The sequence below is a fragment of the Arthrobacter sp. NPDC080031 genome (assembly GCF_040702485.1).
Classification (GTDB): Bacteria; Actinomycetota; Actinomycetes; order Actinomycetales; family Micrococcaceae; genus Arthrobacter.
This window is the reverse complement of the sequence record NZ_JBFBLA010000007.1, coordinates 57,672-115,342: the sequence shown is the minus strand read 5'-3', so window position 1 is coordinate 115,342 and position 57,671 is coordinate 57,672. Positions and strand designations below refer to the sequence as shown.

At 62.8% G+C, this 57,671-nt stretch carries 52 protein-coding genes, 8 tRNA genes, 2 pseudogenes and 1 riboswitch (1 of these 63 only partly in view); of the genes and pseudogenes, 47 read left to right on the top strand and 15 right to left on the bottom strand.

All coding sequences use genetic code 11. The features are described 5' to 3' along the window. Positions 1-1,010, top strand: partial view of a cell division protein ZapE gene (gene zapE, locus AB0323_RS07925; protein ID WP_366176824.1) — the 3' portion only. The gene continues 28 nt to the left of window position 1, outside the view; only the last 1,010 of its 1,038 coding nucleotides appear in the window; the start codon falls outside the window, past its left edge; its stop codon occupies positions 1,008-1,010. Between the two features lie 175 nt (positions 1,011-1,185). Here the strand turns inward: zapE and AB0323_RS07920 are convergent, their stop codons facing one another. The 9 genes and pseudogenes from AB0323_RS07920 to AB0323_RS07880 all read right to left on the bottom strand — a co-directional run bounded on the left by AB0323_RS07920 (position 1,186) and on the right by AB0323_RS07880 (position 5,278). Next, positions 1,186-2,340: a benzoate/H(+) symporter BenE family transporter gene (locus AB0323_RS07920; protein WP_366176878.1), complete on the bottom strand. Its 1,155-nt coding sequence runs from the start codon at positions 2,338-2,340 to the stop codon at positions 1,186-1,188. A gap of 338 nt (positions 2,341-2,678) precedes the next feature. Further along, positions 2,679-2,807: pseudogene (locus tag AB0323_RS07915) on the bottom strand (antitoxin); the annotation flags it as partial. Between the two features lie 69 nt (positions 2,808-2,876). After that, on the bottom strand, positions 2,877-4,304 hold the full coding sequence (locus AB0323_RS07910) for an amino acid permease (protein ID WP_366176823.1): 1,428 nt from the start codon (positions 4,302-4,304) through the stop codon (positions 2,877-2,879). 275 nt (positions 4,305-4,579) lie between these two features. Beyond that, positions 4,580-4,655: transfer RNA gene (locus AB0323_RS07905), tRNA-Gly, on the bottom strand. 55 nt (positions 4,656-4,710) lie between these two features. Next, positions 4,711-4,785, bottom strand: a tRNA-Val gene (locus AB0323_RS07900). A gap of 48 nt (positions 4,786-4,833) precedes the next feature. Next, positions 4,834-4,906: transfer RNA gene (locus tag AB0323_RS07895), tRNA-Gly, on the bottom strand. 57 nt (positions 4,907-4,963) lie between these two features. Continuing rightward, positions 4,964-5,038 (bottom strand) — tRNA-Val (locus AB0323_RS07890). A gap of 41 nt (positions 5,039-5,079) precedes the next feature. Next, positions 5,080-5,150, bottom strand: a tRNA-Cys gene (locus AB0323_RS07885). A 55-nt stretch (positions 5,151-5,205) separates the two neighbouring features. Beyond that, a tRNA-Gly gene (locus tag AB0323_RS07880) sits at positions 5,206-5,278 on the bottom strand. A gap of 260 nt (positions 5,279-5,538) precedes the next feature. Here AB0323_RS07880 and AB0323_RS07875 point away from each other — a divergent pair. Further along, a tRNA-Val gene (locus AB0323_RS07875) sits at positions 5,539-5,613 on the top strand. A 93-nt stretch (positions 5,614-5,706) separates the two neighbouring features. Here AB0323_RS07875 and AB0323_RS07870 read toward each other — a convergent pair. Both AB0323_RS07870 and AB0323_RS07865 read right to left on the bottom strand, forming a co-directional pair. Continuing rightward, on the bottom strand, positions 5,707-6,855 hold the full coding sequence (locus AB0323_RS07870) for a GGDEF domain-containing protein (RefSeq protein ID WP_366176822.1): 1,149 nt from the start codon (positions 6,853-6,855) through the stop codon (positions 5,707-5,709). Positions 6,856-6,974: 119 nt separating this feature from the next. Beyond that, a complete protein-coding gene (locus tag AB0323_RS07865; RefSeq protein WP_366176821.1) occupies positions 6,975-7,205 on the bottom strand; it encodes a DUF2283 domain-containing protein in 231 nt (76 codons plus the stop codon). 91 nt (positions 7,206-7,296) lie between these two features. Here AB0323_RS07865 and AB0323_RS07860 point away from each other — a divergent pair, with 91 nt between their 5' ends. The 14 genes from AB0323_RS07860 to hisF all read left to right on the top strand — a co-directional run bounded on the left by AB0323_RS07860 (position 7,297) and on the right by hisF (position 18,993). Beyond that, complete coding sequence (locus tag AB0323_RS07860; RefSeq protein ID WP_366176820.1) at positions 7,297-8,178, top strand: cytochrome; 882 nt, start codon at positions 7,297-7,299, stop codon at positions 8,176-8,178. 50 nt (positions 8,179-8,228) lie between these two features. Then, the gene (gene def, locus AB0323_RS07855; protein WP_366176819.1) at positions 8,229-8,795 is read left to right on the top strand and encodes a peptide deformylase; all 567 of its coding nucleotides are present in this window, start codon (positions 8,229-8,231) and stop codon (positions 8,793-8,795) included. Further along, entirely contained in the window at positions 8,792-9,712 is a 921-nt protein-coding gene (gene fmt, locus AB0323_RS07850) for a methionyl-tRNA formyltransferase (RefSeq protein WP_366176818.1), read from the top strand. Before def ends, fmt begins: the two co-directional genes overlap by 4 nt. Beyond that, complete coding sequence (locus AB0323_RS07845) at positions 9,709-11,274, top strand: transcription antitermination factor NusB (protein WP_366176817.1); 1,566 nt, start codon at positions 9,709-9,711, stop codon at positions 11,272-11,274. Before fmt ends, AB0323_RS07845 begins: the two co-directional genes overlap by 4 nt. A 90-nt stretch (positions 11,275-11,364) precedes the next feature. After that, entirely contained in the window at positions 11,365-12,027 is a 663-nt protein-coding gene (rpe, locus tag AB0323_RS07840; RefSeq protein WP_364537441.1) for a ribulose-phosphate 3-epimerase, read from the top strand. Between the two features lie 99 nt (positions 12,028-12,126). Next, a riboswitch (FMN riboswitch) is annotated at positions 12,127-12,281 on the top strand. An 84-nt stretch (positions 12,282-12,365) separates the two neighbouring features. Then, positions 12,366-13,076, top strand: coding sequence for a nicotinamide riboside transporter PnuC (gene pnuC / locus AB0323_RS07835; protein ID WP_366176816.1), 711 nt, complete (start codon positions 12,366-12,368; stop codon positions 13,074-13,076). Further along, complete coding sequence (gene ribD, locus AB0323_RS07830; protein ID WP_366176815.1) at positions 13,073-14,224, top strand: bifunctional diaminohydroxyphosphoribosylaminopyrimidine deaminase/5-amino-6-(5-phosphoribosylamino)uracil reductase RibD; 1,152 nt, start codon at positions 13,073-13,075, stop codon at positions 14,222-14,224. Before pnuC ends, ribD begins: the two co-directional genes overlap by 4 nt. Beyond that, complete coding sequence (locus AB0323_RS07825) at positions 14,224-14,862, top strand: riboflavin synthase (protein WP_366176814.1); 639 nt, start codon at positions 14,224-14,226, stop codon at positions 14,860-14,862. Before ribD ends, AB0323_RS07825 begins: the two co-directional genes overlap by 1 nt. 71 nt (positions 14,863-14,933) lie before the next feature. Then, positions 14,934-15,554, top strand: coding sequence for a 3,4-dihydroxy-2-butanone-4-phosphate synthase (ribB, locus tag AB0323_RS07820; RefSeq protein WP_366176877.1), 621 nt, complete (start codon positions 14,934-14,936; stop codon positions 15,552-15,554). Then, complete coding sequence (gene ribA, locus AB0323_RS07815) at positions 15,551-16,252, top strand: GTP cyclohydrolase II (protein WP_366176813.1); 702 nt, start codon at positions 15,551-15,553, stop codon at positions 16,250-16,252. The genes ribB and ribA overlap by 4 nt, the downstream gene beginning before the upstream one ends. A 37-nt stretch (positions 16,253-16,289) precedes the next feature. Beyond that, entirely contained in the window at positions 16,290-16,775 is a 486-nt protein-coding gene (gene ribH, locus AB0323_RS07810) for a 6,7-dimethyl-8-ribityllumazine synthase (protein WP_366176812.1), read from the top strand. Between the two features lie 116 nt (positions 16,776-16,891). Then, positions 16,892-17,155, top strand: coding sequence for a phosphoribosyl-ATP diphosphatase (locus AB0323_RS07805; protein ID WP_078105460.1), 264 nt, complete (start codon positions 16,892-16,894; stop codon positions 17,153-17,155). Between the two features lie 167 nt (positions 17,156-17,322). Further along, on the top strand, positions 17,323-18,183 hold the full coding sequence (hisG, locus tag AB0323_RS07800; RefSeq protein WP_284981501.1) for an ATP phosphoribosyltransferase: 861 nt from the start codon (positions 17,323-17,325) through the stop codon (positions 18,181-18,183). Positions 18,184-18,216: 33 nt separating this feature from the next. Further along, positions 18,217-18,993: an imidazole glycerol phosphate synthase subunit HisF gene (gene hisF, locus AB0323_RS07795; RefSeq protein ID WP_366176811.1), complete on the top strand. Its 777-nt coding sequence runs from the start codon at positions 18,217-18,219 to the stop codon at positions 18,991-18,993. An 84-nt stretch (positions 18,994-19,077) separates the two neighbouring features. Here the strand turns inward: hisF and AB0323_RS07790 are convergent, their stop codons facing one another. Beyond that, positions 19,078-19,722 carry a TIGR03085 family metal-binding protein gene (locus tag AB0323_RS07790; RefSeq protein WP_364537094.1) on the bottom strand — a complete coding sequence of 215 codons (645 nt, stop codon included), beginning with the start codon at positions 19,720-19,722 and terminating at the stop codon, positions 19,078-19,080. Positions 19,723-19,811: 89 nt separating this feature from the next. On the opposite strand from AB0323_RS07790, the gene hisI reads away from it, so the two are divergent. The 11 genes from hisI (at position 19,812) to pyk (ending at position 35,083) form a co-directional block, all read left to right on the top strand. Continuing rightward, positions 19,812-20,240: a phosphoribosyl-AMP cyclohydrolase gene (hisI, locus tag AB0323_RS07785; RefSeq protein ID WP_366176810.1), complete on the top strand. Its 429-nt coding sequence runs from the start codon at positions 19,812-19,814 to the stop codon at positions 20,238-20,240. A gap of 56 nt (positions 20,241-20,296) precedes the next feature. Next, positions 20,297-21,877 (top strand): anthranilate synthase component I, encoded by a 1,581-nt coding sequence (locus tag AB0323_RS07780; RefSeq protein WP_366176809.1) that lies wholly within the window; start codon positions 20,297-20,299, stop codon positions 21,875-21,877. Then, positions 21,874-22,479: a Trp biosynthesis-associated membrane protein gene (locus AB0323_RS07775; protein WP_364537103.1), complete on the top strand. Its 606-nt coding sequence runs from the start codon at positions 21,874-21,876 to the stop codon at positions 22,477-22,479. Before AB0323_RS07780 ends, AB0323_RS07775 begins: the two co-directional genes overlap by 4 nt. A gap of 89 nt (positions 22,480-22,568) precedes the next feature. Continuing rightward, the gene (locus AB0323_RS07770; protein ID WP_236817197.1) at positions 22,569-22,841 is read left to right on the top strand and encodes an HGxxPAAW family protein; all 273 of its coding nucleotides are present in this window, start codon (positions 22,569-22,571) and stop codon (positions 22,839-22,841) included. 2 nt (positions 22,842-22,843) lie between these two features. Continuing rightward, positions 22,844-23,662, top strand: a complete 819-nt coding sequence (gene trpC / locus AB0323_RS07765) for an indole-3-glycerol phosphate synthase TrpC (protein WP_366176808.1) — start codon at positions 22,844-22,846, stop codon at positions 23,660-23,662. 107 nt (positions 23,663-23,769) lie between these two features. Beyond that, positions 23,770-25,152, top strand: coding sequence for a tryptophan synthase subunit beta (trpB, locus tag AB0323_RS07760; RefSeq protein ID WP_366176807.1), 1,383 nt, complete (start codon positions 23,770-23,772; stop codon positions 25,150-25,152). Beyond that, positions 25,152-25,964, top strand: a complete 813-nt coding sequence (gene trpA, locus AB0323_RS07755) for a tryptophan synthase subunit alpha (protein WP_366176806.1) — start codon at positions 25,152-25,154, stop codon at positions 25,962-25,964. The genes trpB and trpA overlap by 1 nt, the downstream gene beginning before the upstream one ends. 19 nt (positions 25,965-25,983) lie before the next feature. Next, the gene (gene lgt / locus AB0323_RS07750) at positions 25,984-27,201 is read left to right on the top strand and encodes a prolipoprotein diacylglyceryl transferase (RefSeq protein ID WP_366176805.1); all 1,218 of its coding nucleotides are present in this window, start codon (positions 25,984-25,986) and stop codon (positions 27,199-27,201) included. A 261-nt stretch (positions 27,202-27,462) separates the two neighbouring features. Then, complete coding sequence (gene gltB, locus AB0323_RS07745) at positions 27,463-32,076, top strand: glutamate synthase large subunit (protein WP_366176804.1); 4,614 nt, start codon at positions 27,463-27,465, stop codon at positions 32,074-32,076. Further along, on the top strand, positions 32,069-33,526 hold the full coding sequence (locus AB0323_RS07740) for a glutamate synthase subunit beta (RefSeq protein ID WP_366176803.1): 1,458 nt from the start codon (positions 32,069-32,071) through the stop codon (positions 33,524-33,526). The genes gltB and AB0323_RS07740 overlap by 8 nt, the downstream gene beginning before the upstream one ends. 57 nt (positions 33,527-33,583) lie before the next feature. Then, positions 33,584-35,083 (top strand): pyruvate kinase, encoded by a 1,500-nt coding sequence (pyk, locus tag AB0323_RS07735; protein WP_364537125.1) that lies wholly within the window; start codon positions 33,584-33,586, stop codon positions 35,081-35,083. Positions 35,084-35,252: 169 nt separating this feature from the next. On the opposite strand, the gene AB0323_RS07730 is transcribed toward pyk, so the two are convergent. After that, the gene (locus tag AB0323_RS07730) at positions 35,253-35,858 is read right to left on the bottom strand and encodes a response regulator (RefSeq protein WP_028266834.1); all 606 of its coding nucleotides are present in this window, start codon (positions 35,856-35,858) and stop codon (positions 35,253-35,255) included. A 196-nt stretch (positions 35,859-36,054) separates the two neighbouring features. Here AB0323_RS07730 and AB0323_RS07725 point away from each other — a divergent pair. The 18 genes and pseudogenes from AB0323_RS07725 to AB0323_RS07640 all read left to right on the top strand — a co-directional run bounded on the left by AB0323_RS07725 (position 36,055) and on the right by AB0323_RS07640 (position 52,455). Continuing rightward, positions 36,055-36,136: transfer RNA gene (locus AB0323_RS07725), tRNA-Leu, on the top strand. 103 nt (positions 36,137-36,239) lie between these two features. Beyond that, positions 36,240-36,581: pseudogene (locus AB0323_RS07720) on the top strand (serine protease); the annotation flags it as partial. A gap of 41 nt (positions 36,582-36,622) precedes the next feature. Beyond that, positions 36,623-36,799: a hypothetical protein gene (locus AB0323_RS07715; protein WP_366176802.1), complete on the top strand. Its 177-nt coding sequence runs from the start codon at positions 36,623-36,625 to the stop codon at positions 36,797-36,799. A 362-nt stretch (positions 36,800-37,161) separates the two neighbouring features. Beyond that, complete coding sequence (locus AB0323_RS07710; protein WP_366176801.1) at positions 37,162-37,551, top strand: hypothetical protein; 390 nt, start codon at positions 37,162-37,164, stop codon at positions 37,549-37,551. A 428-nt stretch (positions 37,552-37,979) separates the two neighbouring features. Continuing rightward, on the top strand, positions 37,980-38,285 hold the full coding sequence (locus AB0323_RS07705; protein ID WP_366176800.1) for a hypothetical protein: 306 nt from the start codon (positions 37,980-37,982) through the stop codon (positions 38,283-38,285). A 99-nt stretch (positions 38,286-38,384) separates the two neighbouring features. Next, positions 38,385-39,680 (top strand): DUF1524 domain-containing protein, encoded by a 1,296-nt coding sequence (locus tag AB0323_RS07700; RefSeq protein ID WP_366176799.1) that lies wholly within the window; start codon positions 38,385-38,387, stop codon positions 39,678-39,680. A 254-nt stretch (positions 39,681-39,934) separates the two neighbouring features. Beyond that, positions 39,935-41,041, top strand: a complete 1,107-nt coding sequence (locus tag AB0323_RS07695) for a DUF475 domain-containing protein (RefSeq protein WP_366176798.1) — start codon at positions 39,935-39,937, stop codon at positions 41,039-41,041. 55 nt (positions 41,042-41,096) lie between these two features. Continuing rightward, the gene (locus AB0323_RS07690) at positions 41,097-41,687 is read left to right on the top strand and encodes a TerD family protein (RefSeq protein ID WP_366176797.1); all 591 of its coding nucleotides are present in this window, start codon (positions 41,097-41,099) and stop codon (positions 41,685-41,687) included. Positions 41,688-41,724: 37 nt separating this feature from the next. Beyond that, positions 41,725-42,306 (top strand): TerD family protein, encoded by a 582-nt coding sequence (locus AB0323_RS07685; RefSeq protein WP_366176796.1) that lies wholly within the window; start codon positions 41,725-41,727, stop codon positions 42,304-42,306. A gap of 66 nt (positions 42,307-42,372) precedes the next feature. Continuing rightward, the gene (locus AB0323_RS07680) at positions 42,373-42,954 is read left to right on the top strand and encodes a TerD family protein (RefSeq protein ID WP_366176795.1); all 582 of its coding nucleotides are present in this window, start codon (positions 42,373-42,375) and stop codon (positions 42,952-42,954) included. Between the two features lie 32 nt (positions 42,955-42,986). Further along, entirely contained in the window at positions 42,987-44,177 is a 1,191-nt protein-coding gene (locus AB0323_RS07675) for a toxic anion resistance protein (RefSeq protein ID WP_366176794.1), read from the top strand. A 35-nt stretch (positions 44,178-44,212) separates the two neighbouring features. Continuing rightward, the gene (locus tag AB0323_RS07670; protein WP_366176793.1) at positions 44,213-44,722 is read left to right on the top strand and encodes a hypothetical protein; all 510 of its coding nucleotides are present in this window, start codon (positions 44,213-44,215) and stop codon (positions 44,720-44,722) included. Positions 44,723-44,730: 8 nt separating this feature from the next. Then, entirely contained in the window at positions 44,731-45,273 is a 543-nt protein-coding gene (locus tag AB0323_RS07665) for a TerD family protein (RefSeq protein ID WP_366176876.1), read from the top strand. Between the two features lie 100 nt (positions 45,274-45,373). Beyond that, positions 45,374-46,084, top strand: a complete 711-nt coding sequence (locus AB0323_RS07660; RefSeq protein WP_366176792.1) for a hypothetical protein — start codon at positions 45,374-45,376, stop codon at positions 46,082-46,084. Between the two features lie 40 nt (positions 46,085-46,124). Further along, positions 46,125-47,309 carry an HpcH/HpaI aldolase/citrate lyase family protein gene (locus tag AB0323_RS07655; protein WP_366176791.1) on the top strand — a complete coding sequence of 395 codons (1,185 nt, stop codon included), beginning with the start codon at positions 46,125-46,127 and terminating at the stop codon, positions 47,307-47,309. 11 nt (positions 47,310-47,320) lie between these two features. Beyond that, on the top strand, positions 47,321-49,993 hold the full coding sequence (locus AB0323_RS07650) for a phosphoribosyltransferase domain-containing protein (RefSeq protein ID WP_366176790.1): 2,673 nt from the start codon (positions 47,321-47,323) through the stop codon (positions 49,991-49,993). A 110-nt stretch (positions 49,994-50,103) separates the two neighbouring features. Next, positions 50,104-50,859, top strand: coding sequence for an HAD family hydrolase (locus AB0323_RS07645; RefSeq protein WP_366176789.1), 756 nt, complete (start codon positions 50,104-50,106; stop codon positions 50,857-50,859). 1,224 nt (positions 50,860-52,083) lie between these two features. Further along, on the top strand, positions 52,084-52,455 hold the full coding sequence (locus AB0323_RS07640; RefSeq protein ID WP_366176788.1) for a hypothetical protein: 372 nt from the start codon (positions 52,084-52,086) through the stop codon (positions 52,453-52,455). A gap of 425 nt (positions 52,456-52,880) precedes the next feature. Here AB0323_RS07640 and AB0323_RS07635 read toward each other — a convergent pair whose 3' ends face one another. Both AB0323_RS07635 and AB0323_RS07630 read right to left on the bottom strand, forming a co-directional pair. Next, positions 52,881-53,954 carry a DUF2235 domain-containing protein gene (locus tag AB0323_RS07635; RefSeq protein ID WP_366176787.1) on the bottom strand — a complete coding sequence of 358 codons (1,074 nt, stop codon included), beginning with the start codon at positions 53,952-53,954 and terminating at the stop codon, positions 52,881-52,883. 660 nt (positions 53,955-54,614) lie between these two features. Beyond that, complete coding sequence (locus AB0323_RS07630; RefSeq protein ID WP_366176786.1) at positions 54,615-55,043, bottom strand: hypothetical protein; 429 nt, start codon at positions 55,041-55,043, stop codon at positions 54,615-54,617. Positions 55,044-55,879: 836 nt separating this feature from the next. On the opposite strand from AB0323_RS07630, the gene AB0323_RS07625 reads away from it, so the two are divergent. Both AB0323_RS07625 and AB0323_RS07620 read left to right on the top strand, forming a co-directional pair. Beyond that, positions 55,880-56,692: an AAA family ATPase gene (locus tag AB0323_RS07625; protein ID WP_366176875.1), complete on the top strand. Its 813-nt coding sequence runs from the start codon at positions 55,880-55,882 to the stop codon at positions 56,690-56,692. Further along, positions 56,649-57,260: an S-layer homology domain-containing protein gene (locus AB0323_RS07620; protein ID WP_366176785.1), complete on the top strand. Its 612-nt coding sequence runs from the start codon at positions 56,649-56,651 to the stop codon at positions 57,258-57,260. The genes AB0323_RS07625 and AB0323_RS07620 overlap by 44 nt, the downstream gene beginning before the upstream one ends. The last annotated feature ends 411 nt before the right edge of the window (positions 57,261-57,671 follow it).

The window sequence follows — 57,671 nt, the reverse complement described above, 5'->3', positions numbered from 1 at the left end:
GCACGCCGGCGGTTTCAGCGGATGAGATTCTGAAGGGTTTCTACCCTTCGCCACGGTTCGGAGAGGTGTCCTTCAAAAGCTACCGGCCGGATCCGAACCAGCCCAGCCAGGCCGCAGCGGTAAAGGCCCTGGAAGCTTTTGGGGCGACGGTGGGAGCCGGTGACGGAGACGGCCTGTTCAAACGCCTTTTCGGCAAGAAGGTCAACAGCCGGGCGGGCATCTACCTCGACGGCGGATTCGGCGTCGGAAAGACCCACCTGCTGGCTTCCCTGTGGCACTCGGCTCCGGGGCCGAAAGCCTTCGGGACGTTCGTGGAGTACACCAACCTGGTGGGCGCCCTGTCCTTCCGGAAGATTGTGGAGGCTTTGAGCAGCTACAAGCTTGTCTGCATTGACGAATTTGAGCTCGACGACCCGGGGGACACGGTGCTGATGTCCCGCCTCATGCGTGAATTGTCCGACGCCGGTGTGAAGCTCGCTGCCACGTCCAACACCCTGCCTGGTTCACTCGGGGACGGCCGATTTGCCGCCGTCGACTTCCAGCGGGAGATCCAGGTCCTTGCGGACCAGTTCGATGTTGTCAGGATCGACGGGGAAGACTTCAGGCACCGCGGCTTGCCTGCGGCGCCGGCACCGTTGAGGAACGAAGACCTCAAGCGGCAGATGCATGCCGAGTTCGATGGCCAGACTGTGGCCATGGACGAATTCCGCGGCCTGATCGACCACCTTGCCGGTGTGCATCCCAGCCGCTACCGCAAGCTGATCGCAGGAATCGATGCCGTTGTCTGGCGCAACGTCGAAACCATTACGGAGCAGGCCGTCGCCCTTCGCTTCGTGGTGCTGGCCGACCGCCTGTACGACAAGGACGTCCCGATCCTTGCCAGCGGCGTGCCCTTCGACAAGCTCTTCACCGAGGAAATGATGACCGGCGGGTACATGAAGAAATACTTCCGCGCCGTGTCCCGCCTGACCGCCCTGGCGCGTGAAGGCCAAAACCACGAGCCTTCGTAGAGATTGGGGCAGGCCCTTTCGTGTCGACTCCGTCGCCACGAAGGGACCCGACTGCCCCACTCTAGGCAGGCCCTTTCGTGTCGACTCCGTCGCCACGTAGGGACCCGACTGCCCCACTCTAGGCAGGCCCTTTCGTGTCGACTCCGTCGCCACGTAGGGACCCGACTGCCCCACTCTACTTTTGGGGTTCCTGGGACTCGCGCGTCCTAAGGACCCATCGCACCAGGATTCCGGCGGCAAGTGCCCAGAACGCGGCGCCGATCCCAGCGAAGCTGAGGCCCGAGGCTGCGACCAGGAACGTCACGGAGGCGCCGATGCGTTCTTCGGCAATGGCCAGCGCCGAGGCGATCGCGGAGGCCAGGGTGCCCAGCAGCGCCAAGCCCGCGACCGCTTCCAGGAGCCCCGGCGGCGCCGCCGCCACGACGGTCACGAGCGCGGCGGAGAAGGCTGCCAGCACGAGGTAGGCCACGCCCGACGTGAAGGCTGCGATCCAGCGCCGGCCACGGTCCCCGCCTGCTTCTTCCCCTGCCGCCAGAGCGGCGCTCAAAGCAGCCAGGTTGATAGCGTGCCCGCCGAAGGGCGCCCCCAGGGCAGTTCCTGCACCGGTCACCAGCATCGACTGGCGCCACGGGACCGTGTAGCCGAAGGACTTCAGCACTGCCACCCCCGGAATGTTCTGTGAAGCCATGGTGACTATGAACAAAGGCAAGGCGATGCCGGCCACCGTGCTGAGCGTGAAGGCGGGAGTGGTCCAATGCAACTCAGGCAGCAGCCGGTCCGTAGGGACGCTCACGCCGTTGACCACGATGTAGATTCCAATGACTGCGAGAGCCACCAACAGCGCGGCAGGGACCGACCAGCGGGGCGCCAGCTTCATCATGACCAGCCAGCAGAGGATCACGGGGGCCACCAACAAGGGTGCGGTGCCCAAGGCCTTGAACGGGGCAAGGCAAAGCAATAGAAGCACCCCGGCCAGCATCGCCTGGGCGAGGGCCGTCGGAATCTTCGCCATCAGCTTTCCCAGGGCCGGAATGAGCCCCGTCAGGGCGATCAGCACACCAGCGATAAGGAAGGCGCCGACGGCGGCCGGCCACCCGCCGTCGGGCACTCCAGCTCCCGCGAGCAGCGCGGCACCGGGTGTCGACCACGCAAGCGTGACAGGCACTCGCGACCGCCAGGAAAGCCAGAGCACGCCGAGCCCGAAGGTGAGGGTGAGGGCAAGGAGCCCGCTGGCCGCCTGTTCCTGCGTGGCTCCGACCGCCCGGAGGCCTGCGAGCACCACCGCGAAGGAGGAGGTGAAACCGACCAGCGCGGTCACAATTCCAGCCACGAGCGGACGGGAGAGCTGCCGGGAAGCGGAGGCTGGAAGTGGCTGTCCGGTGTGGAGGGATGACGCTGGCACAGTCCATCACGTTACCCGAACCGTGGCGCGTCTGCCGAGGCCGCAACGGTTAAACGCCAAGGGCACCGGCGGCGCCTCGCGGCGGGACCGGTGCCCCGTTGACGTAACTGTATTCGGGAGCTCTGGCCGGATGAACCGGCTACGGAGCCTCATTGGCGGAGGGAGCTGTCCAGGCCGTAGCCCTTACAGCAAACCGTCGAGGTTGCCCACGAACTCGGAAGCGGCTCTCTGAACCGCATCTAGTCGTCGATAAAATCGGCGGCCTATTCGATGCCATCCTTGATGGCTTCTTCCTTGCCACCAACGAGGTCCTGAACTTTGCCCTTCAGATCGTCAAATAATCCCACGGGCACCTCCTTTCCATCCCGGAGCCAGTTCGCTCCTCCGTTTTCGATCCTAACCCGAGACCTAGGAGGTGCCAAGGGAAAATTTGACTGGGAAGTCAAACGGATTCCTCGAACAGGTCACAACTGCTTCTCGGGAGAAAGCTGCTGGTGGCGGGGACTGTCCGGATTCATCAAGGAATGCTTGCGGCCGTAGCCGAAGTAGATGACCAGTCCGATGACAAGCCACACCACAAAACGCAGCCAGGTTTCCCAATGGAGCTGGAGCATGAGGAAGCCGGAGGCAAGCATGCCGAAGGCCGGAACCACAGGCATGAACGGCAGCCTGAAGGTGCGGGGCGCATTGGGCTTCTTGTAGCGGAAGATGATGACCGACAAGCACACCACGACGAACGCGGCGAGGATGCCGATATTGGTGAGGTCGGCGACAGCCTTGATGGGGAACACGCCGGCGAGCAGGGCCGAGGCGACGCCCGCGATCCAGGTGACGCGCTGCGGAGTTCCGTGCTTGTCAGTCCCGGCAAACCAGCCCGGAAGCAAGCCATCGCGGCTCATCGAGAACCAGACGCGGGTGACGCCCAGGAGGAAGGTCAGCATCACGGTCAGGATGGACAGGACCGCGAACACGGAGATGATGGTGGCAATGACGGGCAAGCCAACGCCGGTGAAGGCGGAGGCGAAGCCGGCGGTGGGGTTGATGTCCTTGTAGTTCTGCATACCGGTGAGCACCAGGGTTGCCGCAACGTAGAGGAGCATCGCGATGACAAGCGAGAGAACGATTGCCTTCGGCATGTGCTTCTTGCCATCAGTCGCTTCCTCCGCGGCTGTACTCATGGCGTCATAGCCGAACACTGCGAAGAAGACCGTTGCGGACCCGGCCAGTACCGGACCGAAGCCGCTGGGCATGAACGGGTTGTAGTTGTTGGTGTTGATGTAGAAGATGCCCAGGCCAATGATGAACAGGATGAGCACCACTTTGATGGCCACCGCAACCAGTTCGAAACGGCCGAACGCCTTGGTTCCGCGGCTTAGGATCCAGGTGACCAACAAGCAGACCAGGATGGCCGGAAGGTTGATGACCCCGCCCTTACCTTCGTCCACGGTTGAGGTCATCCAGGCGGGCATGTGGATGCCGATCCCCGACAGGAAGGCATCGAAGTACCCGGAAATGCCGATTGCGACGACGGCGACGATCGCGATGTACTCGAGCAGCAGGTCCCAGCCGATGAACCAGCCGATGACCTCGCCCAGGGCAACGTAGCCATAGGTGTAGGCCGATCCGGCGCGGGGGATCATGCCGGCGAATTCTGCGTAGGAGAGCGCCGCGGCCGCTGATGCAAGGCCCGCGACCAGGAACGAGATCAGCACAGCGGGGCCGACTCCGGGGGTGTCTTTGCTTCCGTGGGCCACGAGGCCGGCCAGGGAGAAGATCCCGACGCCGATGATGCCGCCGACGCCGATGGCGGTCAGCTGCCAGAGGCCCAGGCTTTTGAAGAGCCCGCTGTGCTTGCTTTCCTCCTCGATGTCGTCAATGGGTTTCTTCCTCATGATCGAACGGACGAGTGTTTCTTGATTCACCGTGTTACTCCTGCCTGTAGGCGTGGACGAATTAGGGCTGAAGAAAAGTATGCGACCTGAATCACATTGGATAAAGTGATTTTTGCTGAGTTGTATTGATCAGTCCGGCTGATCTTTCCATGACCATATCCAGGTCGACGGAGTTCGGGGCGGGCATCCCTGGGCACAAAAAAAGCAGCTCCGGCGGAGCTGCTGGGGAAATGACACTGCGTTTGGCCAGTGGCCGTGGCCTGTTTTCGGGGAAATGGAGCGGACGACGAGATTCGAACTCGCGACATCCACCTTGGCAAGGTGGTGCTCTACCAGCTGAGCTACGTCCGCACATGATGGAATCCGGCGGGGCCGGATGTTCATCAACAAGCAAGTTGCCTTGCCTTGGTGGGCGATACTGGGATCGAACCAGTGACCTCTTCCGTGTCAGGGAAGCGCGCTACCGCTGCGCCAATCGCCCGGATCGGCATAAGCCGGCCGGCCCGTTGCCGGGACCTTAAAATACGAGAGCGGACGACGAGATTCGAACTCGCGACATCCACCTTGGCAAGGTGGTGCTCTACCAGCTGAGCTACGTCCGCACATGATGATCGTCAGGCCGGGGCCGGATGTTCATCAACAAGCAAGTTTCCTTGCCTTGGTGGGCGATACTGGGATCGAACCAGTGACCTCTTCCGTGTCAGGGAAGCGCGCTACCGCTGCGCCAATCGCCCAAATGCAATCCGGCCTGGACCGGAAACCAAGGTTTTCACCGAGGTGGGTACGGGATTCGAACCCGTGTATACGGCTTTGCAGGCCGCTGCCTCGCCTCTCGGCCAACCCACCGTGTAAGCACGATTCCTGGGGTTCCAAGAAGTCAATGCCGTGACAGTGTCCTGCGAGCGGACGACGAGATTCGAACTCGCGACATCCACCTTGGCAAGGTGGTGCTCTACCAGCTGAGCTACGTCCGCATTGTCCTCTGCAGCAGCCTGCCCGCAGGGGGCATTCCGTCGCTTTCCGACGAGTAAAAACTCTATAGGAGGTTCGGGGAAACTCCAAATCGATCGGCCGGAATCGTAAGCAATGGGTGCTTGTTCCCTGAATTGGCGCGGATTTTCCGAGTTACACGGGTGTGATTCGTGGGTCTTTTTTCGAGTGTTGCCTGCTAGGCCGGCCCGGCGCTTTCCGGATTTTTGAATTCCGGCCGGGGTCGGCTAGTCTTCTTGTGCACGGGCGATTGGCGCAGTGGTAGCGCGCTTCGTTCACACCGAAGAGGTCACTGGTTCGAACCCAGTATCGCCCACCAAGAAGAGGTCCTGTGCGAAACATTGTTCATGTTTCGCACAGGACCTCTTGTCATTGCCCGCGGGTCGCTGGATCGTCGCCCATCGAGGACCGATCATGTGCGGGGCGCTGCCCTGACCACCCGGTTTCTTCCGAGCGACTTGGCCTCGTAGAGGGCCGCATCGGCGGCCGCAATCATCGCCGTGAGGTCGACTGCGCCGAACTGGGTTGAGGTGACTCCGTAGCTCACCGTAGGAATGTGGACGTCGTCGAGGCTTTTGCTGGCGGCCAAAGAGCGATTGATCTCGGCCGCGATGCTCTCGGCCCGCTCCTGGGCCGCTCCCGGCAAGAGCAAGATGAATTCTTCGCCCCCATACCGTCCGACGAGGTCGGTGGATCGTACGGACTCGGAGCACGCAGCCGCGAATGCTTGTAGGGCGGCGTCACCGGCCGCATGACCGAACTCGTCATTGATCGCTTTGAAGTGGTCCAGGTCGGCCAGGATCAAGGACGCGACAGAGCCTGTGGTGTGCAGGCGCTCAAGTTCCTTGGTGGCCAGATCCATGAAAGTGCCACGATTGAGGAGCCCGGTCAGGTTGTCGCGGGCAGCGCGTTCGCTGAGCCGGTTGATCAGCTGATCGTTGCTGAGGGCGGTCATGCTGAAAGAGACCGCAACAAGGAGTACCAGCGTGACCAGGCTGGCCATTGATGGGCCGAAATACATGCGGAAATTCGGTCCGCTTGGACCGTCTACGAGGTACACGGCCAGGCGGCAGAAATAGTAGGCGGCCAGGAATCCCGCGGCCAAGGCCATCGACTTGTGCACGTGGGAGTAGCTGGAGTCCAACAGCCACAGGTCGCGGGACGCCAACGCGATGCCCAGGGTCATGAATCCCAGATAGACCAGGCCCCCGGACCAGGTGTTGTAACCGGGGTTCTCCAATAGAGAAGAGAGTGCTGTGATTCCACACGCCGTAGCAAACTGCCATTTTGGCGGCGGCAACATCCGGAGAGAGCGGGCTCCGGTCCAGACACTTAGTGCCCCGCCCACCAAAAGGACGTTTCCCGAAGGATTCGCCCAGACTTGGTGCGGTGTCCCGTTGAGAAGGAAGGCCAGGTTTCCAGCAAGGAAGAACAAGAGGGCGATGCACCACCACCCGTTGTAGGAGGACCGCGTGCGCCTGAAGGATGCATAAAAAAGAAGGAGCAGCGTCAGGGCGACCACGCCAAGGGCCACTCGCAGTGTTGTTATATCGAGGACCACTTTTCGCTCCCGTATCCGCGGACGTGACCAATTATGGCACCGGGAGTCAAGGAAACTTGTGCGCCATGCGTGAAGGCCCTGGTTGCGGGGCGGAGCGGCGCTTGCTTTTGTATTTCAGATCACTCACCCGGATTTGATGCTTTGGCGATTACCTCCGGGCTCAGGGCGAGATCGGCATTGAGGATTTCGAAACCAAGGATGTGTCCGTCTTTGTCCAAATCAACCACAATCTGGCCGTCCCCGCCCGGAAGGTCAATGGGGCCAACCTGGCGTACCGATGAGCCATCTTTGATCGCTCCGAGCAATGAAACATAGGCCGCCCGCGCTTCAGGGTCGTAAGAAATCCGCATATTCAAATCATCCCCGTGAACCTGTGTTCCTTCGTCGGCAACCTCCTAGGCTCCGGATCTTCTTGTCAGCGGTGTGTGAAAGAGTTTTCCTATGACAGATCCACTGCTTGCCCACGCCACCGAATACGGCCGGATGTATGCCCGGTCCACGGCCGAGACCTTCTCGGTCCCTTCCATCACCACAGTGATCGGCCAGCAGGCCCACTCCCTGGACGGCTGGTTCGGCTACATGGGTGCCAGCAGCCTGGCGAAGGATCCCGAACTCCCGCAACATCTATCCAGCCCCGCCAAGATGAGGCAGGCCGTCAACAAGGCAGCCAAGGCTGCGGAGGTGTACCGGGACGACGCTGCACGCCGCGGCGACCGCGTGCACAACTACTGCGAGCAAGTGGCCCTGCGCGCCCTCGGACGGGCGCACCGCGTGAAGGAAACGCGCGAAGAGCTCGCTTCACATGGCGAGGAAGCCTTCGCGGCTCGCTTCGATGAATGGTGGGAGCTGTACCGGGTGGAGCCCGTTGCGCCCGAGATCACAGTGTGGAACGCCAGCGTTGGCTATGCCGGAACCCTTGACCTCGTCGCCAAGATCAACGGCAGGATCTGCCTGATCGACTACAAGACCAAAGGCACCACCCGCGATGGAACGGTGAAACCCCTCGACGACAAGGTGGTGATGCAGCTGGTGGCGGGAATGAAGGCCGAGGAAAGCCTGGTGGATCCAGTGGCAGGGGAGTGGGAGCCGTGGAAGTACGGGGAAAACCCTGTCCTGCTTGCGGTGGCTATCGGCGAGACCGAAGTGCGCCCCCAACTGGCCAACCCGGACGTTCTCAAGCACCACTGGTGGAAATTCTGCGCCTTGAAGCGGGTGTGGGAGATGTCCGCGGACGTGGCCGCAGCCGGAACAGCGCTGCTCCCTGTAGCTCCGCCGTCGTACCCTGCCGCAGCGGCGCCCGCAGGCTCAACTAAACTGGCCTAGGCCCCTTTCGCGGGGACCGAAACTTCGCCGATCGTGAGGAAAGACAGCACATGGCCATTTTGAGTATCCGTATCATCGGCGACCCCGTGCTCCGCACGGTTGCTGATCCAGTCACGGAATTCGGGCCTGAGCTCGCCAAACTCGTCGCGGACATGACCGAGACCATGGAAGACGTGGACGGTGCAGGGCTCGCCGCGCCCCAGGTCGGCGTCAGCCAGCGGGTCTTCACCTACCGGATCGGCGGTGTGGAAGGGCACATCATCAACCCCGTGCTGGAAAACAGCGATGACTTCCAGCCTGACGAGGTGGAAGGCTGCCTCTCCATTCCCGGACTCGCGTTCCCGGTGCGCCGCCGCAAGACCACCCGCGCCACCGGCGTGGACCTGAACGGCAACCCCGTGTCCGTTGAAGCGGAAGGCATGCTCGCCCGCTGCTTCCAGCACGAAACTGACCACCTGGACGGGATCCTGTTCACCGACCGCCTGGAGGGTGAGGACCGGAAAACCGCCCTCCGGGCCATCCGCGCGGCGAACTACCACGCCGTGACAGAACGGACCACCGCCAAGCGGGCCAACACTGTCGGCTCCAGCTTCGGCAGCTTCGGGGCTGCCGAATGAGGGTGCTTTTCGCCGGCACCCCGGCTGTAGCCGTCCCTTCCCTGGACGCGCTCATCGAGGCGGGTTTCGAGATCGTGGCGGTGCTGACGAGGCCGGATGCCCCGACCGGCCGCAAACGGATCCTGACGCCCTCGCCCGTGGCAGCACGTGCCGCCGCACTGGGCATCGACATCATCCACGCCTCGAAAGTGGACGCCGGGACCACCGAGCGGATCGCTTCCTATGAGCCGGACGTCGCAGCGATTGTCGCCTACGGCGGCCTCGTCCCCAAAGCCGCACTCGGAATCCCGCGCCACGGCTGGATCAACCTCCACTTCTCCCTCCTTCCGGCCTGGCGCGGCGCCGCACCGGTCCAACGTTCAGTCATCGCCGGCGACGACATCACCGGCGCGGCCACCTTCCTCCTGGAAGAAGGACTCGACACGGGACCGGTCTTCGGGACTTTGACGGAAACGGTACGTCCCGAGGACACGGCCGGCGACTTGCTGGAGCGGCTTTCGCGCAGCGGCGCGATCCTGCTCGCCCAGACACTATCCGCCGTCGAGTCCGGCAAGGCGGCCCCCTTGCCCCAGCAAGGCGATGTCACGCTCGCGCCCAAACTGACCCTCGACGATGGCCGGCTCGACTGGACGCAACCGGCCCTCGCCATCAACCGCAGGTCCCGCGGCGTCACGCCCGAACCGGGAGCATGGACCATGCTCGACGGGCAGCGCGTCAAGCTGGAACCCGTCCGTCTGCGCCCGGACATCCGGGACCTCGCACCCGGCCAGGTCCGGGTTGACGGCAAGAACGTCCTGGTCGGGACCGGATCCCATGCAGTGCAGCTCGGGCGGATCCAGCCTGCGGGCAGGAAGATGATGCCGTCGGCCGATTGGGCCCGTGGTTTGGCAACACCAGAAAGCGTGGAATTCGAATGAATGAGTCCGGCCGGCGCGGCCCCGACAACAGTGGCCCCAACAACGGTGGGAAAAGAGACGGCGGGGGCCACGGCAACCGCGGTCCCCGCGGCGAAAGCAACCGCAACGCCCAAGGCCGCGAACGCAACAGGGGCCCGCAACGCGGTTTCTCCGCCAACGCACCGTCCCAGCGGACCCGGCGCGCGGATCCGGCCCGATTGGTGGCGTTCGAAGTCCTGCGCGCAGTCGCATCGGAAGACGCGTACGCAAACCTGGTGCTGCCCTCACGGATCCGCCACCACCACCTCGACAAGCGCGACGCCGGATTCGCCACCGAGCTAAGCTACGGGGCCCTGCGCGGCCAGGGGATGTACGACGCCGTCCTGGCCGAGTGTGTCGACCGGCCGCTCGCCCAACTCGATCCGGCAGTCCTTGATGCCTTGCGACTTGGTGCCCACCAATTGCTCGCGATGCGTGTTCCTGCCCACGCCGCCCTGGACCAGACTGTCGGGCTGGCCCGCGCGGTCATCGGAGCCGGCCCGTCGTCGCTCATCAACGCGGTGCTCCGGAAAGTCACCGCCAGGACGCTGCCGGAGTGGCTCGACCACTTGCTGGAAAACGAGACCGACGAGACCCGTATCGCCTCCGTACGCCATGCGCACCCGGAATGGATTGTCAGGGCGCTGCGGCAGTCGCTCGTCATGCACGGCCGCTCAGCGAGCGAAATCACCGAACTGCTTGAAGCCGACAACGCTGCCCCGGTCGTGAACCTGGTGGCGCTTCCAGGCATCGGCAACCTCGATGAAGCCCTGGAGAACGGGGCCACTCCCGGCGAGCTTGTCATTGATTCGGCGCTGTCCAGCGGCGGCGATCTCGGTCGCCTGTCCTCCATCCGCGAAGGCACCACGCGCGTCCAGGACGTCGGATCCCAGTTGGTGGCCCGCGCCGTCGCGGCCGTGGACCTCGGACAGGCCGCCAAGGACGGCGAGAAGTGGCTGGACCTTTGCGCGGGTCCCGGTGGCAAGGCCGCGTTGCTGGCTGCCCTCGCCCACCAGGAAGGCGCGAGCCTCTTGGCCAATGAACCCGCAGAACACCGGGCGAAGCTGGTCAGCCAGGCGCTCTCGGCAGTTCCGGCGGACGCCTGGACCGTTCGGATAGGCGATGGACGCGACGTCGGCAAGGAACAACCGGAAACTTTCGACCGGGTGCTGGTCGACGTCCCCTGCAGCGGCCTTGGCGCGCTGCGCCGCCGCCCCGAATCGCGCTGGCGCCGGACGCCCAAGGACCTTGCCGATCTCGGTCCGTTGCAGCGTGAATTGCTCAACTCGGCCATCGACGCTGTCAAACCGGGCGGAGTCGTGGCGTACGTGACGTGCTCCCCGCACCCGGCCGAAACCACCGCCGTCGTCAGCGATGTCCTGCGCAAGCGGGACGATTTGGAGCAGATCGACGCCGGCGCGGCCCTGGACTCGGTCAGCCTGACCGGCAAGCTCGGCGCGGGGCACGAGTTGACCGCCCAATTGTGGCCGCATGTGCATCAGACTGATGCGATGTTCCTGGCGCTTATCCGGAAGAATCCGTAACCTTCAGCGCCTTTCCCCGGCTTAAAGTCCCGCGTGCCTAAGCTGGAGAATTGCCACCACCACACCGTCACCAATACTGAGGGAACTGCCTTGACTGAGTGCTGTATCAACCCGAGCATCCTGTCCGCGGACTTCGTGAACCTGGAAGCCGAGCTGAAGAGAATCAGCAACGCCGACGCCGTCCACGTCGATGTGATGGACAACCACTTTGTTCCGAACCTGACGCTCGGCCTGCCCGTCGTGGAGCGGATCCAGGCCGTCAGTCCGGTCCCGCTGGACGCCCACCTGATGATCGCCGACGCCGACCGATGGGCCCCCGCCTACGCCGACGCCGGCGTGGCTTCCGTGACCTTCCATGCGGAAGCGGCGATGGCCCCCATCAAGCTCGCCCGCGAGCTCCGTGCCCGCGGTGCGAAGGCGGGCATGGCCCTTCGTCCGGCCACGCCGGTGGAACCCTACCTGGACATGCTCAGTGAACTGGACATGCTCCTCATCATGACCGTGGAACCGGGCTTCGGCGGGCAGTCCTTCCTGGACGTGACGCTGCCGAAGATCCGGCGGGCGCGTGCGGCGATCGACGGCTCCGGTATCGGCGTCGCAATCCAGGTTGACGGCGGCGTCACGGAAGAGACCATTGTCCGGGCAGCCGAAGCCGGCGCGAATGTATTCGTTGCCGGCTCCGCGGTCTACGGCCATGAGGACCCCGCTGCCGCTATTGAGCGGCTCCGCGCCGCCGGCCTCGCGGCAATGTGACCGGCCTCGCGGCAATGTGACAACAATGACGCAATCGGCTGCATATTCCTCCGGGAATACATCGGCCATGCCTCCAGTTGTGTCAGAATAGCAACACACATACGTGCTCCGGGGTCGGTGTAATTCCGAACCGGCGGTTATAGTCCGCGACCCGCGAGCCATCGCGTTTCCTTCACGGGAATCTCGACGGCGGACGGTTGAACTGGTGGAATTCCAGTACCGACAGTTAAAGTCTGGATGGGAGAAGCACGTACAGTCATGCCTCGGCGTTTTGTGCGCCCGGCATCGCGCTGTCGTACACCCCCGGAGCCATCGCGGCATTCGAGGGAAGGAACGGCATGGACTTTCTGCGATGGCTCTTCGAAGCACAGATTCCCGTAGGCGGATCTGTCCTTGTTCTTCGCGAAGTGCTAGGCAATATTTTCGGGCTCGCCAGCGCCTTGGGCGGCATGCGCCGCAAAGTCTGGGCATGGCCCATCGGGATCGCAGGCAACCTGCTCCTGCTGACGGTCTTTCTTGGCAACGTCTTCGGTGCCGCCTCGCCGGCAACCCTGTGGGGCCAGGCCGGACGGCAGATCATGTTCATCAGCGTCGCAGCCTACGGCTGGTACCGCTGGCGCCAGGGCCGCCAACCAGGCACCCACGGGCACGCCATTGTGCCCGGATGGGCGAGCCCCAAAGTGCGGATGGCAATGGCGGCAGCCATGATTGCGGGAACAGCCGGCCTGACTCCCGTCTTCGACGCCATGGGTTCCTACCCTCCCGTGTGGGCAGACGCCTGGACCTTCATGGGTTCACTTCTGGCGACCTATGGGATGGCGCGCGGCTGGACGGAATTCTGGCTGATCTGGGTCGCCGTGGACATTGTGGGAGTTCCGCTGCTCTTCAGCGCAGGCTATTTTGCCAGCGCTTTCATGTACCTCTTTTACGGGTTCTTCACGCTTGCCGGATTCTTTGTCTGGTGGCGCGCGGACCGACGTGAAAGCCGGCCGCTCAAGCCAACGGGCGAGCCAACGCCCGAGCCGGAAACTGCAGGAGCCCTCTCATGAGCGAGGCCTTGAAGCTTGATTTCCCTGAGACTGAGAACGCGGCCATGGAAACAGCACTGCACGTGGCCCTCCGGGGACTCCGTGGCGCCAATCCCTTGGTGGGAGCGGTTGTGCTCGGGCCCAAGGGAGAACAACTCGTCACGGGCTACCACCGCGGGGCCGGTACGCCCCACGCCGAAGCCGATGCGATCGCCAAAGCGCAGGCAAAAGGCCTGGACCTCGCCGGGACAACGATGGTGGTCACCTTGGAGCCTTGCAACCACATAGGGCGTACGGGACCTTGTGCGCGGGCCATCATTGACGCCGGGATATCCAGGGTGGTCTACGCCGTGGACGATCCCCACGATCCCGCCGCCGGAGGTGCCGGCACGCTGCGCGCTGCCGGAGTGGACGTGCAGTCCGGGCTGGCAGCCGCCGAGGCCTGGAAGCTGAACCGCGAGTGGTTCAATGCGGTGGAAGCGAGGCGCCCGTTCGTCACGCTTCACATTGCCCAGACCCTGGACAGCAGGATCGCGGCCACCGACGGGACCAGCCAATGGATCTCCAGCCCGGAATCGCTGGCCGACAACCACGGACTGCGCCGCTTGATCGACGCCATTCTGGTGGGCACCGAAACCGTCCTGGTTGACAACCCGCGGCTGACAGCGCGGGAAGCGGACGGCGCGGAATCGCCAAGCCAGCCGCTTCGGGCCGTCATGGGGCTGCGGGAGGTCCCTGCGGATGCCGCGGTGCGGGGGACTGACGGTAAGTTCATCCAGCTGCCAACCCGCGATCCTTCAGAAGCTTTGGAGTTGCTGTTCGCCGAAGGCATCCGGCACGTCATGGTGGAAGGCGGCTCCCGCATCCTGAGCGCCTTCCTTGCCGCGGGTCTTGTGGATGAATTGATCGTCTATCTCGCGCCCACCCTGCTGGGCTCGGGTACACCTGCCCTGACGGATCTGGGCATCTCCACCCTGGCAGACGCCCAGCACTGGAACTGGGACGACGCCGGTGGCGGCGCGGTCCATGCACTGGGCCGCGACCTGCGGCTGCATTTGAGGTCCGGACCATCGGACGGAAACAAACCGGCGTGGACGAAGTCCCACCCCGAACACCACGAACCATTTCCGGGCAAGGACGCCTCGGACACCACCACAGGAGGACACTGATGTTTACCGGAATCGTTGCTGAACAAGGCACGGTCCTGTCCGTCGAGCACGACGGCGAGGCCAGCGCCACGCTGCGCCTCATGGCCCCCAGCACCACTGAAGGTCTTGGCCTGGGCGGCTCGATCGCCGTCAACGGCGTTTGCCTCACAGCCACGGAGATCGACGGCCGGGAGTTCAGCGTTGACGTCATGGGTGAAACCCTCGTCCGGACCACTATCGGCGAACTGACTACGGGCGACACTGTGAACCTCGAGCGTTGTGTCCAGGCCGGCGGCCGCTTGGACGGCCACGTCGTACAGGGCCACGTCGACGGCGTCGGGCAGCTTCTGGAGCGCGAGTCGCTGGGCAACTGGGACCGCCTCCGTTTCGCCGTGCCGGCCCCGTTGGCACGGTACATCGCCGAAAAGGGCTCGATCGCCGTCGACGGCGTTTCACTCACCGTCACCGCCGTCAGCCCGGCCGAAGAAGAGAACCCCTGGTTTGAAGTGGGACTCATTCCCACCACGCTGGACGAAACCGGGCTCGGGGCCAAGGCCACAGGCGGCCGCGTCAACCTTGAGGTGGACGTTCTCGCGAAATACACCGAGCGCCTGCTGTCCTTCCGCTCCCCGGCAACTACCGGCGGGGCTGCCCAGTGAGCGCCGCACACAACGGCAGTACCACCGTGGTACGCCTGGGGCTGGACCCCGTCGAGAAGGCTATTCAGGCCATGGCAGCCGGCCGTCCCGTCATTGTCGTGGACAATGAAGACCGCGAAAACGAAGGCGACATCATCTTCGCCGCCGAACACGCGACTCCTGCCCTCATGGGCTGGACCATCCGCTACAGCTCGGGAGTCATTTGCGTTCCCCTCGAGGGTTCGCGGGCTGATGCCCTGGCGCTCCCGCCGATGGTCCTGGTCAACGAAGACGCCAAGGGCACCGCCTACACGGTGTCCTGCGATGCTGCCTTCGGCGTAAGCACCGGTATTTCCGCAACGGATAGGGCCCTGACCGCACGGATTCTGGCTGATCCACGCAGCACGCCGTCATCGATCACCCGGCCCGGGCATATTTTTCCGCTCCGGGCCGTTAATGGGGGAGTGCGTGAACGTCCGGGACACACGGAGGCGGCAGTCGATCTCTGCCGGCTTGCAGGGCTCGCCCCGGTGGGAGTGATCGCCGAGTTGGTACATGACGATGGTGAAATGATGCGCCTGGACAGCCTCCGCGAGTTCGCTGCCGAGCACGGATGTCCCCTGATTTCGATCGAGGACCTCGTAGCTTATGTTGTAGCGTCGGAGGCTGAGCACCAGGTTGCAATACCGGCAGGAAACGAGGAGCAGCGATGACCACAGCGACAACGCACGACGGCGGCACGCACGCGCGCGCACCGCATCCCGTGAGCGGCGGCCCGATTGTCCAGCTACCCACCGCCTTCGGTGAGTTCGTGGCACAAGCGTGGACCGACCTTGCGACGGGTGCGGAGCACCTCGCGGTGAGTTCCCCGAAAACGCCGCGCGAAGGCAAGGCCCCGCTGGTGCGCCTCCATTCGGAGTGCCTCACGGGCGACGTTTTCGGCTCGTACCGCTGTGACTGCGGCGAACAGCTGGCCTATGCCCTCGAGCTGATCCGCGAAGAGGGCGGCACCCTGCTCTACCTGCGTGGACAAGAAGGCCGCGGCATCGGCCTGGCAAACAAAATCAAGGCCTACGCACTCCAAGAGGCCGGATTCGACACAGTCGAGGCCAACGAGCAGCTCGGGCTGCCGGTGGACGCCCGCTGCTACAAAGCGGCTGCCCAGATCCTTGCCGAAATGGGCCTTCACGAAATCCGCCTCCTGAGCAACAACCCGGACAAGCAGAACCGGCTTGCCGCAGCTGGAGTGAAGGTGGTCGAGATGGTGCCCACCGAGGTCCCGTCCCGTGAAGAAAACCTTCGGTACCTTCAGACCAAGAAGGACCGCATGGACCACCGCCTGACCCTCGGTGACACAGAACCGGCCGGTACCCATGCAGCTACCGGCACTTTCGACCTCGACCAAGACTGAACTGCACTACCAAGACTGAACGGACTACCACACACCCATGAGCGGACACGGCGCCCCCACCATCGACCTCACCACCCTCAACCCGGAGGAAACCCACCAGCTGAAACTCGCCATCGTGGCTGCCAGCTGGCACACCCAGATCATGGACGGGCTCCTCGACGGAGCGCTGCGCGCCGCAAAGGAAGCCGGCATTGCCGAGCCCACCGTGCTGCGCGTCCCGGGGTCCTTTGAGCTTCCCGTCGCGGCGGCACGGCTCGCACCGCATTTCGACGCCGTCGTTGCCCTCGGCGTCGTCATCCGCGGAGGTACGCCGCACTTTGACTACGTGTGCCAGGCGGCTACGTCGGGACTCACTGAAGTCAGCGTTCGCACCGGTGTGCCGGTGGGCTTCGGCGTGCTTACGTGCGACACCGAGCAGCAGGGCCTGGACCGCGCGGGACTTGAAGGCTCGTCCGAGGACAAAGGACACGAAGCCGTCACCGCCGCGCTCGCCACGGCACTGACCCTCAAGCAGTACGGCTAGCAATCGACGGAAGGGATGTGGGCGTGCCGGCGCACTTTGTGCGTTCGCTCACATCCCTGCCGTCATGCAATGACCCGACAGGCGGTCACCGGTCCCGAGCAAGTAGGCTGTAGGGCGTGAAGAATTTCGAGACGCTGTTCGCAGAACTGAGCGAAAAGGCAGCGACCCGTCCGGCAGGCTCCCGTACCGTCGCCGAATTGGACTCCGGAATCCACGGCATCGGCAAGAAGGTCGTGGAGGAAGCCGCCGAAGTCTGGATGGCTGCAGAGTATGAATCCGATGAAGCCGCGGCCGAGGAAATCTCCCAGTTGCTCTACCACCTGCAGGTCCTGATGCTCGCCAAGGGTCTGGGCCTGGAAGACGTTTACAAGCATCTCTAGCCACGTCAGCTCCCCGCGGACCCGAAAGGTCCGGCTGGAGCCCAGCGTGGCCCCCGCGCCCACTGCGCCCTCTCTGAGACAGCCCCTCTGAGAACAGTCCCCATGAGAACAGTGCAGTGAGCACAATGCCTGAAACATCCCCTTCCACTCCCCAAGAAAGTCCCCCCATGCTGCGAGTAGCCGTCCCCAACAAGGGATCCTTGTCCGAAGCCGCCTCCGCGATGCTGTCCGAGGCGGGATACCGCCAGCGCCGCGATACCCGCGAACTGGTCATGGTCGATCCCGACAACGACATTGAATTCTTCTTCCTCCGCCCCCGCGACATCGCCGTGTATGTCGGCCAAGGAACCCTCGACGTCGGCATCACCGGCCGCGACCTCCTACTGGACGCTCAGGTCGAAGCAGAAGAGCTGCTTCCGCTTGGCTTCGCCGCGTCCACATTCCGTTTCGCCGGCCCCGTCGGTGACTTCTCCAGCGTCGAGCAGCTTGAAGGCAAGCGCCTCGCGACGAGCTACGACGGCCTCCTGCGCGATTACCTCGCCGAGCGGGGCGTCAAAGCCAAGGTCGTCCGCCTCGACGGCGCCGTTGAGTCTTCCGTGCGCCTCGGCGTCGCTGACGCGATCGCCGACGTCGTCGAAACCGGAAATACGCTCAAAGCTGCCGGAATGGAAATCTTCGGCGAGCCCATCCTCAAATCCGAAGCCGTCCTGATCCGCCGCACCGGCGAGGGTGGTGCCGCAAACGGCACCGCGAAGGAGATCGAGGTCCTGATCAGGCGCCTGCAGGGCGTGCTCGTCGCCCGTCAGTACGTCCTCATGGACTACGACATCCGCAAGGATCTTGTAGAAGAAGCCGCCACCCTCACCCCGGGTCTGGAATCGCCCACCGTGTCGCCGCTGCGCGACTCGGATTGGGTCGCTGTCCGCTCCATGGTTCCCAAAAAGGAAACCAACCGGATCATGGATGAACTGTACGACCTCGGCGCCCGCGCCATCCTGGTCAGCAGCATCCACGCCTGCCGCATCTGACGCCATCCACGAGAGACAATTCCAGGAGTAGCAATGGCTGTAGCAGTACGGGTCATCCCTTGCCTAGATGTCGACGCCGGCCGTGTGGTGAAGGGCATTAATTTCGAGGGTCTTCGCGACGCCGGAGACCCCGTAGAGCTGGCGCACCGCTATGACAACGCCGGGGCGGACGAGCTCACTTTTCTCGATGTCACGGCGTCTTCCGGCAACCGGGAAACCACGTTCGACGTCGTTCGACGCACCGCCGAGGAAGTCTTCATCCCGCTCACGGTCGGCGGTGGCGTCCGCGGCGTGGCCGAAGTGGACAAGCTCCTGCGTTTCGGCGCGGACAAGGCCTCCATCAACACGGCCGCCGTCGCACGCCCGGACGTCATCGACGAGATCACGCGCCACTTCGGCTCCCAGGTACTGGTCCTGTCGGTGGACGCGCGACGGACGAGGCCCGGCTCTGAGCCCACGGCTTCCGGCTTCGAGGTGACCACGCACGGTGGACGCCAGGGAACCGGAATCGACGCCATTGCGTGGGCCAGGGAAGCCGCGGACCGCGGCGTGGGGGAGATCCTCCTGAATTCCATTGACGCCGACGGCACCAAGGACGGCTTCGACCTCGAACTCATCCGCCTGGTCCGTGCGGCCGTCCGCATCCCGATCATCGCCTCCGGGGGCGCTGGAGAACCGGCGCATTTCCCGCCCGCAGTGGAAGCAGGTGCCGACGCCGTTCTGGCAGCCTCGGTGTTCCACTTCGGTCCCGATGACATGATGGCCCAGGTCAAGGCAGCGATTCGCGAAGCAGGCTTCCTGGTCCGCTAAACGGGTCCCAACTAGCTCGAAGTTGTTGTCGTTTTGAGCCCTCATAACGACAACAACTTCGAGCTAGTTGGGCTTAACGGCGGGTCAGAGGCCGACTTCGGCTGACTGGAGCAGGGCGACGGCGTCCGGCTGGCCTTCGAAGGTGACCAGCGCGTGATGCGTGCGGCCGTGGGCGTGCATCAGGAGTTCACCGGGTTCACCCACGATGGCGACGGATACGGGAGCCCGCTTGGCCACATGGCGGGGACCGGAGGGGCGGACCAACACGATCCCGAGATCCACGCCGCGGTAAAGAATGGCAGCGCGTTTGATCAATTCGTCCCACAGGGCGTCCGAGTATTCCTCGTCCAGGGCCCGTGGAGCCCAACGGTCTCCGGCCCGGCGGATGTCTTCGGTGTGCACGAAATATTCGATGAGGTTGGAGGACTCGTCGAGGGCCTTGATCTTGAGGGGAGACAAGGCGGGCGGACCTGCGCGGAAGGTATTCACCAGCTCGGCGTAATCTTCCGTGGTTTTGAGCTTGGAGGCCAGTTTGGCCGTGGCTTTGTCCGAGGCCCGGGCGAGGCTCTTGATGACCAAGCCGATGCCGACGGCCGCTTTTCGCTCCCGCAAGTACAAGTGCGCCGCGAGGTCCCTTGTCAGCCACCCTTCGCAGAGCGTGGGGGAGTCAGGTCCGGCCGCCAGGAGTGTTTCGGCCAGTACTTCGCGGGAGGGATCGACGAAATGCATCACTTGTGAAACTAGCACGAGACGCGCTCTGTTGCGCAGTGGAACCGCCGCTGAATTTCGGCCCCAGATAAGGCACTAGACTTGATCTGATGTCTGAGCAGTCAACACCCCCAGCCACGCCCGCTGCCGCCTTTGCCGCGGAGCCCGCCGTCGCGCCCGTAAGTCCGCTCCCGCAAGGGCTGGCCGCCGCGCTGAAGCGCGATTCCGCTGGCCTGGTGGCAGCGATCATCCAGCAGTTCGACACTGACGAAGTGCTGATGCTCGGCTGGATGGACGATGAGGCTTTGCACCGGACCCTGACCACGGGGCGCGTCACATTCTTCTCCCGTTCGCGCCAGGAATACTGGCGCAAGGGTGACACTTCCGGGCACGTCCAGTTCGTGAAATCGGTGGCCCTGGATTGCGACGGCGATGCCCTCCTGGTCCGCGTCGACCAAGTGGGCGCGGCCTGCCACACCGGTACGCGCACATGCTTCGATGACCGGAGCCTCGCTGCCGTCACCGGCGAGCGGGACTAGCCACTACACACCATCCACTGAGGCAAGCACACAAGAAGAGGCGGAGAACACAAACCATGCAGGACCTTGGAATCATCAGCCCGGGCCTGGAGGAGTTCCGCGAACTCGCCGCACACAGCCGGGTCATCCCGGTCCGGCTCAGGGTACTGGCCGACGCGGAGACGCCCATCGGGCTCTACCGCAAACTGGCCCAGGGCCAGCCGGGCACCTTCCTCCTGGAATCGGCAGCCGTCGGCGGAGCATGGTCACGCTATTCCTTCATCGGTTCCCGCTCTCGTGCCACCCTGACCAGCAAGGACGGCCAGGCCCACTGGATCGGCGAGCCTCCCGTCGGTGTGCCGGTCGACGGCAGCCCCGTCGACGCCGTCCGCGACACCATTGCGGCCCTGCAAACCGACCGCTTCCCGGACCTGCCGCCGTTCACCTCCGGCCTTGTCGGCTTCCTCGGATGGGAAACCGTCCGGCACTGGGAGAAGCTGACGAGCCCCCCGGAGGATGACCTCCACCTGCCGGAACTGGCCCTGAACCTCGTGACGGACATGGCGGTCCACGACAACATGGACGGCACCGTCCTGTTGATCGCCAACGCCATCAATTTCGACAACAGTTCCGAACGGGTCGACGAAGCCTGGCATGACGCCGTCGCGCGGGTGAAGCGACTGCTGGACCAGATCAGCACGCCGGTGAAGCAGCCTGTGTCCGTGTTGCAGTCCGAAGCCCTCGACTTCGGATCCAGCGTCCAGGAACGCTGGAATGAGCAGGAATACCTCAACGCGATCGATCGCGGCAAGGAAGCGATCGTCGACGGCGAGGTCTTCCAGGTGGTCATTTCGCGGCGCTTCGAAATGGAGTGTGCCGCCGACCCTCTGGATGTTTACCGCGTGCTGCGCAACACCAACCCGAGCCCGTACATGTACCTCTTCAGCCTCGAAGATCCCGAGGGCCGCGAGTACACGATCGTCGGCTCCTCCCCGGAGGCCTTGGTGACGGTCACCGGCAACGAGGTCATCACACACCCGATTGCCGGATCGCGGCCCCGCGGCAAGACCGTCGAGGCCGACAAGGCCCTGGCCACCGAGTTGCTCGCGGACCAGAAGGAACGCGCCGAACACCTCATGCTCGTCGACTTGTCCCGGAACGACCTGTCCAAGGTCTGCGTGGCAGGAACCGTGGACGTCACGCAGTTCATGGAGGTCGAACGCTTCAGCCACATCATGCACCTCGTGTCCACAGTGGTCGGAGAGCTGGCACCAGGAGCGAAGGCGTACGACGTGCTCAAGGCGACCTTCCCCGCCGGCACGCTGTCCGGTGCCCCCAAGCCGCGCGCGCTGCGTCTCCTGGACGAACTTGAACCGCACCGACGCGGCATCTACGGCGGCGTGGTGGGTTACCTGGACTTCGCAGGCGATATGGACATGGCGATCGCCATCCGCTCGGCACTGCTGCGTGAGGGCCGGGCGTACGTCCAGGCCGGCGGCGGCATCGTGGCCGATTCCCACAAGCCTTCCGAAGCGCTCGAGACCGTGAACAAGGCTGCCGCCCCCTTGCGTGCCGTGCACACCGCCGGATCGCTCCATAACATTTCCCCGGACGCGGTTTCCGCGGATACGGTCGTGGACGGGAACCCTGCCCCGTGAGCACTGCCCGCCCTCAGCCGGCCACTACCAAGCCTCCCGTGTGGGCACGGAAGGGCAACGTCGTGCTCGCCATGGCAATTCTCGCCCTCGCCGTTTTCGGGACCACCACCCAGACCTGGATCAACGTCCGGCTCGATCCCTCTGCCGCGGCCAATGCCGACCTCCACGTCCAGGGGAGCAAAGCCGCAACAGCGGTGACCGCACTCGCGCTCGTCGCCCTGGCCGGGGGACTGGCATCGTCCATTGCAGGCAAGGTTTCGCGCTGGATCATTGCAACGATCATCGTGCTTGCCTCGGCAGGCATCATCATTGCCGCGGCGACGGTCCTGGCGGACCCCCTTGGTGCGGCGCAAGGAACCATTGCGGCGACCACCGGGATCTCGGGTGGCCAGGCGGCCGCGTCATCCACCGTGTTCCCGGTACTCGCCGTCGTCGCTGCGGCTCTGCTGGCTTTGTGTGGCGGCCTGCTGCCGGTCGCCGGCCGGCACTGGAAGGCGCGCACCAAATACGACGTCGCCAGCCGGGCAGCCCTCGCCGGCTCCGGACCCGTAGACGAGATCGATAGCTGGGACAGCCTCTCGCGCGGAGAAGACCCCACGTAGGACCCGGCTGTCCGGACGTCGGACGATGTCCCGGGCGCGGTCAATAAATGGCAGAATGTAAGCAGTATTCATCCTGAGGAGATTTTCACATGAGCAAAACCACAGTGTCCGCGAGCAAGGCCCCTGTGACCGCTGCCAGCCACAGCGACGCCATCGGCCACGGCAACAGCCCGGCCGCGTGGACCTGCGTGATTGTCATGCTGGTAGGGGCACTGGTGTCCTCCATCGCCTTTGTTATCGCCAGCACCCCCATCTTCATCGCCGGCATCGTCGTGATGGTGGCCGGCCTGATTGCGGGCTGGGCCATGCGCAAGGCCGGCTACGGCGTCGACGGCAGCAAGCTGAAGAACGCCGGCCACTGACTGTGACCGTTCTTGATGACATCATCGTCGGTGTCAGGGAGGACATGGAGGCTCGCCGCCGCCTTGTCGGCCTTGACGAACTGAAAGAGCGGGCGGCGGCCGCTGTGCCTCCGCTTGACGCCTGGGCTGCCTTGGGCGGTCCGTCAGCCACCCGCGACGAACTGAAGGTCATCGCGGAAATCAAGCGCCGCAGCCCCTCCAAGGGCGATCTCGCGAGCATCGTCGACCCTGCCGCGCTGGCATTGCAGTACGCCGACGGCGGCGCCTCCGTGATCAGCGTCCTCACCGAACAGCGGCGCTTCAACGGGTCCCTCGCGGACCTGGACGCGGTGCGGGCCGCCGTCGACATTCCGTTGCTGCGCAAGGACTTCACGGTCGACGAGTACCAGATCTGGGAAGCCCGTGCCCATGGCGCGGACCTCATCCTGCTGATTGTCGCCGCGCTTTCGGATGCACAGCTGCGTGAATTCAGCGCATTGAGCCACGAGCTCGGCATGAACGTCCTGGTGGAAACGCACACCCCCGAGGAAATCGAGCGCGCGGCCGCAGCCCAGGCGCGGATCATCGGGGTGAACGTCCGCAACCTCAAGACGCTCGACGTCGACCGTTCCCTGTTTGCCTCGCTCGCCGGAAACATTCCAACGGGAGCGGTTGTCGTGGCCGAGTCCGGCGTGCGGAACGCCGACGACGTCGCGCACTATGCGGGGAACGGTGCGCACGCAATCCTTGTGGGCGAAGCCCTTGTGAGCGACTCCACCCCGCGCGAGCGGATCAGCGAATTCAAGGCGGCCGGAGCTGCCGCCATTGCCGTCAGGACCTGACAGGCCTGATTCGCGGCGTGGACCCGGACAGCAGCAGACAACGCGGCTGGTAGCTGTCCTGCGGCCCTGAAAGACCCAACTACCAAGTGAACAGGACGGTGAGACTGATGGTGGACGCATCAACAGCCAACTCGCAAGAGAATGTGGCCGACGCATTCCTACAAGGTGGAGCCTCGCTCCGCAATGCCGCCGGGCCGTACTTCGGCTCCTACGGCGGACGCTGGATGCCCGAGTCCCTCATCGCCGCCCTGGATGAAGTCGAGGACACGTTCGAGAAGGCCAAGGCCGATCCTGGGTTCCTTGCCCAGCTAAAGGACCTCAACAAGAACTACTCGGGCCGTCCGTCGCTCCTCACGGAGGCCAAGCGTTTCTCCCAGCACGCCGGCGGCGCGCGCATCTTCCTCAAGCGCGAAGACCTGAACCACACCGGATCCCACAAGATCAACAACGTCCTCGGCCAGGCTTTGCTCGCGAAGCGCATGGGCAAGACCCGTGTCATCGCCGAGACCGGCGCCGGCCAGCACGGCGTTGCCAGCGCCACCGCTGCAGCGTTGCTCGGACTGGAATGCGTCGTCTATATGGGCGCCGAGGATTGCCGCCGCCAGGCACTGAACGTGGCCCGCATGCAACTCCTGGGCGCCACCGTGGTTCCCGTAACCAACGGATCGCAAACGCTCAAGGACGCCATCAACGACGCCCTCCGCGACTGGGTTTCCAATGTGGACACCACCCACTACCTGCTGGGCACCGCGGCGGGTGCGCACCCGTTCCCGGCGATGGTGCGTTTCTTCCACGAGGTCATCGGGGAGGAAGCCCGCGCCCAGATCCTGGAGCAGACCGGCAGGCTTCCGGACGCCGTCTGTGCCTGCATCGGCGGCGGTTCCAATGCCATCGGCATCTTCCACAGCTTCCTGGACGACGCCTCCGTGAAGATCTACGGTTTCGAAGCCGGCGGCGACGGGGTCGAAACAGGACGCCACGCGGCCGCCATCACCCTCGGACGCCCCGGCGTGCTGCACGGTGCCCGCTCCTACCTCATGCAGGACGAAGACGGCCAGACTATCGAGTCCCACTCGATTTCCGCAGGCCTCGACTACCCGAGCGTCGGTCCGGAGCACTCCTACCTCGCGGACATAGGCCGCGTCACGTACGAGCCCATCACGGACACCGAAGCCATGGACGCGTTCCGCCTGCTCTGCCGGACGGAAGGCATCATCCCCGCCATCGAGTCCTCGCACGCCCTCGCCGGTGCCATCAAAGTGGGCAAACTCCTCACCGAAGGCAAGGAAAACCCGGCCGACACGATCATCATCGTGAACTTGTCCGGGCGCGGTGACAAGGACGTTGAAACGGCCGCCGAATGGTTCGACATGCTGGACGAAAACGGCAACGTCAAGGGCACCACCCTCTCCACGCGCAAACCCAAGGGCCCGTCCGAGCGCAGCAACCTTGAGATCAGCACTGAAGAAGCAAGCGAGGACCAGAACTGATGACTGAGCAGATCACAAGCAAGTCCGCGGCGGCGATCGACCGCGCGAAGGCACAAGGCCGGGCGGCGCTGATCGGATACCTGCCGGCAGGCTACCCCGATGTTCAGTCAAGCATCGACGCCGGCATTGCCATGGCGCGCAACGGCGCGGACCTTATTGAAATCGGTGTCCCGTATTCGGACCCCGTCATGGACGGCGCTGTCATCCAGGCCGCGACTACGGAGGCCATCGCCAACGGGTTCCGCGTCGCCAGCGTCTTCGACGTGGTAGCGGGCATCACGGCGGCCACCGACGCCGCCGTGCTGGTCATGACCTACTGGAACCCGGTGATGCGCATGGGCGTTGACGAGTTCTCACGCAGGCTGGCCGAGGCCGGGGGAGCCGGACTCATCACGCCTGACCTCATTCCGGACGAGGCTGCCGAATGGTTCGCCGCATCGGACAAATACGGACTCGACCGGGTCTTCCTCGTGGCACCGTCGTCCACCCCGGAACGCCTTGCCATGACGGTTGAGGCGAGCCGCGGCTTCGTTTACGCCGTCTCCATCATGGGTGTCACCGGGGCCCGACAGTCTGTCAGCAGCGCCGCGGAGAAGGTCGTGGCCGATACGCATGCGGCCGGTGCCGAACGGGTCTGCGTCGGGCTCGGAGTCTCCAACGCAGACCACGTCCGCGAGATTGCGGCATACGCCGACGGCGTGATCGTCGGTACCGCGTTGGTTGCGGCCATCCGGGACGGCGGCGTTGACGCCGTCGCGGAACTCACCAAGAACCTCAGCGCCGGCCTTGGCCGTGCAACAGCGCAGGCCTAGAAAAGGAAAAGCGTAGACAATGCAGAGTCTCCTCCACGTCGCGGCAATGGCTCCCCTGAGCATTCCGAGCCCCTCATGGTCCGGATTTGATATTCCGCTGCCGTGGGGGACTCTCCGTATCCACGCGTATGCCCTGTGCATTCTTCTCGGCATCATCCTGGGCCTGTGGCTCACCGCCGTGCGCTGGAAGCGCCGCGGCACCCCCGAAGGCAGCCTGTGGGACATCGCCATCTGGGCGATCCCCTTCGGCATTGTGGGCGGCCGCCTCTACCACGTCATCTCCTCGCCGGACGCGTACTTCGGCCCGGGCTTCAACGGCACCGGCGACCTCTCCCTGATCCCGCAGATCTGGAGGGGCGGCCTGGGAATCTGGGGTGCCGTGCTTCTCGGCGTTGTCGGTGCCTGGCTTGGCTGCCGCCGTTCCGGTGTCAAGCTGACTGCTTTCCTCGACGCCGCAGCCCCCGGGCTCCTGCTGGCGCAAGCGATCGGGCGTTGGGGGAACTGGTTCAACCAGGAACTCTTCGGCGGACCCACCACCTTGCCATGGGGCCTCCAGATAGACCCGAACAGCCCCAACTTTCCGGCCGGAATGCCCAGTGACACCCTGTTCCACCCGACGTTCCTTTACGAATCCCTCTGGAACATCGTCGGCGTCGTGGTCCTTCTGGTCCTGGACCGGCGCTTCCATTTCCGGCGCGGCAGGCTCTTCTGGCTGTACGCCATCTACTACACGCTGGGCCGCGTCTGGATCGAAGCGTTGCGGATCGACGATGCCGAACAGATCAACCTCTTCGGCATCACCACGCGTCTGAACGTATGGACCAGCATCTTCGTCTTCCTCGCAGCGCTCATCATTTTCATCGTCCTGAGCCTGCGCGGCAGGCCGGAGCCGGACACCGTGTACCTTCCCGGCAGGGAACCGGCCGCGGTGACCGCCGGAGATGAGGAGGCCGCCACGGTTGACCCAAGCGCCCGGGGCGATGAGACGTCTGATGCTGAGGCTAACAGCACAATTGTGACTGGCACGAAGGCCCATGATACGGACGGATCTGTCTCAGATACCGGTGCGCATGGTAATCTCCGGAATAACCAAAGCGATCTGGGCCATACTGCTGAGCCTACGGAAACGGCCGAGGAGTCACATGCCGGCGTCACGTCGGATTCAGGCTCCGCGTCCACCGAAACCACCGCCAGCAGCGCCCCCGGATCCGGGCCGGAAGCTGGCAGCACCAAGTAGCCAGCGCTACGGCACAGGGGAACCGGGCTACCGCCCAGAGGCCCCCGGCCACAGCGTCGTGGCACCTTGGCAGTCGCCCGGCAGCACACAGAGGCTCCGCGGTCAAGCTTGGGTCAGGGACATGCGTAACTGTTCGTTGCGTCTTGCCCGCTGACCTACAATTTCATGTAACTAGCGCTTTGTTATGCCCGTCACACGGCAGGCAAGGTGGGGCCAACGTTGTCCCTTCCATTCGCACGATCTCGAGGAAGGACGTCTTCAATGACCCATCTTCATAACCCAAGCTGGTCCGAATCAGTCGAACCGCAGGGTGCCATCTCGCCCTTCAAGCGTTTCGCTGCGCTCCCGGAAGCCCAGGGACTCTACAACCCTGACCAGGAGAAGGACGCTTGTGGCCTGGCCATTATCGCCACGCTGCGTGGTGAACCCGGCTATGACATCGTGGAAGCGGCCCTGACTGCCCTGCGCAACCTTGAACACCGCGGCGCCGTGGGCGCCGACGAAGGCACGGGCGACGGCGCCGGGCTCCTCATGCAGGTTCCGGACGAATTCTTCCGGGCCGTCACTGAGTTCGAGCTCCCCGCACCCGGCCAGTACGTGGTTGGTACTGCCTTCCTGCCGGCCGAAACCCGCGAAGCCGAGACCGCAAAGGCCGGCATCGAGGCCCTTGCGGTAGATGAAGGCCTGACAGTTCTTGGCTGGCGTGAAGTGCCGGTAGTCGGGGACCTGGTCGGCGCCATGGCCCGTGCCTGCATGCCTTACTTCGCACAGCCGTTCCTTGCTTCCGCCACTGGCGAAGTGCTGGACCGGAATGAGCTGGATTCCCGGGCATGGCGGGTGCGCAAGCGTGCCCAGAACAAGTTTGGCGTGTACTTCCCGTCGCTGTCCTCGCGCACCATCGTGTACAAGGGCATGTTGACCACTGCCCAGCTGGAGCCGTTCTACCCGGATCTCTCGGATAAGCGCTTCAAGACCAAGCTGGCCATCGTGCACTCGCGCTTCTCCACCAACACGTTCCCGTCATGGCCGCTTGCCCAACCCTTCCGTACCATCGCCCACAACGGTGAAATCAACACCGTCAAGGGCAACCGGAACTGGATGCGGGCGCGCCAGTCCCAGCTCGCGAACCCGCTGCTGGGCGATTCCCCGGAGGAGTTGTACCCCATCTGCACGCCGGGTGCCTCGGACTCCGCGTCCTTCGATGAGGTTGCCGAGCTGCTCTGGCTTTCCGGGCGGCCCATCACGCACTCGATCATGATGATGATCCCCGAGGCGTGGGAAAACCACGCCACGATGGATCCGGCCCGCCGCGCCTTCTACGAGTACCACTCGCTGCTCATGGAGCCGTGGGACGGTCCCGCCGCTGTGTCCTTCACCGATGGCAACCTCGTCGGTGCAACCCTTGACCGCAACGGCCTGCGCCCCGGCCGTTACTGGATCACCGAAGATGGCCTGATCGTCTTCGCTTCCGAAGTCGGCGTGATCGAGGTCGAGCCGGCGAAGGTGGTCAAGAAGGGCCGTGTTTCGCCGGGCAAGATGTTCCTGGTGGACACCGAAGCCGGTCGCATCATCGACGACGCCGAGGTCAAGGCCGAGGTGGCGGCAGCCAACCCCTGGGCTGAATGGGTCAAGGACAACCTGATCGACCTCAACGAGCTTCCCGAGCGCGAGCACGTGCTGCACACGGCTGCGTCCGTGAACATCCGCCAGCGGACGTTCGGCTACACGACCGAGGAATTGAAGATCCTCCTGGGGCCGATGGCCCGCACCGGGGCCGAACCGCTCGGTGCCATGGGCTCCGACACCCCGGTTGCCGTGCTGTCCAAGCGCCCGCGTCTGCTGTTCGACTACTTCGTGCAGTCTTTCGCCCAGGTCACCAACCCGCCCCTGGACGCGATCCGCGAAGAGCTCGTTACCTCGCTGAAGTGCGCCATCGGTCCCAACGGCAACCTTCTCGACGTCGGGCAGGTCCGCCAGCCGCAGATCTCCCTGCCGTTCCCGGTGATCAACAACGACCAGCTCGCCAAGATCGCCAACATCGAGAACGCCGACGGCGACAAGGTCGCCATGAAGGTCCGCGGACTGTACCGTCCGGAAGGCGGCGAAGCAGCACTCCGGAGCCGCCTGACTGAAATCTGCGAGCAGGTTTCCGGCGCGATCAACCGCGGCGTGCAGTACATCGTGCTGTCCGACCGCGACTCCAACGCGCAGTGGGCCCCGATCCCGTCCCTGCTGCTCGTCAGCGCGGTACACCACCACTTGCTCCGCAGCGCCAACCGCACCAAGACCGCCCTGGTGGTCGAGGCCGGCGACGTCCGCGAAACGCACCACGTGGCAGTGCTTGTGGGCTTCGGCGCTTCCGCCGTGAACCCGTACCTGGCGATGGAATCCGTGGAGCAGCTCATCAGCACCGGCGAAGTTGTTGGCGTGACTCCCGAAGACGGCGTCTACAACCTCATCAAGGGCCTCGGCAAGGGCGTCCTGAAGATCATGTCCAAGATGGGCATTTCCACGGTGGCCTCGTACACCGGCGCCCAGACTTTCGAAGCCCTCGGCCTGTCCCAGGACCTCGTGGACGAATTCTTCTCCGGCACCCACTCCCAGTTGGGCGGCGTCGGCCTGGACGTCATCGCCGCCGAAGTTTCGGCGCGCCACCAGATGGCCTACCCGGAAGGCGGCATCGAATTGCCGCACCGTCCGCTGCTCGGCGGCGGCGAATACCAGTGGCGCCGCGACGGGGAACCGCACCTGTTCAACCCGGAAACCGTCTTCCGCCTGCAGCACGCGACCCGCGAACGCCGCTACGACATCTTCAAGTCGTACACCAAGGGCATCGACGACCAGTCCGAGAACCTCATGACCCTGCGTGGGCTCTTGAAGTTCAAGGACAGCCTTCGCCCCGCGGTGCCGCTTGAAGAGGTCGAGCCGGTTTCCAGCATCGTGAAGCGCTTCTCCACCGGCGCGATGAGCTACGGCTCCATCTCCAAGGAAGCCCACGAAACGCTCGCGATCGCCATGAACCGGCTGGGCGGCAAGTCCAACACCGGTGAGGGCGGCGAAGACGTGGACCGCCTGCTGGACCCGGAGCGTCGCTCCGCGATCAAGCAGATTGCCTCGGGCCGTTTCGGCGTGACTAGCCTGTACCTGACCAACGCCGAGGACATCCAGATCAAGATGGCCCAGGGCGCCAAGCCCGGTGAAGGCGGCCAGTTGATGGCGCAGAAGGTCTACCCCTGGGTAGCCCGTACCCGCCACTCAACCCCCGGCGTCGGGCTCATTTCCCCGCCCCCGCACCACGACATCTACTCGATCGAGGATCTCGCGCAGCTCATCTACGACGCCAAGCGGGCCAATCCCTCGGCGCGCGTTCACGTGAAGCTGGTATCCGAAGTCGGGATCGGCACGGTGGCGTCCGGCGTCACCAAGGCGAAGGCCGACGTCGTGCTCGTCTCAGGGCACGACGGCGGAACCGGCGCCTCGCCGCTGAACTCGCTCAAGCACGCGGGTGTCCCGTGGGAGCTCGGCCTCGCCGAGACCCAGCAGACGCTCATGCTCAACGGGCTCCGCGACCGCGTCGTGGTCCAGGTGGACGGCCAGCTCAAGACCGGCCGGGACGTCATCATCGCTGCGCTGCTGGGTGCCGAGGAGTACGGCTTCGCGACCGCGCCCCTGGTGGTGTCCGGCTGCATCATGATGCGCGTCTGCCACCTCGATACCTGCCCGGTCGGCGTCGCAACCCAGAACCCGGAGCTCCGCTCGCGTTTCAACGGCAAGCCCGAGTTTGTGGTCAACTTCTTCGAATTCCTTGCCGAGGAAGTCCGCGAGCTCCTTGCCGAACTCGGTTTCCGCAGCCTCGAAGAGGCCATTGGGCACGCCGAGGTCCTGGACACCCGGGAAGCGATCGACCACTGGAAGGCCGAGGGGCTCGACCTCGACCCGATCCTGCACGGCCTCGAGTTCGACGACGACGTTCCCCTGCGGAACCTCACCGGCCAGAACCACGAGCTCGACAAGCACTTCGACCAGCGCCTCATCGGCATGGCCGCCGAGGCTTTGAGCGACCGCACACCGGTGAAGATCGCCGTCGACGTCATCAACACGGACCGTTCCGTCGGCACCATGCTGGGGCACGTCGTGACCAAGACCTTCGGCGTCGACGTGCTCGCCACCGACACCATCGACATCACGCTGAAGGGCACCGCCGGGCAGTCGCTCGGAGCCTTCCTTCCGGCAGGCATTACCCTGCGCATGTTCGGCGACTCCAACGACTACGTCGGCAAGGGCCTCTCCGGTGGACGCATCATCGTCCGCCCGGACCGCACCAACGTTTTCCAGGCGGAACGCAACGTCATCGCCGGCAACGTGATCGGCTACGGCGCCACGAGCGGCGAATTGTTCCTGCGTGGCCAGGTGGGCGAACGCTTCCTGGTACGCAACTCGGGGGCCACCGCCGTTGTTGAAGGCATCGGTGACCATGGCTGCGAGTACATGACCGGCGGCCAGACGCTGATCATCGGCCGTACGGGCCGCAACTTCGGTGCCGGCATGTCCGGTGGTACCGCTTATGTACTGGACCTCCAGCCCGCCCGGGTCAACAAGCAGGCCTTGGATTCAGGGGAGCTGCAGCTGCTTGAGCTTGACGACGAGGACCGCACCATCGTCCACGGACTCCTGGTCAAGCACCTGGAAGAAACCGAATCCGTCCTTGCAGGCCGCTTGCTCGAAAACTTTGACGACACAGCCGCCCGCATCACCAAAGTCCTGCCGCGCGACTACGCCGCAGTCCTGCAAACCCGTCTCGACGCCATCGAAGAGGGCCTTGATCCCGATGGCGAAGAAGTATGGTCTCGAATCCTGGAGGTAACCGGTGGCTGATCCACGCGGATTTCTGAAAGTCCGGCAGCGCGAGACGCAGCCACGCCGTCCTGTTCCCGTCCGCATCATGGACTGGAAAGAGGTTTACGAAGCCCAGGACAGGGGCGTGCTCAAGAGCCAGGCGGGCCGCTGCATGGACTGTGGCATTCCGTTCTGCCACCAGGGCTGCCCCTTGGGGAACCTCATCCCCGAGTGGAACGACCTCACGTGGCGCGGCAAGGGCGAGGAAGCGATCGAGCGACTGCACGCCACGAACAACTTCCCGGAGTTCACTGGCCGGCTGTGTCCTGCGCCGTGTGAAGCATCCTGTGTTTTGGGCATCAACCAGCCCGCTGTGACCATCAAGCAGGTTGAAGTTTCGATCATCGACGACGCCTTCGAAAACGGCTGGGTACAACCCCTTCCGCCGGCGCGTCTCTCCGGCAAGACGGTCGCCGTCGTCGGTTCCGGCCCCGCAGGGCTTGCGGTCGCACAGCAGCTGACGCGCGTCGGACACACGGTGGCCGTCTACGAGCGCGACGACAAGATCGGGGGACTGCTGCGCTATGGCATCCCCGATTTCAAGATGGAAAAGGAACAGGTCGACCGCCGCGTCGAGCAGATGAAGGCCGAGGGCACCCGCTTCCGCACGGGTGTGGCGGTCGGAAGCGACGTGACGTGGGAGCAGTTGCGCCGCCGGTACGACTCGGTGGTGATCGCCACCGGTGCCACGGTTCCGCGCGACCTTCCCATCCCGGGCCGCAGCCTTGAAGGCATCCACTTCGCCATGGATTACCTGGTCCCCGCAAATCGTGTGGTTGCCGGTGAAACCGTGGAGGACCAGATCGATGCCAAGGGCAAGCACGTGATCATCCTCGGTGGCGGCGACACCGGCGCCGACTGCCTCGGCACGGCACACCGCCAGGGCGCCGCGTCCGTCACCACCCTCGCCATCGGCAAGCAGCCGCCGCTTGAGCGCGCATCGCACCAGCCGTGGCCGACGTTCCCCACGCTCTTCGAAGTTGCCAGCGCGCACGAAGAGGGCGGCGAACGGACCTACCTCGCCTCGACCGTTGAATTTGTCGGCGAAAACGGCAAGCTCACAGGCGTCAAGGTGGCCGAGACCGAATTCGTGGACGGCAAGCGCCTGCCGAAGGCGGGCACGGAACGCATCATTCCCGCCGACCTGGTGTTCCTCTCGCTCGGCTTCACGGGTGCGGAACCTGCCGGTATCACCGAACAGGTCAGCGCAGAATTCGACGGCCGCGGCAACGTGGCCCGAGACGGGTACTACATGACCAACACCGAGGGCGTCTTCGTGGCAGGCGATGCCGGCCGCGGGCAGTCCTTGATTGTCTGGGCTATCGCCGAAGGCCGCGCCTGCGCGGCCGCCGTCGACAAGTACCTCATGGGCAGCACCATTCTCCCCGCGCCGGTGGCTCCCACCGACCGGGCCATAGCGGTCCTCTAAGGACCGGCGTACGACGCTTTCCCAACTCCAACTGCAGCACACTACTAGGGTAGGTATATGAGACGCGCAAAAATCGTGGCAACGTTCGGACCGGCAATTTCCAGCTTTGACAACACCCTCGCGGTGCTGGAAGCCGGCGTCGACGTCGCCCGCATGAACATGAGCCATGGCGACTACTCGGTACACGACACCACGTACGAGAACGTTCGCAAAGCCGCCGCCCAGCTTCACAAGCCGGTTGCCATCATGGCTGACCTGCAGGGCCCGAAGATCCGCCTGGGTCGATTTGTCGACGGCCCCCACGAACTCGCCGTCGGTGACACTTTCACCATCACCACCGAGGACGTCCCGGGTACCAAGGACATCTGCTCCACCACGCTCAAGAGCCTGACCGAAGACGTCAACATCGGCGATGCACTGCTGATCGACGACGGCAAGGTTGCCCTTCGCGCCATCGAGGTTGACGACGTCAAGGTGGTCGCCACGGTGACCGTCGGCGGCTGGGTGTCCAACAACAAGGGCATCAACCTGCCCGGCGTTGCCGTCAACGTCCCCGCGCTGAGCGAAAAGGACGAGGACGATCTCCGCTGGGCTTTGAAGCGCGGTGTCGACCTGGTGGCACTGTCCTTCGTCCGTGATGCGTCCGACATCAAGCGCGTGCACGAAATCATGGACGAGGAAGGCCGGCGCGTGCCGGTCATCGCCAAGATCGAGAAGCCGCAGGCAGTGGACCAGCTCCACGAAATCATCGACGCCTTCGACGCCATCATGGTTGCCCGTGGCGACCTTGGCGTGGAACTCCCGCTCGAGGAAGTGCCGATCGTGCAGAAGCGTGCCATTGAACTGGCCCGGCGTTGGGCCAAGCCGGTCATCGTGGCCACCCAGGTGCTCGAATCGATGATCGACAACCCCCGCCCGACCCGCGCCGAGGCTTCGGACTGCGCCAACGCAGTGCTCGACGGCGCCGACGCAGTCATGCTTTCGGGCGAGACCAGCGTGGGCAAGTACCCGATCGAAACGGTCAAGACCATGGCCCGCATCATCGAGTCCACCGAAGAACACGGTCTTGAGCGCGTTCCTCCGCTCGGCACCAAGCCCAAGACCCGCGGTGGCGCCATCACGCGTGCCGCCGTCGAAATCGCCGACCAGCTGGACGCGAAGTACATCTGTACTTTCACCCAGTCCGGCGACTCGGCCCGCCGGCTGTCCCGCCTGCGTCCCGTCAAGCCGGTTTTCGCCTTCACCCCGGTGGAGCACGTCTGGAACCAGTTGGCGCTGACCTGGGGCATCCAGCCCGTCCTGGTCCCCATGGTGGGCCACACTGACGCCATGACGGCCCAGGTGGACCGCAGCCTCCTCGAGATGAAGATCGTGGAGAACGGCGACCTCGTGGTCATCGCAGCCGGTTCGCCTCCCGGACAGGCGGGTTCCACGAACTCGCTCAAGGTCCACAAGGTGGGCGACCTTGCGGACACCTCCCGTGTGGAAGAGGCCGCAGCCCGCAAGGAAAAGGTCGGACCGTGGCCGGAAAAGAAGAAGGCCAAGTCGAAGGCCTGAATTTTTTAGCGCTGTTAGGAGGCTCCGCCGTTTGGCGGGGCCTCCTTTGTCTTGTTTTGGGGGCGTGGGTGGTTTGCGGGTGATTCGTGGGCTGGTTCCGGGGCGCGGGGCCGGTGACGACGAAGGGCGCCGCTTCCCATTGGAAGCGGCGCCCTTCGCGGGGGAGTGCTTAGTTGACCTGGTTGATGATGGTTTCGGCGACCTCGCGCATGCTGAGGCGGCGGTCCATGGAGGTCTTCTGGATCCACCGGAATGCTTCCGGCTCCGTGAGACCCATCTTGGTGGTCAGGAGGCTCTTGGCGCGCTCTACAAGCTTGCGCGTGGCGAACTGCTCCTGAAGGTCGGACACTTCGTTTTCGAGCGCCTTGATCTCCTCATGGCGGGACAAGGCGATCTCGATTGCGGGGATCAGGTCGGCCGGAGTGAAAGGCTTGACGACGTACGCCATGGCGCCGGCGTCGCGGGCGCGCTCCACGAGCTCTTTCTGGCTGAACGCCGTGAGGAGGACCACGGGGGCGATCCTCGCCTTGACGATCTTCTCCGCAGCAGAGATGCCGTCCATGACAGGCATCTTGACGTCCATGAGGACCAGATCCGGCTTCAGTTCCTCGGCCAGCTGGACTGCCTTCTCACCGTTGTCGGCCTCACCGACAACGTCGTAGCCTTCGCCCTTCAAGATCTCGATGATGTCCAGGCGGATGAGGGTCTCATCCTCTGCGACAACTACTCGGCGTGCCGGCTGGGATGCGGGCTTGGACTCCGTCTGTTCTGACACGGGATCTCCTTCAAGACGTACGGCGGGTTCTCAACCATCTTAGTTGCACCCGGTCCCTGCGTATGATTTATTGCTCGGCCGAGCCGGTTCTGGAAATTAGCCTATCTGCATGTAGAGTAGTTTCGCGCACTGCAACAGGGAGCGTCGAGTTCTGTGAAGAGCCCGACGTCGGTTAGTCTTGTTTCGGTGTTTCCGCGCCCGAGTGGCGGAATTGGCAGACGCGCCGCACTCAAAATGCGGTATCGAAAGGTGTGTGGGTTCGAGTCCCACCTCGGGCACAGCATTCCCCCTCGTCAGAGGGGTTTTTGCTTTAACGTGTTTACAAAGCTTGTGGTGGCGTCCCTCTGACGCTGCGGGGGCGTCTCTTCCGGCTCCGGGTTCGCCATCGCGGATCATGTTTTCGTGACGAACCGCCACGTGGTCGGAGGAGCGGCACTCCTGCAGGTGAGCACGTACGACGGCAGGGACATCACGGTCAACGCGGTCGGCGCGGTCATTGTCGCAGACCTCGCGCTCGTTTCGACGAAGGAGGCGCTACCGGCCACGCTCCGGCCCAAACCGTCGAACCCGCCGGTGGGGGCGGAAGTGACGGCAGTCGGATACCCGCTGGGCGGCGAACTCACAACCACGAGCGGGCATGTGCTGAAGTGCGGCCCCGACCCCTTGGGCTCGTCCTCCTTCCAGGTAATGTACAACGACGCGCCCATCGAGCACGGCAGCTAAGGCAGCCCCTTGGTCGATATACATCAGGGAAACTTGTCGGCGTGGCCTACGCAGCCGGCGGCGGCCAGTACGTCGCCGTGCCGGTCGAGACCCTCAACCAAGTCCTCAAGGATCCCTCAAGTTCTCAAACGGCGCTGGCTGCAACTGAAGCGGGCGCCCCGGCCAAATCAATGGATGAGATGAGCTACTGCTGTTGCACCGACACCAAAGCGCCATAAACGGCCTCAGCGAGTGCCGCGCATACCGGGGCAGCCACTGGGAGCAGACGCTGATCAAGACGGTACTGTCGAGCCTGCTGCGTACCTTCGAGGAAGTGGGCGATAGCAAACGTTGGGCAGTTCTGGTCAATAACCACAAGCCAGCGCACACCGGGGCGAACGCCATATTAAGGGTTGAAGTGGTTCGTCGAGCAGCTGAGGCTCTCAGGGAGGCTTTAAATCACTATCAGAGCCGAGCTGCATGCTGAGCTCTCCACGGACTAAGGCCCGAGTCGAGTGAAGATCAGAATGACAAATAGCGATGTCTCTTATGACGGTCCATGGTACTGGGGTGCAGCACCGGCATGACGTAAAGGCCGCTCGTGACGTCCATGGGTAAGGCGATCATCGTCAAGGCCAACTGGGATGTGATCTCCCAGGATCCCGTGGCAGACAGTTCCGTCCCGAAGTCCTCGACCATCAGCCTTGGCGTCAAGCACAACACGGACACTCCGACACCGACACCGACGCCCACCTTGACGCCGACGCCGACCCAGGCCGCTGAAGTCGGTGCGGGAGCAGGCACGGGTGCGGACACCGGAGTTGGCACCGGAGCAGGAACCAACGGTGGCGGGAGTGCGTACGTAAACCCTGATCCTGTACCGAACCTACCTAACGTGGGCGGGAACGTCATTATCTGTAAGGACGGATATGTCTGGCCGGGAACGACCCGGCAGGGTGCCTGCAGCAGGCACGGCGGCATCGCCAACTAGCAGTGGTCTTCATGCTCATGGCGCCGACCGGCTGGACAGTCTTCGACCGTTCGGAAATTCCAGCCTGGAGGGCTCGATAGAATGCACAGGCCAGACGGCATCGGTGAACGATTGCGCCGGTGCCGTCTGGCCAGCTGGAGTCCTAGCAGCGTTTCGGCGATGCGGGCGCGCTGCAGTCCTGCGGCCGGATTGCCATACCTTTTCCTGCTCGGGAAATCCTGCGCCAGTCCTGCCCAAACACTTGGCCAAGTTATGCCCGTATCAATACATGCTTAAACACAGGCGGCCGGCGGCCGTTTTGGCATCGGTTGAGCTGAAGGAATATAGGCATGAAAGATCACTGGCGGCGAGCAGGCCATCGCGCAAGGCGGGAAGTTCATCGTGCTTGATGGAGGCGCTGGAGACCATTTGGGTACCAAGATTCTTGGTTGGCTACTCACAATCTGCACGTTGGGGATTTGCTATCCGTTCGCACTCGTCTTCCTGAAATGATGGCGGGCAAGCACACTATCCTCACGGGCCGCAGGCTCGAATTCGCCTGGACCGCTACCGGTCTCTTTGGTCTCTGGATCAAATGGTTCCTCCTCATCGTCATCACCGTGGGGCTTTTCGGCTTGTGGGGTGGTACCCCGCGTCACCAGTGGAAAACCGAAACCTTCGTTTTGCCTAGAAACGGACTTACGCGGCGCGCCGGTTCGCCCTTGCACCGCTTCGTTCGTAACAAAGCGCGGTAGATTACAAACTTGTATTTCAGATCCTAGAATCGCCGTTGACGCAAGTCATATCGCACCGGGGCGGTGTGTCCGCTGTCGGGTCTCAACATGGGGGAATGAGTGTCCAATCGCAAATCGTGGGGGAATGGTCCTACTCGAAGACTTCCGGGTTCCACGTATTTCGTCGGCGGGCTTGCGCTGCTGATTGTGGTTCTTGGTGGTTTGGTCAGAGGCCTGGGTGGGGCGCTCGTGATGCTGGGCATCGTCATGCTTCTGACCGGACTGTACGTTGTGGTCACAGGGCGGCGGTCATGGGCTGTTGTCAGCGGGGGTAGGAAAGTCGGCGCGTTTGTCATCGCAGCCTCATGCTGCCTGTTCATCGCCGGCGCAGCGGTATCGCCGCGAAGCGAGGCGGAATCTCTCGGTGCGTCGGCTGTGTCGAAGAACGGGGATGAAACTGCCGCTCCGGCCAACAGAGGCTCCTCACCACCGACTCCCGAGGTAATCGGGGAACCCTTGGATCCCGACAAAGTCACGGAATTCGCGAAGGGCGTCAGCGTCGCCGCCCCGCACGCCGAGCCGGCCTATGCGACGAAAGCCCTGGACCTGCTTGCTGCGCTCCCGGTCAAAGGTCGGGCTCCCAAAACAGGTTATGATCGTGCACTCTTTGGCCAGGCATGGGCGGATGTCGATCGAAATGGCTGCGACACCCGCAACGACATCCTCAAACGCGATCTGACCAATGTCTCCTTCACGAATAGCGTGCCGTGCAAAGTCCAGAGCGGAACGCTTGCAGATCCCTACACGGGAAATTCCATTGACTTCCTGCGCGGTTCCACGACCAGTACTGCCGTGCAGATCGATCACGTCGTCGCCCTCAGTGACGCGTGGCAAAAAGGTGCCCAATTACTCACCCCGGAGCAACGGACAGCATTTGCCAATGATCCTCTGAACCTTCAGGCCACCGACGGTCCCACGAACGTTCAAAAGGGTGACGGCGACGCCGCAACCTGGCTGCCACCAAACAGGCCCTTCCGGTGTGAATACGTAGCCCGCCAGATCTCCGTCAAGGCCACCTACGATCTGTGGGTCACGCAGGCCGAACATGACGCGATGGCCGGCATTTTGGCCGGTTGTTCCGGCCAGTTGGTACCGACGAATGAAAAGGCTCCCGTAGCACCAACACCCTCCCAGTCCGCCTCAGTCCAGGTCGTTCACGCACCCGCAACGGCTCCAGCTGTACCGGATGTCCCGGTTCCCGCTACATCGGATCCGATGGTGCCCGCACCAGCCTCCGTTTACTACGCGAACTGCACCGCCGCCAAAGCCGCAGGAGCGGCCCCGCTCCACGCTGGCCAGCCGGGTTACAGAACAGCCCTTGACCGCGACGGCGACGGGGTTGCATGCGAAAAATAGACCCGCAGGTGACAAGCCCCAGGTGCTCACCGAGGGGCCGATTGCCGATGATATCGCGCACTTTCCGGGGGACGATCCTTCGTGAAATGAAAATCGAAGCTTTCATTCAATTAAAAATGCGGCGCCGCGCGTCGCAAAGCGTTAGCAGACGGCTATGATGTTGACACGAAAGTCTTGGGGGATAACTTCCGGGATGTTTTTTCGTCCTGCCAACTTTGATTGGCACGGACCCGTAGTTCCAGGAGTTCTCAAGCATGTTTCTTAAGACCTTCGGTTGGTCGTTCGCGGTCTCCCTAATTGCCTTGGTGGTCGCGTTTCTTTACGGCGGCACTCAAGCCTTGATCTTATGTGTCATTCTTGGCATCCTCGAAATCAGCCTGAGCTTCGACAACGCTGTTGTTAACGCGCGAATTCTTGAGCGAATGAACCCTTTCTGGCAGAAGATCTTCCTCAGCGTCGGTGTCATTATCGCCGTGTTCGGTATGCGAATTCTGTTCCCGCTGCTCATCGTGGGAGTTACGGCTCGCCTTAACCCGGTCGAAGCAGTCAGCCTCGCCATGGCCAAGGGTGATCCCCACGCTCCAGGTAGCTATGGTTTCCTGCTCCACGAAGCGCACCCGCAGATCGCGGCTTTCGGCGGAACGTTCCTCCTGATGCTGTTTCTGGACTTCATACTTGCCCGCCGCGATCTCAAATGGATTAAGTTCCTTGAAATCCCGCTTGAGAGAATGGGCAAACTCGAAGGTGCGTCCCTGATCCTGGGTATGGCCGGTCTGGCCGCCGCTGGAGCCATTTCGGGCGAGAAGCAAGGGGTCGTCCTTCTCTCGGGATTGCTGGGCTTGATCACATATTTTCTTGTAAACGGCCTCGGCAACCTCTTCGACATCGAGGAAGATGACGAGACCGAGGGCGCGCATTCGGACCAAATTGGTCGCGCCGCGCCGTCGGGGGCGGCCAAGTTGGCCGGAAAAGCGGCCCTCATGCTCTTCCTTTACCTGGAAGTCATCGATGCTTCATTTTCCTTTGATGGTGTGATCGGAGCGTTTGCGATCACCTCGGACCCGATCATCATTGCGCTCGGCCTGGGGTTCATTGGCGCCATGTTCGTTCGCTCTCTCACGGTGTTCCTGGTCCGCCAGGGAACCCTTGACGAATTCGAATACCTTGACCACGGCGCACACTGGGCAATCGGTGCCCTGGCTGTGATCTTGCTGGTTACGATCGTGCTCCCCATCAACGAGGTCGTTACTGGACTTGTCGGTGTCGTGTTCATCGGCGCAGCATTCATCGGATCGGTTCAACGCAACAAAAGGGCAAGTGTCCGTGAACAGGCCGAATTGTTCGAACCTGCGAAAAGCTAGCTCCTGAAGTATCAAATAACACGCAACATCCATCACAATAAGAAGCGAGGACAGCATGGGTTTGAGTTTGCAAAAAGGACAGTCACTGTCTCTGACAAAGCAAAATGGTGACTCTCTCACGAACGTTCGTCTCGGACTTGGCTGGGACTCCGCTGTCCCCGCCAAGAGAGGATTCTTCGGAGGGACCAAGACGGTTGAAATCGACCTGGACGCGTCAGCCATCCTGTTCGACGCGCGAGGTCAGCACCTCGACACTGTTTTCTTCCAGCAGCTCACCAGCAAGGACGGTTCGATCCGACACACCGGCGACAATCTGACTGGTGAAGGGGACGGCGACGATGAGACCTTGATCGTGAACTTGCAGTCCGTCGCCCCGGCCGTCGCTCACATCGTGTTTGTCATCACCAGCTATAGCCAGCAGACCTTCGACATGATCCAGAATGCGTTCTGCCGAGTCATTGACGACTCCGTCTCTGGTAGCCCCGAGGTTGCACGATATGAACTGTCTGAGTCGGGACGGTACACAGCGATGATCATGTCGAAACTTTCCCGGAACGGGAACGTCTGGACCTTCCAAGCCGTCGGCACTCCGACTAACGGGCGCACCGCCATCGATGTCCGCGGCGCAGCCGCATCCGTCATCTAGCACCGAAAAATTCGACGCCACACCTTAAGGAGAAAACGTGACTACCCTGACTCTGAGCAAGGGCAGCAACCTGTCCCTGACCAAAGCCGATCCAGGGCTCCGCAAAGCCATGATCGGTCTTGGCTGGGACCCAAGGACCACAGCGGGCGAGCAGTTCGACCTGGACGCCTCGGCCTTGCTGGTACGCGCAGACGGCAAGGTCCGTTCCAACGCCGACTTCATCTTCTACAACCAGTTGTCCAGCGCTGACGGCTCTATCGTGCACCAAGGCGACAACCGGACCGGTGAAGGCGAAGGCGACGACGAACAGATCTTGATCGACCTCGACTCAGTCGCACTGGACATTGAAAAGATCGTCATCGTTGTGTCGATTGACCAGGCTGAGGCCCGCCGCCAGAACTTCGGTCAGGTCCGCGATGCCTTCTGCCGAGTGGTGAACCAGGAAACCGCCAACGAGGTTGTTCGCTACGATCTCACCGAAGACGCGGCAGCAGAGACCTGCATGATTTTTGCAGAACTCTACCGGAACAACGGCGAATGGAAGTTCCGCGCGGTGGGCCAAGGATACGCGTCCGGCCTGCGCGGCGTTGCCACGGACTTCGGCATCTCGCTGGACTAAAAGCCGGTGGCCCGGCAACGTCGGGCCACCGGCTACACCTTTCCCTAATGACACAAGGAGAAAACCATGGCTGGCCTGACCCTGGCAAAAGGCAGTAACCTCTCGCTGACGAAGACCGATCCCGGCCTCAACAAGGTCCATGTCGGCCTAGGGTGGGATCCCCGGACAACCACCGGCGACGCGTTCGACCTTGACGCGTCGGCGCTCCTTCTCGGGGCCGATGGGAAAGTCCGCAGTTCCGCAGATTTCATCTTCTATAACCAACCAACCGCCGCCGATGGCTCGGTTACCCACACAGGTGACAACCGTTCCGGTGAGGGCGCCGGCGACGACGAGGTAATCGTCATTGAACTGTCCACCGTGGCTGCAGACGTCGAACGCATCGTGTTTGTCGTTTCGATCGACCAGGCAGAGACACGTCGGCAGAACTTCGGCCAGGTGCGGTCTGCCTATTGCCGCGTCGTCAACCAGGAAAGCGAGGCCGAGGTCGTGCGGTATGACCTCAGCGAGGACGCTGCACCGGAGACCTGCATGATTTTTTCTGAGCTCTACCGTCATAACGGAGAGTGGAAGTTCAAGGCTGTCGGCCAAGGATACGCAACCGGCCTCGCCGGCGTGGCCTCCGATTTCGGCGTCCAGCTCAGCTAAAACCACGAGACCAAAGAAGGAGAACAACGAGCATGCAACTCACACCGCCTGAGACCTCCGTCTCGACCCCCCTCGTTTTGAACGCCCCTGAGCCACTCGGAGTGGTCAAGGAAGCCGACGCGCCGGGTATGGTTCCGGTTCCGGCAGAGCGTCAGCAGGAAATCAACGCCCAGGCACGGGCCTTTGTCAGCGAAATCGCTGCAATGAGCCCGTTCAGCCCCGAGTACACGAGCAAGATCGACGGGATAAACCGGATAGCCGGCCAGCAGCTCGTGGCGTCCGCGAACACCTCGAGCCGGTTGCTGGAACGGTCCTCGACGTCGCTGGCAAGCGCAAAGCGGTCCGGCAGCACGGCCCAAGTTCAGGTTGCTTCCACCCTCGGAGAGCTCCGCTCGACTGTCGAGGACCTGACGCCTAACAACGCTGACCTTAGTGTCGGTCGGAAAGTACTCGGCCTCATTCCAGGGGGCAACAAACTGGCGAAGTACTTCCAGAGGTACGAGACCGCCCAGACCCAGATTGACAAGATCATCAAGTCGCTGATGGCTGGCCAGGATGAGCTGCTCAAAGACAATGCCGCTCTCGCGCAGGAAAAGACCCAGCTCTGGGAGACCATGCAGCAGTTGAGCGAGTATGCGGTTTTCGCGAAGGCCTTGGACGAAGCAACCGCCACCAGGATCGACGAGATGAAGATGTCCGGGCAGATCGAAGAGGCCGGCAAGCTCGACTCCGATGTTCTATACCCGATCCGGCAGCGCCACCAGGACATCCTGACTCAGCTGGCTGTCTCCGTGCAGGGCTATCTGGCGATCGATATGATCCGCAAAAACAATACGGAACTGATCAAAGGCGTCGAGCGGGCACGCACGACGACGATCTCCGCGTTGCGGACCGCTGTCATCGTCGCCCAGGCACTGGCAAACCAGAAGATGGTGCTGGATCAGATCGATGCCATCAACACCACAACGAACAACATGATCCTCAAGACCAGCGAGATGCTTAAGGATCAGACTGCCCGGATCCACCAGCAGGCGGCCAGCTCGGGGGTCAGCGTGGAGACTTTGCAACGGGCCTTCGATAACGTCTTCCAGACTATGGACGCGATTGACACGTTCCGTTCGCAGGCAAACAAGAGCATGGAAGGCACCGTTCACGCACTTGAAACCGGACTTGAACGCGCGCGTCCCTACCTCGAACGGGTGCGCCAGCAGGAGGGAAATTAGCGGCGGTCAGCCCCTGAGCAATAGGCTTAGGGGCTATGGTCGCTAAATTTCTGGGATCCCTGTTCGGCAACGCAGCGGGCGCCCGTTCTGTTGCCGAACAGCCGGAAGCCTCAGACACTGTGGAGGATGAGCTCGCGGTGGCAGAAACCGCTCTCCGAGAACTGCGGCGGACTGTGCTAGGCAACGGTGCGGAACTGCCCACCATCGTCGTATCGCAGGTCCTTCAGTTGGTCGACGTCCTCCGGACATTGATCGGATACATCAGGCGTTCCGGCGCGAGCACTGAGCAGCACGTTCTACTCAGTGCCGTCATCACCGATTACGTGCCAGTCCCGGTGGGCGCCTACCTGATGCTCCCGGCGTCCTCGCGGAATGATCAGTCCTCAGAGACTGCCGTACTGCTGGAACAACTGGACACTCTCTACTCCACGGTCAAGAATCTGGACCGCCAGGTCCGGACCGGGGCTAAGACGGAGCTGGCCATCCATGGTCAGTTCCTCAAAGACAAGTTCAATATTGAAGGTCTTGAATTGGAAGGACGCTAGTGGTTTCGATGGTCGCGGGCAGCAATGCCGCGCTCACAGCGGAGAATCCCGACCTGGACACGGCATTGATTGGGATTGGCTGGGAGCTGGTGCCAAGTCGTGGCTCCCAATCCGAGCCGGTCCCGATGGTCATCATGTGCGGGCAGGACGGGCGTGCGCTCTCAGATAGTCACCTCGTGTTTTTCAACCAGATCGCGAGCCCGGAAGGCAGCGTTGCGTTCGCCGGCGCTGAAGACCGTGAACAGATAGACGTCCAGTTGAACCGCGTCCCCGAGTCCGTCGGAAAGATCGTAGTCCTGGTCTATGTTGATCCCGACGTGCGAGGGCCCGGCACCTTCGCCGCCGTTCGGAACGTTTACCTGCGGGTCGCCGACAACCGGGACAGGGAGTTGCTCCGCTTCAATGTGCCACGCGAAAACATGGACAAGATCAATGCGATCATCCTTGGGGAACTCTACAGACACGCCGGAGGCTGGAAGTTCCGCGCACTCGGGCAGGGTTATGAGACCGGACTCGCAGCCATTGCGGCCGACTTCAAACTGAAGCTCTGAGATGGCAGGACAGCAGCGCACAATCCGGACCGACATCACGTACCTCAGCAGACGGCTAAAACCTGCAACACAGGACGCCCGTATCCCCGCTCCTGGAGGCGTGGCTGGGAATCCGAACGGAACGCTGAACCTCTCAAGGCCAGGCACCCGCACACAGAACCCGGGGGGACTGACCCTCGGTCCGCCAACGATGCGCGGCGGTGCCACGAGCTCAAATCCGGCGGCTACTCCGCTTGGGCTGAATGCCGGCTCCGGGACCGTACACCAATTGCCCGGAAACGCAGTTGCCGTCCAAGACCACGCGTTTCCGGCACCGACCCTCAGCGAAGTCCGCGCGCTGGACGAGACGAACCCGGTAGTGCGCCTCAACGAGAGACAGTCCGCCATCGGCTCCCTCTTGGTAGCTGGCCCGCGTTCGGTCGCCTGGGAAGACGAGAAGTTTACAACCGGCGCGTTGCATGTGGACGGGCACAGCGCGGGAGCCCCCGTCAAGACCTCCGGAAACCGGCCCCTGGTCGGGTTCCACGGTACGTCCGGGATAGTATCGTTGCGCCATGTCCAGCAGCTTCGTCGTGCGCTGATCATCGCAGCAGAGGCGCCGCTGACGATAGGGGTCTTTGGCGGCGCCGCGGCTGCCGTTGTCCCGAGGAACAATGAAGGCGACCGGAGTGTGCTGTACATTTCTAGGATCGGACCCCTCCTGGAGGTCCGCGTCGAGTTCGTTCCTGCTGATGCGTCCGATGCTGCGATATGGGCAATGTTAGGGTTCACGATGACCATCCCGCTGGACCAGCACATTCTCTCGCTCTAGCACGGCATCGGGACGGCAGCTAACAATTTGGTGGGGGAGAATGCAGCATTTCGAAGCCTTGGCTGAGTCAGTCAAGGAACGACTTTTCCATGTGCGACCCGAGGTCCTCAACCGCGCTTCTGACCCTGGATTGCTGGCGGTGGCTCTGGGCGCGACCCTGTACTTACCGGCAACCAGGTCCACCCTCGTCCAGGACATTCGGAAGCAATCCAGATCCGGCTGCGTCAGCACCGTTGTCTGTCTTGAGGACTCCGTACCGGACAATGAACTGGATTTTGCCGAAGACAACCTGCTCCAGGCACTCAAGGAACTGGATGCCTTGGACGGTTCTGACGGGCTCCCGCTCATCTTCATAAGGTGCCGGACGCCGGAACAGCTACTTAGCGTGGGACGCAGGGCAGGTGCCGCGCTACGCGTTGCCTACGGCTTTGTGCTGCCGAAGTTCGAGAATGAGTCCGGCCGGGGACGGGCGTTCCTGGAAACGCTGCGGGCACTGAATGAGGAGTCCGGCCGGACCTTGGAAGCTGGTGGACAGCCGCTGCGGGCCATGCCGATCATAGAGGCCCTCGCGACGACGCGGCTCGAGACGCGCGCCCGCGCGCTGACGGACAACCTAGGCGTGATCACCGAATTCCGGGAACTCGTCCTCTGTGTGAGGATCGGCGCAACGGACATGTCGAGCGCGTTCGGCTTACGGCGCTCCCGTGACCTGACTATCTATGACGTACAGGCGGTCGCAAGCATCATCGGCGACGTCGTGAATATCTTCGGACGCCCGGAACTTGGATGGGTCATTTCCGGTGCTGTCTGGGAGCATTTCGGCACCGCGGAACGGGTCCTGCGGCCACAACTGCGCTCCACGCCGTTTGAAGCCGCAAATGAAGTCGAACTTCGCCAACGGATCCTGATGGAGAACCTGGATGGGCTCATACGTGAAATCGAACTGGACCAAGCCAATGGTCTGCTCGGAAAGACGGTGATCCACCCAAGCCATGTCCCCCTTGTGCACTCAATGCTGGTCGTCAGCCACGAGGAGTACCTTGACGCGCTCGACATTGCCGGCAACCCAGGAGGTGGCGTCATGGCATCGTCTTACGGAAACAAAATGAACGAGTCGAAGCCACACGGCGCGTGGGCAGTACGCACTCTGCTGCGCGCGCGGGCATTCGGTGTCGCCCGACAAGGGGTGAGTTTCGTGGATCTGTTGGAAGCGAGCATGCGTTGAACGGGGACTCCTTGACTGTTCAGTGGAGCGGCGCATATGTTCGCGACGTTTTTGACGTGACCCTGACCTCGGCTGCCGGGAGCAGCCTCTTTCGGGTCGACGATCTGATCGGGCTGGCTCTTCGGCATAATCCCAAACGGGCCCACTTGCTCGTGTCCCGCGTTCTCGCCAAGCACGTGCCTACCGAACCGGGAATTGCGATGGCGGCCGGGCGATTGCTTGGGCTTCTGGTCCGTGAGGAGGTTCACGCTCCCGGTCCCGGCAGCCCGGTCGACGGCGATGCTCCGTTGGCGACTGGGGGACACGACGGCGGCCCGAAGGTACGCTCCGCGTCACTTCGGACACTGATCGAGGAAGCCGCCGGGAAACTAAGACAGCTCCTCGCCGCGGAATCGTCTACCGGACTTGCTTCGGCGCTTCAAGGTGAGGAACAGCGCCGGGACAGGGCGTCGGCGATCGCCAGCCTCCAGGAACTACTTGGAGTTCCGTTGGATGCGCTCACTGGCGTCGTGACCATCGGATACGCCGAAACTGCCACCGGGCTGGGACAACTCGTTTCCGACCGGCTCGGCACATACTATCTGCATTCCACGCGCGAATCCGCGACCACAACGGGAATAGTCCCGTATGGCGCGTTCGAGGAATTGCATTCCCACGCCACGTCCCATCGATTGCTCCCTTCTCGCCGTGCGGACCTTGACTCGGCCAAGACCGTGGTCCTTGTCGATGACGAAGTCAGCACTGGGGCAACGATCATCAACACGATCCGTGAACTGCACCTAGCTTCCCCGCGCGCGCGGTTCATCATTGCGTCCCTGGTCGACCTCCGCTCAGCGGAGGACCGCGCCAGGATCGATGCTCTCGCCGGGGAACTTGGCATCCGCATCAGCGCCGTGGCGCTGGCTAATGGGGGCATTCACCTGCCTGAGAGCCTCCCTGGCGACGCGGCAGAACACATCGACGGGTTCACACGCAAAGACCACAAACATTTGGCGCGGGGACAGATCCAGCTAATGGACCTGACAGCGACTGTTACGCCGATCCGGAGCGGACGCTTCGGTATCGCAGGGCGCTCTGAACCGCAGCAGGCGGCGGACATTGCGGCCATCCTCGGCGCATCGTCGAGCTTACAGATCAAGTCGGGCGACCGCCTCCTTGTCCTAGCCACAGAGGAATTCATGGCCCTGCCGTTGGCCGTCGCTGACCGGTTGCAGCAGCATCTTCCAGACAATGACGTCCGATTCTCCTCCAGCACCCGGTCTCCCATTGCTGTGTTGGACGAGCCCGGTTACGCGGTCCGTTCCGCCGTCGAATTCAAGAGTGCGACCGGGCTTGGCGAGGGCTCGGACCGCCGGTTTGCCTATAATTTCGCGCATCCTGGAGCGCTCTTCGAAACGGTCGTGATCATCGCCGAACCCGGGACCCTGGCCTCACACTTGACGGGACCCGGCATGATTGCGGAAGCGGTTGCAGACACGGGTGCGGCGGTACTGGTCGTGCTGCTTCCGCGGCAGGGGCCGTTTCCCTCGCCTCTCACCGGCCCGTCTTTCGGCTCCTACCCTCCGGAGGACGTGCAGTGGTTGCTGAAAGACCTCAGTTCCGCGAAACTCGAGGCGCCGGCGCGCGAACGGGAAGCTGCTATCCAGTTGGGCAAGGCCAGCTATGCTGAATCTTTGCCGCAAGAGTTTGAACCCTCTCCCCAGTACACAGCACTTTTCGAGGCGGCCCTTAATCGGTCGGCCGGACGCCTCGCACAAGCCATCGGCACCCTCACCGAGCAGGTCCTGAAGCTCCGCGATGATGCCCCCGTGTTAGTTTCACTAGCCCGCGCAGGAACGCCGGTCGGCGTCCTCATGAAACGCTGGGCCAAGGAAGTGCACGGACTCGACCTGCCGCACTATGCCATCAGCATCGTTCGCGGACTCGGCATCGACCAGACGGGGCTCGGGTACCTCGCGTCGAAGCACAAACCCGAGCAAATCATGTTCGTTGACGGGTGGACAGGAAAAGGTGCCATTGCTCGTGAGCTCGCGACCGCCGTCGAACTCTTTCGTAAGACCAACAACACAGCGTTCCGGCCGGATCTTGCGGTCCTGGCGGATCCGGGACACAGCGTGAGGATCTTCGGCACAAGAGAGGACTATCTCGTCCCGTCCGCATGTCTGAACTCGACCGTCTCGGGCTTGGTATCTCGAACAGTATTTAACAACCAGCTGATTGGGCCCGATGACTTCCACGGCGCCAAGTTCTACTCGCAATTGAGTCGAAGCGATCAGTCCAACACCTTCCTGAACGCGATCACCGACAAATTTGGGACGGTTCGACCCGGTGTCCTGGCGGCCGCAGCCACGTTACCGACGCGGATCGAGGAGCTCCCCGAAGCCGACTGGCGTGGTTTGGCGGCGGTGGAGAGCATCAGCCGGGAGTACGGAATCAACAATGTGAACCTGGTCAAGCCAGGTGTCGGCGAGACCACCCGCGTCCTGCTGCGGCGTGTTCCTTGGAAAGTCCTCGTTCACCCGGGCGCCTTTACGGACCTCGCACATGTACTGCACCTGGCCCAACAGCGGGGCGTTGAAGTCCTCGAAGTAGCGAATCTGGCGTACAGCTGCGTCGGTCTCATCCATCCCGTGCACACGCCGGGTGCGGTCGGGGCAGACGGCAGGACGGTGATCGACGTATGAGAACAGAATCAACCGGTGCTCCGTTGATGTTCGCAAGCGACCTTGACCGCACGTTGATCTATTCAGCAAGCTCTATGTCGCTTCCAGGAAGCGACCAATCGGCACCTCGCATGGTGGTCTCTGAGGTCTACGAAGCCGCCCCGCTCTCCTACATGACCCGAGTGGCTGAGGATATGCTGATCCGGATCATGGACGAGACCGTCTTCGTACCGGTCACCACCCGCACCCAGGCCCAGTTCGCCCGTGTTCAATTACCGGGGCGAGGTCACAGCTACGCAGTGACAACCAACGGGGCCGTGCTCCTGCATCACGGCAAAGTGGATCCCGACTGGACGCGTCACGTGGCACTGTCCCTGGCAGGGAGCTGCGCACCACTGCAGGAGGTGCGTGACCGCCTCAACGGCAGATGGGCTCTTCCAGGAATTCTTCGAGTACGCACGGCGGAAGATATGTTCGTGTACTCGATCGTGAACCGCGAGGAACTCTCCGATGACTATCTCGAGGACCTGGCCGCCTGGTGCGGCGAGCGAGGTTGGGCTACCTCCCTCCAAGGCAGGAAGCTGTACTGCATGCCGAACGCAATCACCAAAGAGGCCGCCGTAGCTGAAGTTCGCCGTCGCATCGGCGCGGCGATGCTCATCGCGGCCGGTGACTCGCGCCTAGATGCTGGCCTCCTCGAACTTGCCGACATCGCGATACGTCCAGCCCACGGAGAACTCGAAACCGCTGGGTTCCACCGACCAAACCTGACGGTGACCTCGGTGTCAGGCGTACTGGCGGGGGAGGAGATACTGGGCATCGTGTCGGGCATCCTGGCAGAGACGGCGGCGCAACCCTGTGCGCTTCGATCGGTGGCGCGAGCCTAGGCAGGCAACCTGTCCAAGGACGAGTGGATGGGGCGCCGCTACTTGTGGAACGGGACCCAGGCTGATGGCTCGGAATTCCCGATCAGCGGTCGGTGTGGGAGTTCGAAGGCCAAAAAACGACGACATGACGAAGCCGAATTCTCTTCGACGATCTTCCTCGGATGGCTGCTTCTGCGGGCCAGGCAGCGTCTCCTCGTCCGTGTTTGTACGGCCAAAGAGGCTGGGCACATTGTGCACACTTTTGTGCACGGGCAGCTTTTGGGCCTTCATTTTGGTCCCTTTCCGTTCCCGCATACTGCAGTTCTCTGTTGCAGGCGGACGGAGTGGAGGCGTGTGGGATCCGGACTTTCTACCGGGCGGTCCTGATTTGGTTGATCTGTAGGACGTGTCCATAGTCGGACGCGCGGCTATCATTTCGTCCCATACATAGGGTCAGTGCCGTTCCCGCTGGGAAAGCGTCCCGCGCAGACTAGCGGAAGCGGCGGGGGCTGGCGCGCCTCAGAGACGTGCCCCTCACCGACAGTCATTTCGCTGAACGCGGCGACGAGCACGCTGGCGGCACTGGCGTCGTGGACGAGGTAGTCGGCCTTGGGGGCAGTGGATGTGTCTGTCAGATTTGTGCGTCGTTCCGATAAAGGAGTCATAGCCGGTTTGAGGGTCCGGAGTGCAACCTGGGGAACTGGGAGCGGTTCAAAGTTTCTCTAGGAAATAGGCGACGGGGAAGCCCCGAATGAAAGTTTTGATCGTGACCGGCGCATAGCGCCTTGGTTGCTCGGAGGACCCGCCTAGCGGTGATGGGGATTAGAATGACAAACAGCGTGTTGCTCCCGGTGGCAGATGGAGGCGGGGAGCGGGGCGCGGCACGACGCAAGAAGGCGCCGCGTCGTTCGAGCCGGCGGGCGCCGCCGTTCTGCAGTTTGGTGTGTCGCCGCCAAGCGCGCACAGCCCTACCGAAACCCGGAATGTCAGCAGAACGCATCGGGTGCAATGCCCAGCACATGACGGAGTTATCGTACCCTGACCTTGGCTTGCTGACCTTATGTACAGGCGTTCGACTGAATGCCACAATGGCCCCATAATTCCCAAACTGTGCGGTGTGTGGAGGGCGTCATGAAGGAAGACCCAGCGACCCGTCAGCAGCTTTCGGACCTCATTGAGCAGCGCAGATCGAGCATTCGAGCCTTTCTGCGGCATGCAAGACCGCGTCGAAACAGGCTGACAAACATGAGCGTAGTTGGCAGCTCAATCGCGGCAGCCCTAACCGTTGGACCCGCGGTAGGCGGCACGAAGTTCACGGAGGGTGTCAAAGCACTCCTTTCCTTGGAGGACGACTCATATGTATGGCGAGTCTTATGTTTGGCGGCGGTTCTCTTTTCTCTGACGGCAGCGTTGGCCACGAACTTGGCCAACTCCCACGAGACCGCTGCGCGGGTCAGTGCGGCAGAGGCTTGCAATGCAGAATTGGCAGGTCTGGACGCCGCCCTTTCCATCGGGCATCTCCGTCTCGAAGATGCCGTCCAGCTCTACCAGCAATATATTGCCAAGGTGCCGTTTGTAGACGAAGCTCCCGCTCGAACCTCCTCTCGCGCCTATTAATGGAGCTTGATGAGCGCCTCATCTACCACGGAGGTAGCGGCGAAACATGTGGCGCATCGGTGCCAGTGATGTCGAGGACTACATCGCCGAAGCGAACCAACCCTGCGCCTCTGAAAGACGTCGTCATCCCACACGACGGGTGAGAGGCCCCTTTCGCTTGTGACGACAAGGTCCGGAGCATCCGACTACCCATCGGGGACACCAATGATTTGCGAGGGATTCATGGCCTGACCTCGATGGAGCTTGACGGATATGAATGCAGTCTCGATGCAGAGCTCGACCATTTGACGATCAGCGACCCTGCGACCGAAGCCGGCCCATCGGGCCCATTGGTGAAGTACCTGCCACCTCGGTCCCGACCGGACGGATCTGCGCAGCAAGCCGCTATTGCGCTGGCCTCGCTTCAAGATGGTGACAGGCAGGCATCACGGACGCCCCTCCAAGTACTTGGTCAGGTTAGGCGGACGATAGGCGGGGTCGATTTGATGGCGTTTCAAGGCGGAGTCGGCCACGCGTTCATGGGTGGGATCTTGTATGCCAATTGGCCGTATGTAGGCCGGAAGAAGTCGCCAAAACCCGCTCCGGGATTTGTGGATGGGGCCGGCGACATCTGGGTCGACGTCGATCGTGTAGCCAGCTCCGGGTTGGACGGCTCCTTGAAAAGCACTGGGCCGGAACGCCAGCCCGCAGGACTGGACGCGATCGGCCATCCACATTAGGGCGAGGTCAGACAAGGAAGAGTCCAGGTTTCCTCCGCCAACGTCTCCGTGAGTGCCGGCGAACCATACTTGCTCGAGCTGCTGCTCACCAGCGTCATCCTGCTGGTGCCAGATGCTCGGAGCAAACGGCTTACGTCTTTCGTCGATGGCAAGGGCCTGGAAGGCGTGATCCACTGTGGTGGAAAGGTTCGTATCGTGGAATTGCCAGCGGCGGTTGAATGCGTCGACTCCCGGCAGACCAGAAAGAGGGATTCCGAGGGCGCCAACCGTGTCCCAGACCGCCACGCAGCGAATACGGGTCTCATGGGAGTAGGAACGACGGAAGAATGTAGCCTCGATGGCCCGTGGGTTGGTGGTAGGGGTGCGGTCTCGGTAGAGGGCATAGGCCTCGTGGAGGCGGCTGCGGAACCTGCGGCGAAGGATGCCTGCATTCCTGATGAATCCTGCTGTGCTGCGGGCAGTGTATGCGCCTCGGCTGAAGCCGAGGAGGAACAACTCGTCCCCGGCCTGGAAGTTCTCGAGGATGAACAAGTAAGCGGCAAGAACGTCGCGGGAGAGGCCTATGCCGAAGGCGCCTCCGTCGAGGCGGTCTCGGCGCCCGGTGCCGACGCCTCGGTGGTAGAAGACGCTCTGTTCGATCGTGTCGCCGGAGTCGTTGGAACCCTTGTTGTCGATACCGAGCGCGAGTTTGGTGACATTGGTCGGGCATGGGTGTCCGTCGTCGGTTTGATCGGGGGTCGCCCAGGTTCCGTCGCAGCACACGATGAGACGTTTCGGCACCGCTCCTCCTTAGGTGGAATAAATCCGACTCAGGTGGAATAGATTCGACGCGTCATGCCAGTTTTGTGGACATGGCCGCATTGAGTTGTTCGGCCTCCTTCCCCTCTTTCCGGCCCTACAGACCGGGAGCAGGGAAGATGGCAGGGCGAGTTGCCCGCCGAAGGACTCAGCTCGGGGTAAGGGCTGTCCGCTCTGACGTAGCATGCTCTCCTCCGAGGCTAGGATGACCAAGCCTGTCGAAAAGAGTAAGTCCAATCGACAGATGAGGCAACAGGCAGAAGAAGAAGACGGACATTAAATTGACAATCTAAGTCGGTCAAGCCTGACTTGGCTCGCGCAGATCTCTCGAGCGCCCTTGTCGCACTCGTCGGCCAACTGCACCTGCACGAGGACGTGTTGGCGCGTCCAACCTAGGGCAAAGCCCGGCTCAGTTCGCTCGCTACCGTCATCGATGGCCACGCGCACGCAGACCGCCATAGATGTCTTCGGACGAGCCATATGCGCCAGGTCGACTAGATCGGGCGACACCGAGACTGGCCGCGGGATGTCTCTATCGGGTTCGCTGACGCCGCTCATAGAGAGAGCGGCAGATGCCTCCGACAGCAGAGCCTACCTATTTCGTGGTTAGCGTCGGTTCTGGGGACTCTTCGACTGCCGGGGTCAGCGCTGGGCAGGGCATGCTTGGTGTCTGGCTTCCGGGCGCCTTCCGATGCTCAAGGTGTAGCCGATGACGAACATGCCGGCGATGAGGCCGTAGACGATCATGCGCTCCCACGTGCCGAGCAACACCGCCGGGTCGGGATTGTCGCGTTTTACGGCGAGCATCGTGATGCCGCCCCATATCGCGCATGCCGTGAACACGAAGATCCAGATGGCCGAGATCGTCTGGTCCTTCAGCCACCTACACGCAATGAAAAACAGGGATATCACGCCGAGGATGAGAAACATGCCTGTGCTGTTGCCATGCGAGGTTGGATCGCCTGTTTCAGGCCATGTGCCAACACCGATCAGGCCAAAACTTGAGAGACGGGCCCCTGGGAGTACCGGCTCCTTTTCAGGGGCTTGACCACCACCTGCGGGCTCGCGCACGAACCAAAAATCTTGATGTTTCGTCCGAGCCGCTGGCCGGCTGACCAATATGCGATCAAGTCGACCGAGTGCACAAAGATTGTGCGCTTCCTCGGAATCCTGACAGCGCCGAGTTTCGTCGTACAAAGATCCAGACGGCAACTGAGGAGTTTCCTAACGGTCCCGTGTTCCATACCGTGCGGATCTTGCCGGACCTGGGGCGGCATCCTTCAGGGATTAGTCCGGATCGGGCTCCGGAGTCACATAGGGGACGAAAACCCTCACCTTCCAATTCTGCCGGATTAGCCGTAGCTCTGGGGCGCGCCGCGGGGTCGAGGCGGATCTGTCTTGCCCGTGCCTGCAGTCCGCTGTCCGAGAGCGAGGGCGCAGCTCACGTTTCTGCGCGCATGTCACTTGTGCATCATATGGTTGTCTTCATGGCGATAAAGGTAAGAATACGATCTCTCCAATCGAATGCGGGGAATTCGGTCCGCATGTCAGAGGCGGGGGTCACTTGCTTGGTGGGTGGAAATAACGCCGGCAAGTCCCAAACATTGCGGGATATATACGGACGCATTCAGGATGGGGCTCCCCAGTCGTCACGCTGGACAGTCTGGTACTGGACCGAGCCGAAGGATACTCAGAAAATGAAGTAGAGGACTTTCTCAACGAGACAGCCGTGCTCGTTTCGACTCAGCCCGGCTACCTTCCCTTTTGCGTCCCATAGGGGGGGCGGCAGTCAATTTACCCCGGCCGACATCAGATCTTTTTTGAACGCACATGTGAATGCGCTAGGGAAGGCATCGGAGTATTTTGTGAAGCACTGGAGCGCAGGCTCACTTTCGTCCTTCGCAACTATGAGATTGGGCCACGTAGGTGCCGGGACTCAAGCCGCCACTCCCCTTCATTTAGTGTTTCGCGATGGTGAACTTGAGCAAACGCTTTCGAGACTGGCTTATGAGGTTTTTGGGGAGCACCATACATTGGATCGGGCCAATGCGGACGTGCGGCTACGCCTCGGAAGGGTTGAGAATGTCGAAATCCCGCTTCTGAGCCACCCGACCGTCGAGTACGCCGCCGCAGTGGCGTCTCTGCCCTCATTAGACACGCAGGGCGACGGGGTTCGGAGTTTTCTGGGACTTGCCCTGGCCATCGTTACGGGCCAAGCACAGATAGTCCTTATTGATGAGCCAGAAGCCTTTCTTCATCCCAGTCAGGCAAGGGCGTTGGGCCGTTGGCTCGGAATACAGGCTTCAAAACGCGACATCCAGATAGTTGTCTCCACCCATAATCGCGACTTCGTGCTTGGTCTACTGGATGGCGGCATTCAGTCTGACATTCGGATCATAAGGATCGCGAGGAAAGGGAACATCAATTCGTTCCATGAACTTCCACCGCACGAAATCTCTGCTACCTGGAACGACCCAGTCTTGCGATACTCGAACATCTTGCAGGGGCTCTTCCACCGGAAAGTGGCTATCTGCGAGTCCGACGCGGATTGCCGGTTCTATGGTGCGGTTCTCGATGAACTCGCGCAAGAGACGGACCGACGATCCCAAGCCGATGACGTTCTGCTCGTCCCGAGGGGCGGCAAGCAGCGGGTGTCGGCGTTAGCCAACGCCGGCGGTGTCACCGTTTGCCGACGTCGATCCTTCTTGTCAGTTCTATAAGGAAATCAGCTGGTTGGCGGACCGGGGGATCTCCACCGGCTGGACCGAAGCGGACGGGCGACGGACGTTCCGTCCGCAGGAACCGGTCAACCGCGACGCGATGGCAGCGTTCCTCTACCGCTACGCCGGCAATCCGGCGGTCACGACACCAGGGACGCCAACATTCGTCGACGTGCCGCCGTCATCCCTCTTCTACACGCAGATCACCTGGCTCGCCCAGCAAGGCATCTCCACTGGCTGGGATCTTGGTAACAGCTGCCGGGCCTTCCACCCCGTCCAGCCGGTGGCCCGTGACGCCATGGCCGCCTTCATGTACCGGTCCGTCAACGGCGGGACCGGTGCAGTGGGGGAGGGATGCATCGTTACCCCGCCGCTGGCACCTCCTGCTCCGCCGGCACCCCCCGCACCACCGGCGAACCCGGGGGACGCGGTGAACTGTTCCGACTTCGCCACCTGGCAGCCGGCCCAGGCTTGGTTCGACACCTACTACCCGTACTACGGGGACGTGGCCCGGCTCGATGGCGACGGTAATGGTATCGCCTGCCAGTCGCTGCCCGGTCACCCCTGACCGTCAGCGACCCCTGCCGGGGGCTGCGAGCTCGATCTATAACTCTTCCAGTACGGTCTCGGCATCCCAAGGGCGCAGCGAGCGGGGGGTCACATCCGTCCCACCGATCCCAGCGGCTCCCATATTTCAGCCGCGGATAACCCCTAATTGACCCAGCCCTGGACAGGTAATGCGGCCCCCTTGGACTCCACCAAACCCGTGACGGAAGACATACCTCGGCTTTGGTGATGGGACAACGCCAAGGTTGGTAACCCAAATGCACGCCCGTCAGATGGGGCCTGTTCTAACTCAGGAGCCTTACCTGCTCAATCGAAGATCTCGCGAGCCGATCCGTCTGGTCAGGCCTGACTGTCTCGGCTAGCGCTTGTGTCCATTCCCCCAGCGCCCGTTCCTCCAGCCATCGTCCGTAAT

Bases quoted from the DNA above. Each gene is read 5' to 3' on its own strand.
- AB0323_RS07665 (WP_366176876.1), top strand. From the start codon at position 44,731: ATGGTCGCGGGCAGCAATGCCGCGCTCACAGCGGAGAATCCCGACCTG.
- AB0323_RS07910 (WP_366176823.1), bottom strand. From the start codon at position 4,304: ATGAGGAAGAAACCCATTGACGACATCGAGGAGGAAAGCAAGCACAGC.
- AB0323_RS07865 (WP_366176821.1), bottom strand. From the start codon at position 7,205: ATGCGGATTTCTTACGACCCTGAAGCGCGGGCGGCCTATGTTTCATTG.
- pyk (WP_364537125.1), top strand. From the start codon at position 33,584: ATGAGACGCGCAAAAATCGTGGCAACGTTCGGACCGGCAATTTCCAGC.
- fmt (WP_366176818.1), top strand. From the start codon at position 8,792: ATGAGGGTGCTTTTCGCCGGCACCCCGGCTGTAGCCGTCCCTTCCCTG.
- pnuC (WP_366176816.1), top strand. From the start codon at position 12,366: ATGGACTTTCTGCGATGGCTCTTCGAAGCACAGATTCCCGTAGGCGGA.
- trpB (WP_366176807.1), top strand. From the start codon at position 23,770: ATGGTGGACGCATCAACAGCCAACTCGCAAGAGAATGTGGCCGACGCA.
- trpA (WP_366176806.1), top strand. From the start codon at position 25,152: ATGACTGAGCAGATCACAAGCAAGTCCGCGGCGGCGATCGACCGCGCG.
- hisG (WP_284981501.1), top strand. From the start codon at position 17,323: ATGCTGCGAGTAGCCGTCCCCAACAAGGGATCCTTGTCCGAAGCCGCC.
- AB0323_RS07770 (WP_236817197.1), top strand. From the start codon at position 22,569: ATGAGCAAAACCACAGTGTCCGCGAGCAAGGCCCCTGTGACCGCTGCC.
- AB0323_RS07640 (WP_366176788.1), top strand. From the start codon at position 52,084: ATGAGCGTAGTTGGCAGCTCAATCGCGGCAGCCCTAACCGTTGGACCC.
- gltB (WP_366176804.1), top strand. From the start codon at position 27,463: ATGACCCATCTTCATAACCCAAGCTGGTCCGAATCAGTCGAACCGCAG.
- ribA (WP_366176813.1), top strand. From the start codon at position 15,551: ATGACCACAGCGACAACGCACGACGGCGGCACGCACGCGCGCGCACCG.
- AB0323_RS07845 (WP_366176817.1), top strand. From the start codon at position 9,709: ATGAATGAGTCCGGCCGGCGCGGCCCCGACAACAGTGGCCCCAACAAC.
- AB0323_RS07655 (WP_366176791.1), top strand. From the start codon at position 46,125: ATGCAGCATTTCGAAGCCTTGGCTGAGTCAGTCAAGGAACGACTTTTC.
- AB0323_RS07645 (WP_366176789.1), top strand. From the start codon at position 50,104: ATGGTGGTCTCTGAGGTCTACGAAGCCGCCCCGCTCTCCTACATGACC.
- AB0323_RS07790 (WP_364537094.1), bottom strand. From the start codon at position 19,722: ATGCATTTCGTCGATCCCTCCCGCGAAGTACTGGCCGAAACACTCCTG.
- AB0323_RS07825 (WP_366176814.1), top strand. From the start codon at position 14,224: ATGTTTACCGGAATCGTTGCTGAACAAGGCACGGTCCTGTCCGTCGAG.
- ribH (WP_366176812.1), top strand. From the start codon at position 16,290: ATGAGCGGACACGGCGCCCCCACCATCGACCTCACCACCCTCAACCCG.
- AB0323_RS07860 (WP_366176820.1), top strand. From the start codon at position 7,297: ATGACAGATCCACTGCTTGCCCACGCCACCGAATACGGCCGGATGTAT.
- hisI (WP_366176810.1), top strand. From the start codon at position 19,812: ATGTCTGAGCAGTCAACACCCCCAGCCACGCCCGCTGCCGCCTTTGCC.
- AB0323_RS07780 (WP_366176809.1), top strand. From the start codon at position 20,297: ATGCAGGACCTTGGAATCATCAGCCCGGGCCTGGAGGAGTTCCGCGAA.
- hisF (WP_366176811.1), top strand. From the start codon at position 18,217: ATGGCTGTAGCAGTACGGGTCATCCCTTGCCTAGATGTCGACGCCGGC.
- def (WP_366176819.1), top strand. From the start codon at position 8,229: ATGGCCATTTTGAGTATCCGTATCATCGGCGACCCCGTGCTCCGCACG.
- AB0323_RS07680 (WP_366176795.1), top strand. From the start codon at position 42,373: ATGGCTGGCCTGACCCTGGCAAAAGGCAGTAACCTCTCGCTGACGAAG.
- AB0323_RS07695 (WP_366176798.1), top strand. From the start codon at position 39,935: ATGTTTCTTAAGACCTTCGGTTGGTCGTTCGCGGTCTCCCTAATTGCC.
- ribD (WP_366176815.1), top strand. From the start codon at position 13,073: ATGAGCGAGGCCTTGAAGCTTGATTTCCCTGAGACTGAGAACGCGGCC.
- AB0323_RS07670 (WP_366176793.1), top strand. From the start codon at position 44,213: ATGGTCGCTAAATTTCTGGGATCCCTGTTCGGCAACGCAGCGGGCGCC.
- ribB (WP_366176877.1), top strand. From the start codon at position 14,934: ATGGCAGCCGGCCGTCCCGTCATTGTCGTGGACAATGAAGACCGCGAA.
- lgt (WP_366176805.1), top strand. From the start codon at position 25,984: ATGCAGAGTCTCCTCCACGTCGCGGCAATGGCTCCCCTGAGCATTCCG.
- AB0323_RS07690 (WP_366176797.1), top strand. From the start codon at position 41,097: ATGGGTTTGAGTTTGCAAAAAGGACAGTCACTGTCTCTGACAAAGCAA.
- AB0323_RS07675 (WP_366176794.1), top strand. From the start codon at position 42,987: ATGCAACTCACACCGCCTGAGACCTCCGTCTCGACCCCCCTCGTTTTG.
- AB0323_RS07625 (WP_366176875.1), top strand. From the start codon at position 55,880: ATGAGATTGGGCCACGTAGGTGCCGGGACTCAAGCCGCCACTCCCCTT.